44 protein-coding genes, 1 tRNA gene and 1 riboswitch (2 of these 46 only partly in view) are annotated in these 57,671 nt (G+C 45.5%); of the genes, 26 read left to right on the top strand and 19 right to left on the bottom strand.

All coding sequences use genetic code 11. From position 1 onward, the window contains the following. The 6 genes from hutH to ompV all read right to left on the bottom strand — a co-directional run. Positions 1-1,316: the 5' portion of a histidine ammonia-lyase gene (hutH, locus tag AACQ93_RS10270; protein ID WP_064604752.1), read on the bottom strand. It extends 217 nt beyond the left edge of the window; 1,316 of the gene's 1,533 nt are visible here — the first part of the coding sequence; the start codon lies at positions 1,314-1,316; its stop codon lies beyond the left edge, outside the window. 25 nt (positions 1,317-1,341) lie between these two features. Further along, positions 1,342-3,048 (bottom strand): urocanate hydratase, encoded by a 1,707-nt coding sequence (gene hutU / locus AACQ93_RS10265; protein ID WP_064604750.1) that lies wholly within the window; start codon positions 3,046-3,048, stop codon positions 1,342-1,344. Between the two features lie 28 nt (positions 3,049-3,076). Then, complete coding sequence (gene hutG / locus AACQ93_RS10260; protein ID WP_064604748.1) at positions 3,077-4,126, bottom strand: formimidoylglutamase; 1,050 nt, start codon at positions 4,124-4,126, stop codon at positions 3,077-3,079. Then, positions 4,116-5,345 (bottom strand): imidazolonepropionase, encoded by a 1,230-nt coding sequence (gene hutI, locus AACQ93_RS10255; protein ID WP_064604746.1) that lies wholly within the window; start codon positions 5,343-5,345, stop codon positions 4,116-4,118. The genes hutG and hutI overlap by 11 nt, the downstream gene beginning before the upstream one ends. Positions 5,346-5,556: 211 nt before the next feature. Beyond that, positions 5,557-6,261, bottom strand: coding sequence for a histidine utilization repressor (gene hutC / locus AACQ93_RS10250; RefSeq protein ID WP_064604744.1), 705 nt, complete (start codon positions 6,259-6,261; stop codon positions 5,557-5,559). Between the two features lie 244 nt (positions 6,262-6,505). Next, positions 6,506-7,279 carry an outer membrane protein OmpV gene (gene ompV, locus AACQ93_RS10245; protein ID WP_064604742.1) on the bottom strand — a complete coding sequence of 258 codons (774 nt, stop codon included), beginning with the start codon at positions 7,277-7,279 and terminating at the stop codon, positions 6,506-6,508. 771 nt (positions 7,280-8,050) lie between these two features. Between ompV and AACQ93_RS10240 the strand changes: the two genes are divergently transcribed. The 5 genes from AACQ93_RS10240 to rplT all read left to right on the top strand — a co-directional run bounded on the left by AACQ93_RS10240 (position 8,051) and on the right by rplT (position 13,143). After that, positions 8,051-9,682, top strand: coding sequence for a methyl-accepting chemotaxis protein (locus tag AACQ93_RS10240; RefSeq protein WP_064604740.1), 1,632 nt, complete (start codon positions 8,051-8,053; stop codon positions 9,680-9,682). Between the two features lie 290 nt (positions 9,683-9,972). Further along, positions 9,973-11,901, top strand: coding sequence for a threonine--tRNA ligase (gene thrS, locus AACQ93_RS10235; RefSeq protein WP_064604738.1), 1,929 nt, complete (start codon positions 9,973-9,975; stop codon positions 11,899-11,901). A 3-nt stretch (positions 11,902-11,904) separates the two neighbouring features. Further along, positions 11,905-12,456, top strand: a complete 552-nt coding sequence (gene infC / locus AACQ93_RS10230; RefSeq protein ID WP_051035882.1) for a translation initiation factor IF-3 — start codon at positions 11,905-11,907, stop codon at positions 12,454-12,456. Positions 12,457-12,553: 97 nt separating this feature from the next. Then, positions 12,554-12,748, top strand: a complete 195-nt coding sequence (gene rpmI / locus AACQ93_RS10225) for a 50S ribosomal protein L35 (protein WP_007469870.1) — start codon at positions 12,554-12,556, stop codon at positions 12,746-12,748. A gap of 41 nt (positions 12,749-12,789) precedes the next feature. Beyond that, a complete protein-coding gene (rplT, locus tag AACQ93_RS10220) occupies positions 12,790-13,143 on the top strand; it encodes a 50S ribosomal protein L20 (protein ID WP_007469869.1) in 354 nt (117 codons plus the stop codon). 122 nt (positions 13,144-13,265) lie between these two features. On the opposite strand, the gene AACQ93_RS10215 is transcribed toward rplT, so the two are convergent. Together AACQ93_RS10215 and AACQ93_RS10210 are read right to left on the bottom strand one after the other, a co-directional pair. Continuing rightward, positions 13,266-13,715 (bottom strand): hypothetical protein, encoded by a 450-nt coding sequence (locus tag AACQ93_RS10215; protein WP_064604736.1) that lies wholly within the window; start codon positions 13,713-13,715, stop codon positions 13,266-13,268. Between the two features lie 3 nt (positions 13,716-13,718). Next, a complete protein-coding gene (locus AACQ93_RS10210; protein WP_232323306.1) occupies positions 13,719-13,979 on the bottom strand; it encodes a YiaA/YiaB family inner membrane protein in 261 nt (86 codons plus the stop codon). Positions 13,980-14,174: 195 nt separating this feature from the next. Here AACQ93_RS10210 and pcp point away from each other — a divergent pair, with 195 nt between their 5' ends. The 13 genes from pcp to AACQ93_RS10145 all read left to right on the top strand — a co-directional run bounded on the left by pcp (position 14,175) and on the right by AACQ93_RS10145 (position 31,827). Next, the gene (pcp, locus tag AACQ93_RS10205; RefSeq protein WP_064604734.1) at positions 14,175-14,852 is read left to right on the top strand and encodes a pyroglutamyl-peptidase I; all 678 of its coding nucleotides are present in this window, start codon (positions 14,175-14,177) and stop codon (positions 14,850-14,852) included. 294 nt (positions 14,853-15,146) lie between these two features. Continuing rightward, positions 15,147-16,130, top strand: a complete 984-nt coding sequence (gene pheS, locus AACQ93_RS10200) for a phenylalanine--tRNA ligase subunit alpha (protein WP_036801340.1) — start codon at positions 15,147-15,149, stop codon at positions 16,128-16,130. Between the two features lie 18 nt (positions 16,131-16,148). Beyond that, positions 16,149-18,536, top strand: coding sequence for a phenylalanine--tRNA ligase subunit beta (pheT, locus tag AACQ93_RS10195; RefSeq protein ID WP_064604732.1), 2,388 nt, complete (start codon positions 16,149-16,151; stop codon positions 18,534-18,536). Between the two features lie 475 nt (positions 18,537-19,011). Beyond that, a complete protein-coding gene (gene ihfA, locus AACQ93_RS10190; RefSeq protein ID WP_007469861.1) occupies positions 19,012-19,308 on the top strand; it encodes an integration host factor subunit alpha in 297 nt (98 codons plus the stop codon). A 326-nt stretch (positions 19,309-19,634) separates the two neighbouring features. After that, positions 19,635-20,771, top strand: coding sequence for a tetratricopeptide repeat protein (locus tag AACQ93_RS10185; RefSeq protein ID WP_064604730.1), 1,137 nt, complete (start codon positions 19,635-19,637; stop codon positions 20,769-20,771). 13 nt (positions 20,772-20,784) lie between these two features. Beyond that, positions 20,785-22,482: a lipoprotein N-acyltransferase Lnb domain-containing protein gene (locus tag AACQ93_RS10180; RefSeq protein WP_064604728.1), complete on the top strand. Its 1,698-nt coding sequence runs from the start codon at positions 20,785-20,787 to the stop codon at positions 22,480-22,482. 14 nt (positions 22,483-22,496) lie between these two features. After that, positions 22,497-23,621: a hypothetical protein gene (locus AACQ93_RS10175; protein ID WP_064604726.1), complete on the top strand. Its 1,125-nt coding sequence runs from the start codon at positions 22,497-22,499 to the stop codon at positions 23,619-23,621. 231 nt (positions 23,622-23,852) lie between these two features. Then, the gene (astE, locus tag AACQ93_RS10170) at positions 23,853-24,899 is read left to right on the top strand and encodes a succinylglutamate desuccinylase (RefSeq protein WP_064604724.1); all 1,047 of its coding nucleotides are present in this window, start codon (positions 23,853-23,855) and stop codon (positions 24,897-24,899) included. A 124-nt stretch (positions 24,900-25,023) separates the two neighbouring features. After that, entirely contained in the window at positions 25,024-26,016 is a 993-nt protein-coding gene (gene btuC, locus AACQ93_RS10165) for a vitamin B12 ABC transporter permease BtuC (protein ID WP_064604722.1), read from the top strand. Between the two features lie 49 nt (positions 26,017-26,065). Next, the gene (gene btuD / locus AACQ93_RS10160) at positions 26,066-26,827 is read left to right on the top strand and encodes a vitamin B12 ABC transporter ATP-binding protein BtuD (protein WP_084419098.1); all 762 of its coding nucleotides are present in this window, start codon (positions 26,066-26,068) and stop codon (positions 26,825-26,827) included. Positions 26,828-26,917: 90 nt separating this feature from the next. Beyond that, a complete protein-coding gene (locus AACQ93_RS10155) occupies positions 26,918-28,714 on the top strand; it encodes a M3 family oligoendopeptidase (RefSeq protein WP_064604720.1) in 1,797 nt (598 codons plus the stop codon). Between the two features lie 278 nt (positions 28,715-28,992). After that, on the top strand, positions 28,993-30,516 hold the full coding sequence (locus AACQ93_RS10150) for a DUF1800 domain-containing protein (RefSeq protein ID WP_064604718.1): 1,524 nt from the start codon (positions 28,993-28,995) through the stop codon (positions 30,514-30,516). Positions 30,517-30,519: 3 nt separating this feature from the next. Continuing rightward, positions 30,520-31,827 carry a DUF1501 domain-containing protein gene (locus AACQ93_RS10145; protein ID WP_064604716.1) on the top strand — a complete coding sequence of 436 codons (1,308 nt, stop codon included), beginning with the start codon at positions 30,520-30,522 and terminating at the stop codon, positions 31,825-31,827. A 138-nt stretch (positions 31,828-31,965) separates the two neighbouring features. Here the strand turns inward: AACQ93_RS10145 and AACQ93_RS10140 are convergent, their stop codons facing one another. The 7 genes from AACQ93_RS10140 to AACQ93_RS10110 form a co-directional block, all read right to left on the bottom strand. Then, a complete protein-coding gene (locus AACQ93_RS10140; protein ID WP_064604713.1) occupies positions 31,966-33,372 on the bottom strand; it encodes a YfcC family protein in 1,407 nt (468 codons plus the stop codon). 71 nt (positions 33,373-33,443) lie between these two features. Further along, positions 33,444-34,553, bottom strand: a complete 1,110-nt coding sequence (locus AACQ93_RS10135; protein ID WP_064604710.1) for an NAD/NADP-dependent octopine/nopaline dehydrogenase family protein — start codon at positions 34,551-34,553, stop codon at positions 33,444-33,446. Positions 34,554-34,735: 182 nt separating this feature from the next. Then, positions 34,736-35,683, bottom strand: a complete 948-nt coding sequence (locus AACQ93_RS10130; RefSeq protein WP_064604708.1) for a LysR family transcriptional regulator — start codon at positions 35,681-35,683, stop codon at positions 34,736-34,738. A 183-nt stretch (positions 35,684-35,866) separates the two neighbouring features. Continuing rightward, entirely contained in the window at positions 35,867-37,555 is a 1,689-nt protein-coding gene (locus AACQ93_RS10125; RefSeq protein ID WP_064604705.1) for a methyl-accepting chemotaxis protein, read from the bottom strand. 276 nt (positions 37,556-37,831) lie between these two features. Continuing rightward, positions 37,832-39,490, bottom strand: a complete 1,659-nt coding sequence (locus AACQ93_RS10120; protein WP_007469827.1) for a putative transporter — start codon at positions 39,488-39,490, stop codon at positions 37,832-37,834. A gap of 515 nt (positions 39,491-40,005) precedes the next feature. Beyond that, positions 40,006-40,695: a TSCPD domain-containing protein gene (locus AACQ93_RS10115; RefSeq protein WP_064604703.1), complete on the bottom strand. Its 690-nt coding sequence runs from the start codon at positions 40,693-40,695 to the stop codon at positions 40,006-40,008. Between the two features lie 14 nt (positions 40,696-40,709). After that, entirely contained in the window at positions 40,710-42,860 is a 2,151-nt protein-coding gene (locus tag AACQ93_RS10110; RefSeq protein ID WP_064604701.1) for an adenosylcobalamin-dependent ribonucleoside-diphosphate reductase, read from the bottom strand. Between the two features lie 449 nt (positions 42,861-43,309). Here AACQ93_RS10110 and AACQ93_RS10105 point away from each other — a divergent pair. The 3 genes from AACQ93_RS10105 to alr all read left to right on the top strand — a co-directional run bounded on the left by AACQ93_RS10105 (position 43,310) and on the right by alr (position 47,052). Then, positions 43,310-43,383: transfer RNA gene (locus AACQ93_RS10105), tRNA-Cys, on the top strand. A gap of 804 nt (positions 43,384-44,187) precedes the next feature. Further along, positions 44,188-45,816 carry a methyl-accepting chemotaxis protein gene (locus tag AACQ93_RS10100; RefSeq protein ID WP_064604699.1) on the top strand — a complete coding sequence of 543 codons (1,629 nt, stop codon included), beginning with the start codon at positions 44,188-44,190 and terminating at the stop codon, positions 45,814-45,816. 15 nt (positions 45,817-45,831) lie between these two features. Continuing rightward, positions 45,832-47,052, top strand: a complete 1,221-nt coding sequence (alr, locus tag AACQ93_RS10095; protein ID WP_157097555.1) for an alanine racemase — start codon at positions 45,832-45,834, stop codon at positions 47,050-47,052. A gap of 862 nt (positions 47,053-47,914) precedes the next feature. Here alr and AACQ93_RS10090 read toward each other — a convergent pair. Continuing rightward, positions 47,915-48,532: a thioredoxin domain-containing protein gene (locus tag AACQ93_RS10090; RefSeq protein ID WP_064604694.1), complete on the bottom strand. Its 618-nt coding sequence runs from the start codon at positions 48,530-48,532 to the stop codon at positions 47,915-47,917. Between the two features lie 185 nt (positions 48,533-48,717). Between AACQ93_RS10090 and yegD the strand changes: the two genes are divergently transcribed. Beyond that, a complete protein-coding gene (gene yegD / locus AACQ93_RS10085; protein WP_064604691.1) occupies positions 48,718-50,070 on the top strand; it encodes a molecular chaperone in 1,353 nt (450 codons plus the stop codon). 89 nt (positions 50,071-50,159) lie between these two features. Here yegD and AACQ93_RS10080 read toward each other — a convergent pair whose 3' ends face one another. Beyond that, positions 50,160-50,465, bottom strand: coding sequence for a high-potential iron-sulfur protein (locus AACQ93_RS10080; protein WP_064604689.1), 306 nt, complete (start codon positions 50,463-50,465; stop codon positions 50,160-50,162). Positions 50,466-50,896: 431 nt separating this feature from the next. Here AACQ93_RS10080 and AACQ93_RS10075 point away from each other — a divergent pair, with 431 nt between their 5' ends. Then, positions 50,897-51,553, top strand: coding sequence for an HAD hydrolase-like protein (locus AACQ93_RS10075; RefSeq protein WP_064604688.1), 657 nt, complete (start codon positions 50,897-50,899; stop codon positions 51,551-51,553). A gap of 127 nt (positions 51,554-51,680) precedes the next feature. Further along, on the top strand, positions 51,681-52,094 hold the full coding sequence (locus AACQ93_RS10070; protein WP_064604686.1) for an ester cyclase: 414 nt from the start codon (positions 51,681-51,683) through the stop codon (positions 52,092-52,094). A gap of 67 nt (positions 52,095-52,161) precedes the next feature. Here AACQ93_RS10070 and AACQ93_RS10065 read toward each other — a convergent pair. Together AACQ93_RS10065 and AACQ93_RS10060 are read right to left on the bottom strand one after the other, a co-directional pair. Further along, a protein-coding gene (locus tag AACQ93_RS10065) for an IS3 family transposase (RefSeq protein WP_157097554.1) occupies positions 52,162-53,345 on the bottom strand; the annotation gives its coding sequence in 2 pieces (ribosomal slippage) (positions 52,162-53,042 and positions 53,042-53,345; 1,185 coding nt in all). A 46-nt stretch (positions 53,346-53,391) separates the two neighbouring features. Continuing rightward, positions 53,392-54,768, bottom strand: a complete 1,377-nt coding sequence (locus AACQ93_RS10060) for an alanine/glycine:cation symporter family protein (RefSeq protein ID WP_064604679.1) — start codon at positions 54,766-54,768, stop codon at positions 53,392-53,394. Positions 54,769-54,856: 88 nt separating this feature from the next. After that, positions 54,857-54,968, bottom strand: a riboswitch (glycine riboswitch). An 802-nt stretch (positions 54,969-55,770) separates the two neighbouring features. Here AACQ93_RS10060 and AACQ93_RS10055 point away from each other — a divergent pair. Together AACQ93_RS10055 and AACQ93_RS10050 are read left to right on the top strand one after the other, a co-directional pair. After that, positions 55,771-56,478, top strand: coding sequence for a helix-turn-helix transcriptional regulator (locus AACQ93_RS10055; protein WP_064604677.1), 708 nt, complete (start codon positions 55,771-55,773; stop codon positions 56,476-56,478). A 229-nt stretch (positions 56,479-56,707) separates the two neighbouring features. Next, a protein-coding gene (locus AACQ93_RS10050) for a J domain-containing protein (RefSeq protein WP_064604675.1) crosses the window boundary here: on the top strand, positions 56,708-57,671 show its 5' portion. It continues 173 nt past the right edge of the window; the window shows 964 of its 1,137 coding nt (coding positions 1-964); it begins with the start codon at positions 56,708-56,710; its stop codon lies beyond the right edge, outside the window.

The following is a 57,671-nucleotide window of genomic DNA, read 5'->3' as shown; positions in this document are numbered from 1 at the left end:
AGGATCCCGCGGGTGTTGTCTGCCATATCACCAAGGCGTCGTCCGGCAAATGTTGCCATTGATACATGATCTTCCTGATTGGCAGATGTCGGCAGGTTGTCAACAGAAGCCGGATGGGCGAGAGTTTTGTTTTCGCTTGCCAGTGCTGCTGAAGTTACCTGCGCAATCATAAAGCCTGAATTCACTCCGCCGTTATCGACTAAGAAAGGCGGGAGATTGCTCAGGGTACTGTCGATGAGCAGTGCCATCCTGCGTTCTGAGAGGCTGCCAATTTCGGCAATGGCCAGAGCCAAATTATCCGCAGCCATCGCCACCGGTTCAGCATGGAAATTACCACCTGAAATGATGTCATCATCTTCTGCAAATACTAACGGATTGTCGGATACCGAGTTAGCTTCGATTTCCAGAATATCGGCGGCATGGCGGATTTGTTGCAGGCAGGCGCCCATAACCTGAGGTTGGCAGCGAAGTGAATATGGATCCTGAACCTTTTCACACTTCTTGTGAGAAAGGCCGATTTCACTTTCTTTATCCAGCATATGGCGGTAAGCATCAGCGGCATCAATCTGGCTGCGATGTCCACGAACTCTGTGGATACGCGGATCGAAAGGACGGCGGCTGCCCTGTGCAGCTTCTACCGACATAGAGCCGCAGACAATGCCTGACGCAAACAGGTCTTCTGCGGCAAACAGTCCTTCCAGCGCAAAGGCCGTTGATGCCTGGGTGCCATTAAGTAGAGCAAGGCCCTCTTTGGGGGCTAGTGTGATAGGTTCCAGCCCGGCAATATGAAGTGCTTCTGAGCCGGATATTACTTCTTCTTTGTAGCGAGCCTGGCCTTCACCTAGCAGAACTGTGCTCATGTGCGCTAATGGAGCCAGATCACCGGAGGCTCCGACCGAACCTTTTTTCGGGATGCACGGATAAACTTCTGCATTGATGAGCTGTATAAGGGCATCAACTACAAGCGGGCGAATACCTGAGTAGCCGCGAGCCAGGCTGTTGATTTTCAGCACCATCATCAGGCGAACGGTTGCATCATCCATAAAGTCGCCGATACCTGCGGCATGGGAAAGGACAATACTTCTCTGAAGGGTTTCCAAGTCATCAACTGCGATACGCGTGTTGGCAAGCAGGCCAAAGCCCGTATTGATGCCATAAACGATTTTGTCTTCAGCAATGATCTTTTCGACAGCATTTGTGCTTGCTTCCATGCCTTCTCGTGCTGTCGGGTTGAGTGACGGTGTCACCTGGTTGCGACTGGCTTCGCGGAGCTGCTTAAGAGACAGCTTGCCCGGGTTGATTTCTAACTGGTACATACAACGTCCTTTTTGCTGTCGTTAATTACTGAGTGTCGTGGTGAATATCGAGCATAGGTAAATCCAGCCCTTGCTCTTTTGCACAATTGACGGCGATATCGTAGCCGGCATCAGCATGACGCATAACACCAGTTGCAGGGTCGTTGCGTAATACTCGGGCTACTCGCACATCAGCTTCGTCAGAACCGTCACAGACAATGACCATGCCAGAGTGCTGAGAGAAGCCCATTCCTACGCCGCCACCATGGTGAAGGGATATCCAGGTAGCACCTGAAGCCGTGTTCAGCAGGGCATTAAGCAGTGGCCAGTCTGAAACTGCATCCGAGCCGTCTATCATGCCTTCTGTTTCCCGGTTCGGACTGGCAACGGAGCCTGAGTCTAGATGGTCGCGACCAATAACAATCGGTGCTTTCAGTTCGCCATTTTTGACCATTTCGTTGAAGGCCTTACCAAGGCGGGCGCGATCTTTTAGTCCGACCCAGCAAATGCGTGCCGGTAGTCCCTGGAAATGAATGCGTTCACGAGCCATATCGAGCCAGTTGTGTAGGTGTGGATCATCCGGGAGCAGCTCTTTGACTTTTTGATCTGTCTTGTAAATATCCTCAGGGTCACCGGATAGTGCAGCCCAACGGAAAGGACCAACGCCTTCGCAGAATAAAGGTCTTATATAAGCTGGCACGAAGCCCGGGAAATCAAATGCGTTTTTGACACCTTCCTCAAAGGCCATCTGGCGGATGTTGTTGCCATAGTCGACGGTAGCAGAACCCGCTTTTTGCAGATCCAGCATGGCCTGAACCTGAATAGCCATCGATGCTTTGGCTGCTTTCACTACTGCGGCTTCATCTTTCTGTCGCATTTCGGCGGCATATTCCATTGTCCAGCCTTTTGGTAAATAGCCGTTCAGTGGATCATGCGCGGAAGTCTGATCGGTTGTCGCATCCGGTACGATGCCGCGTTTGACGATTTCAGGATAAATGTCAGCTGTGTTACCTAGAAGAGCAACGGAAACAGGTTTACCTGTCTGTTTTGCTTCTTCTATGATAGCGAGGGCTTCATCCAGGTTGCTAACTTTGCAGTCGACGTAGCCGGTACGAAGGCGATAATCGATTCGGGATTCGTCGCATTCAACGGCAATCATGGAATAGCCGGCCATTGTCGCCGCCAGAGGTTGGGCTCCGCCCATACCGCCCAGGCCTCCGGTGAGGATCCAGCGACCTGAAGCATCACCGCTAAAGTGTTTGCGGGCCATAGCGACAAAAGTTTCATAGGTGCCCTGAACAATGCCTTGTGAACCTATGTAGATCCAGCTCCCAGCAGTCATTTGCCCGTACATCATCAGGCCCTGTTTATCGAGCTCGTTGAAGTGCTCCCAGTTTGCCCAGTGAGGAACAAGGTTGGAGTTGGCAATAAGAACGCGTGGCGCATTGGCGTGTGTTTTGAAAACACCGACAGGCTTACCGGACTGCACTAGTAAAGTTTCGTCGTCTTCCAGACGTTTCAGCACTTCAACAATTTTGTCGTAACATTCCCAGTTACGGGCTGCTCGGCCAATACCACCATATACCACTAATGCATGGGGATGTTCGGCAACATCAGGATGAAGGTTGTTCATCAGCATCCGAAGCGGGGCTTCAGTTAGCCATGACTTTGCGTTCAGCTTCGTCCCGGTAGGGGCTATGATAGTTCTGGTTTCATCTAAACGAGGGTTTTGTTGAGACGTTGCATGCGTCATTTTGCTCTCCTTGCGGTGCTTTTCCGAATTAGCGGATAGCACGTGCTATTGTCCAGGCCAGCCTTGCTGCCAGCCGTGCAGTTTGGTTGTCGATGTCAAAACGTGGATTAAATTCAGCTAAATCGGCGACCAGAATTTTTGACGCGCCATGTCTGTTTTTTGCTTCCAGTACCGGTGCCAGCAGTTGCTCAATAATGTCCGGTGACACACCGCGGGCAGCTGGTGCGCTAACTCCCGGTGCAACGGCTGCCGGGAATACATCAATGTCTATCGTCAGGTAGAGATGGTCGCAGCCTTCAATAAAGGTTTTCAGTGCATCAATGGTATTGGCGAGGTTGGCATAGGTGAGCTCGGTGTCATCTTTGTAGTACACACCAAGGCGATCGGCTTTTTCATATAAAGCCTGTGTGTTTCCGGCTCGGTTCAAACCAAGGCAGGCATATTTGAATGGCCAGCTTTGCAGCTCACAAAAGCGTGCTACCTGGTGGAACGGAGTGCCGGAGCTGCCTTGTTCAGATTGCTGACCTGTCGGTGGGTTTCTAAGGTCAAAATGAGCATCAAAATTGATAATGCCGATTCTTGGCGCTGATTTTGTGTTTGTTTCCGAAGGTAACTTATTGTTCTCAGATGAGATGACATGTTGTTTTTGTATCAGGTAATTGCCAATTCCCTGAAAACTTCCCCATGCCACTTCATGTCCACCGCCGAAAACGATGACTTTATGCCGTTGGCGTAATGCCCGGCACACATCTTCACCGAGCCGATGTTGAGCCAGTTCCAGGTTACCGTCGTTACAGCAGATATTTCCGCCATCATAAACCGGCTCACTGTGATGCCAAGCCAAGTTTGCCAGTGCTTTTCGGATTTCTACCGGGGCCTGATAAGCACCTGTTCGCCCTTTATTGCGTGATACGCCTTCATCACAGGCAAAACCAAGCAGCATGATGCCACCTTCATTGGCCTGATCTGCCGGTAGAATTTTTTGGTGCCAGCGCAAGCCTTTTTCGCCATCTTCCGGATCGTTGCGACCTTGCCAGACACTCATATCGATTTGTGCTCCCGGGTTATCAGTGGCCATGATTACCTCCGTTTGCCGGGAACAGGTGTCCATCAACGATCCGGGCAATAAGATCAGGAACGCCGAGGCGATAAGAAAGTTCGGCCGGAGTTTCCAGATCCCACAACGCTAAATCGGCTTCCATGCCTACGCGGATTTGTCCGCGCATTTCTTGAAGGCCAAGTGCTTGAGCGGCATTCACCGTCACGCCGCGCAAACATTCTTCCGGTGTCAGCCTGAACAGGGTACAGCCCATGTTCATCATGGTACGTAGTGAAGCGATTGGGGATGTGCCGGGGTTAAAGTCAGAGGCAATAGCTATAGGCACATTGAGCCGACGTAGGTGGTCAACAGGTGGCTGTTGAGTCTCTCTTAAAAAGTAGAACGCGCCGGGTAACAGGGTGGCGACAGTATTACATGCCGCTAAGGCCGCGACACCTTCACTGTCGAGGTATTCAATGTGGTCGACGGATGTTGCACCCATGCGTGCAGCCATCGCGCTCCCGCCGAGGTTAGAAAGTTGCTCGGTATGGCCTTTTATCTTCAGGTTATGTGCTTTGGCGGCGGTAAATACACGCTGGCATTGCTCCGGGCTGAACCCGATCCCTTCACAGAAGACATCGACAGAATCTGCCAGTTTTTGCTCTGCGGCAGCCGGGATGATTTCCTGACAGATGAGATCAATATAGCCATCACCGTTGTTAGCAAATTCCGGTGGCAGGGCGTGAGCAGCTAATAAGGTTGTTGAAATTTTTATATCAGGCTGATTATCAAGTCGCCTGGCAACCCGCAGCATTTTCAACTCATCTTTGAGGGTGAGGCCATATCCGGATTTGATTTCGACAGTTGTCACACCATCGTGTTTAAGACCTTCCAAGCGAGGAAGTGCAAGTTCATACAGTTCATCTTCACTTGCATTACGGGTGGCGTTGACAGTGGACAGAATCCCACCACCTGCTTTAGCGATAGTTTCATAAGGAACGCCATTCAGGCGTTGTTCGAATTCATTAGCACGGTTACCGGCGAAAATAAGGTGAGTATGACAGTCAATAAAACCGGGTGTGATCAGCGCTCCGTGGCAGTCAATAACATCCGGATGACCGTGAAGATCATGTATGCCTGCGCAATCCGCAAACATAATTTTACCTCCCTGAATACCAATCATCGCGTTTTTAATGAGTTGGTAACCATGCTCCGGATGCATTGTTACCATGTTCAGGTTTGTCAGTACTCGATCCATGATAGTTCGCCGCCAAGTTTATATGTATATACAAACTAATAGGCAATAAACTGATATAACTCAAGGTGAGATGTAGCGCAAATGTGATCGAAATGGAAGTAATTGGCTGGTTTGGTGTAAGAACTTAGATGGTGATATGAGTTGAAAACAGAAGATTAGTAATTGTTTATATGTCGATGCTTACTTTATGCGGGGTATGTGCCCCACAATTTTATATTCGGCTTCTAGAGCTGAGTTTATATTTATCGCCAGGGTGATAGAGCAGGGCAGTACTGACCAGGTTTTTATCGCTCCAGGTTCGGCGGTTAAGTAGCAGGCAAGGTGAATTGGCTGGCATGTTCAACAGATTAGCGATGCGCCTGGCAGGCAGGATTGCTTCTACAGTATGTTCAATGTCGCTTAAAGGACATGCCTTTACCAGATACTCATTAGGTGTCTGTTTTGTAAAGTTTTGTTCAATGTAGCCTGGAGCGAAATCAGGGTTGACCCAGCGTTCTTCCAATTGGATTGGGCTGTTGTTTTCGAAGTGGACAATTTGAGTGAAATAAACGTCTGTACCGTGTCGGACTCCGAGCTGTAAGGCGATATTTTCATTTGCTGCAATGGTTGACTGGCTGATCACTTTGGAAGAGTAATCATTACCTCGGTCTTTGACTTCTGTAGCGATATTGCGAATGGTCATCAGCGGTGATTCAGCTTTCTTCTGGCAAACAAAAGTGCCCAATCTCGGGGTTCGCTTAAGTAGTCCTTCTTTTACTAAGTCACGAATTGCTTTATTAGCGGTCATCCTGCTTACAGAAAATTGTTCTGATAGTTCAAGTTCAGTAGGGATCCGAAAGCCGGGAGGCCAGGTACGAGACTGAATTTTGTCGTTTAGGTATTGTTTGATTTGAAGATAGCGCGGAGACTGAGTCATGACGTCATTCCATAATTGCCTATACAAATGAAAGCAATATTCTCATGGTATTTCAAGTTAACTGCCGTCTAAATGAATAAGGTTCTGCATGATGTTATTAAGAACAATGGCAGAAAGGGGGAAGTAATAGCGTAATGAGGGAACCCCGCTCTCGGTAAAAGTTAAACCGAAGCGGGGTAAAAGAGTACCCGGGGAAGTCGATGGTATTGTGGGTACTCTAAATTGCAGGCTGTGGTCGGTTTATTTAGAAGTGGTAAGCCACTGTTGCTCCAACCATCCACTGGTTTTCGCTGTCTACGATCGGTGAGTCAGAAACCTTAGAGCCTAAACGGGTGTAAGTGGTTGTTTGAGTAATATCGATGTTTTTAGTTACAGGCATTACGAACTTGTAACCCACATTGAATGCGAAATCATTTTTGCCGCTGTAGGCTTTACGTGTTTTTGTTGCTTCAGAAGCTTTAACACCGTAGTAGTAGTCAACGAAGTCTTTGCTCAGGTAGTTAACACCGGCGAAAGGAACAAAGTCACCAAAGCCAAGATCCATTACGTGGAAGTATTTAGCGCCACCGATAAAGCCTTTATAGGCTCCGGTTACATCGTGCTGAAGGTAGGTAGAAATCGTACCTTCACCTAGGTGGATGTCAGCATTTAAACCAAGATCACCGCTCATTTTGCGCTTGTTCATTCCTTTCAGGGATGTTGCATCCCCTGCTTCATAACCCGTACCGCCAGCTGTGAAATATGCACTTACGTTTACCTGGTCATTATTGTCGCCAAAGAAACGGTAGTTGATGCCGCTCAGGTCTGCATTGAAGTCTTCACCGTGGTAGCCACCGTTAAGAAGAACACCGGTTGTTTTATCCTGACCCTTATAAAGTTCGCTGCCCGTAACCACACCAGCTTCAACGAAGCCAGTTCCTTCGTGAGTGTAGATATTACCGTTACGAATATAAGTTTCACCAGCAAGAGCGTGAGTAGAAAGAAGAGATGCAGTGATGATTAGCGCTAGCTTTTTCATGTTTGTATTCCGTTTTTATTGTTTCGTGCTTGAGTGGTGAACACTGTACAAAATGGTATTTGATAACACTATCACTCTTTTGTCATGGATTGTCTGGTCGAGCCTTACAATTGATTACAAATGCTAAATTTGAATGAATGGTTGCTATGACCATTTTTTAATCTGGGCTGTTCGAGGATTGATACTCTTATTTGAGTCTTTGTCTTAAATAAGTAGAAATCATTATAAAACATGATGCTTAACCTTTGGGTTCAAGATCTCAGTGTAATATGAACATGACTGAAACTTTTAATTAATGATATGAAATAACCATGTGAAATAATGAATAGTTTTGCATTTGTTATATGATTTCCTTTTTCCTCTATTGATACGCAACTGAGTTTAATACAAGCTGTTGATGGTTATGTTTCTAATTAAAAGGGTAGTTATTTCATATTGTTAAGTGGGTGTATTGCTCTTGGTGATAATAATGTGTATTTGAACTGCATTATTATACGGGTGGTTGTATGTTATATGCCGATTAAAAATAACGTTGGATATAATCCTATTTAATCGTTTTTGTTTTGATATAAATTAATAGGTTGAATGTAAATTAAACCTTACATATCTTTTATTGGTTGATACTCATTTAGTGTGATACTTAACTGGCTGATGATATTCTTTTGAAGCTTATTTCAGCTTGTCTCTTTTTAAATTAATTCACTTTTTAGTGAAGTATTACTTATTTGCAGTGACGCATAGTAGATAAAATATAATAGGTTTTATAAATTCATGATGTATAAAAACTGGTCGATAGGGAAAAAATTTGCTGCAGTATTTGCAGTAATATCGTTAGTTATTATGGCCTTTGGTGCTTATTTGATGAGCGAGCTAAAAGTAGTTAGAGGAGGGGTTACAACTTTTGACGAAATTGCATTGCCTGGTGTTATTTTAAGTAGTGATATTCAGTATGATGTGAATACAGTTCGCCGGACGCAATATGCGATTTTAACTTATGATTCGTCAGAAAAACGTCAATCAAGTATTCAGACAACCAAAGAAATAAACCAGAAAATTGAAACGGCATTCAAAGGTTACGAAAAAACCATAACTGAAGAAGAAGATCGTATACAGTTTGATAAGGTTCAAAAAGCTTGGAATGATTACCTTAATGTTCTTTCCGGTTTTAACGAGGCGGTAAGTCAAAACCGAATTGATGTTGCTCAGCCTATTCTTGTTGGCTCTCTAGACCAGTATGAAAAGCTGCAGTCGGCTATCGACAAACTTCGACAAATGAATGTGGAATATGTTGATGTCAGCAGCAAAGAGATGATTACCAGCATTAACAGTGTAGAGATGATTACAATGGGCTGTATTATCGGTCTTGTTGTCTTTATGGTGATGATTAACTTGTTCCTGACTCGACAGATCTGTGTACCACTTAATCAGGTGATGGCGTTAGCATCTGAAATTGCTTCCGGTAACCTGACCCACCAAATCAATCGCGAATCCATCGGTAATGATGAACTCGGCGAGTTGGCAGACTCCAGCATTCAGATGCAGGACAAGCTTCGCCAGTTAGTAGAGGAAATTATTGCGGCTGTAACTCAGCTAAATACTGCAGTTGAAGAAGTCAGTGCTATTTCAGAGCAGTCATCGCAGGGCATGAAGCTACAGCAGGATGAAATCACAATGGTTGCGACAGCAATGGATCAGATGAAGGCGACTGTTGCTGATGTGGCTAATAATACTGAAGATGCGTCGGGAGCTGCTACTTCTGCAAGTGAAGAAGCAAAGCAGGGTAGTGAAGATGTTCAGCAAAGCATTGATTCTATTTTGCAGGTATCTGATGAAATTCAGAATGCTGGTGAATTAGTACACCAGTTGGAGCAAGAGTCTGCCAACATCACAATGGTTGTTGATGTTATTCGTGATATTGCCGAACAAACAAATCTGCTGGCACTTAATGCGGCAATTGAAGCCGCTCGTGCCGGTGAACAAGGGCGTGGATTCGCTGTCGTGGCTGATGAAGTGCGGACACTTGCCGGTCGTACTCAGGATTCGACTGGAGAGATCGTCAACATTATTAATAAGCTGCAGAAGAGTGCTCATGATGCTAAAGAGGCAACCAGCCAGAGCTGCAATATGATCACGCACTGTGTTGAGCAGGGACAGCAAACCGGTATGAAGATCAGTTCAATAGAGGAAAACGTTGGCAAGATTGCAGAAATGAGTATGCATATTGCCAGTGCTTGTAGTGAACAGGACTCTGTTGCGGAAGAATTGGGGAGAAATATCGAAAATATCAGCCTTTCGTCAAATGAAGTTGCTCAGGGGGCGGAGCATACGGCTACAGCGTGTGTAGAGCTGAGTCAGCTTGCCGCAAACCTTCAAACCACAATGGGTCACTTCCGGGTTTCTTAATTTCGAATAATAGACCTTCAATTAAGCTGGTGGCTTTTATACGAAAGCCGCCAGCTTTTTATATAGAGAGTGTTTTGTAATAAAGTTGCAAAGGCGAGAAATTAATTTACTCGTGTCTTTGCAATCAGGCGTAGCCGTTTGTTATAGTTGCGCCTTCGTTTCTGTTTCAGTGTGCTGCTCAGTATTGTGGTGACGATTCAGAAGCGCTTCATTCATATAAGCTTCTCTAAGCTTAACTTAATTCAACATGTGCTACTTGGTGTGTGGCACCACTGTGAAAGGATATATACATGCCTGTAATTACACTTCCTGACGGCAGTCAGCGTCAGTTCGAAAACCCTGTATCAACTATGGATGTGGCTCTGTCTATCGGCCCTGGTCTTGCGAAAGCTTGTATCGCTGGTCGTGTTGACGGTGTTCGCGTGGATGCTTGCGATCTGATTGAGAGCGACGCTAGCCTGGAAATCATCACAGCAAAAGATGAAGACGGTCTGGAAATCATCCGTCACTCTTGTGCTCACCTTCTGGGTCATGCCATCAAACAGCTTTACCCTGATGTTAAAATGGCAATCGGTCCAACGATTGACAACGGTTTCTACTACGACATCGATCTTGAGCAATCACTAACCCAGGAAGACCTGGAAGTGATTGAAAAACGCATGGTAGAACTGGCTAAGACCAAATACCAAGTTATCAAGAAGAAAGTAAGCTGGCAGGAAGCACGTGATGCATTTGAATCACGTGGTGAAACCTACAAGATGGAAATTCTGGATGAGAACGTAGATCGTGATGATCGTCCGGGTCTCTACCATCACGAAGAATACATCGATATGTGTCGTGGTCCTCACGTACCGAACATGAGCTTCTGTCAGCACTTTAAACTGCTGAACGTTGCTGGTGCGTACTGGCGTGGTAACAGCGATAATAAGATGCTTCAGCGTATCTATGGTACTGCTTTTGCTGATAAGAAAGCACTTAAAGCACACCTTACCCGTCTTGAAGAAGCGGCTAAGCGTGACCACCGTAAACTTGGTAAGCAGCTTGACTTGTACCACATGCAGCAAGAAGCACCGGGTATGGTATTCTGGCACCATAATGGCTGGACTGTATTCCGCGAGCTTGAAGTATTCGTACGTGACAAGCTGAACGAGTACGGTTATCAGGAAGTTAAAGGTCCTCTGATGATGGACCGCGTTCTGTGGGAACGTTCTGGTCACTGGGACAAGTACGCAGAAAACATGTTCACGACTTCTTCTGAAAACCGTGAATACGCAGTTAAGCCAATGAACTGTCCTGGTCACGTTCAGATCTTTAACCAGGGTCTGAAGTCTTACCGTGATCTGCCTCTGCGTATGGCTGAGTTCGGTTGCTGTCACCGTAACGAGCCATCAGGTGCACTGCACGGCCTGATGCGTGTTCGTGGTTTCACACAGGATGATGCACACATCTTCTGTACTGAAAGCCAGGTTCAGCAGGAAGTAACATCTTGTATCAAGATGGTTTACGACACATACCAGACCTTCGGCTTCAACAACATCGTTGTTAAGCTGTCTACACGCCCAGAGAAACGTGTAGGTTCTGATGAAATGTGGGATAAAGCTGAGTCAGACCTGAAACTTGCACTAGAATCTATGGAGATCCCATACGAAATCCAAGAGGGTGAAGGTGCATTCTACGGTCCTAAGATCGAATTTACTCTGCATGACTGTCTGGATCGTGCTTGGCAGTGCGGTACAGTTCAGCTAGACTTCGCACTTCCTGAGCGTTTGGGTGCAACTTATGTTGGCGAAGATAACGAGCGTCATACGCCTGTTATGATCCACCGTGCAATTCTTGGTTCACTGGAACGCTTTATCGGTATCCTTATCGAAGAATATGCTGGTTTCTTCCCTACTTGGTTGGCGCCACAACAAGCAGTTGTGATGAATATTACTGACAGCCAGTCAGAATATGTTCAACAAGTAGTCGAAAAACTGCAAAAAAGTGGATTTAGGGTCAATGCGGACTTGAGAAATGAGAAGATTGGCTTTAAAATTCGCGAACATACTTTGAAGCGAGTGCCTTACATGCTTGTTTGTGGCGACAAAGAGGTCGAAGCAGGCGAGATTGCAGTTCGTACTCGCAAGGGTAAAGATTTGGGTAAATTTAAGATTGATGATCTTGTTGCTTACCTGCAGCAAGAAGTTAGCAGTCGTAAGCTCAATATTGTGGAGGAATAAGGTATTAAAGGCGGAAGAAGAACCCAAGCACCAGTTAAGCAAAACCCACATCGTCTGAATGGCGAAATCCGTGGTGTACGCGAAGTGCGTCTTACTGGTATTGATGGTGAGTCAATTGGTGTTGTTTCTATTGAAGAAGCAATGAGTGCTGCTCATGAAGCTGGTGTAGATCTAGTTGAAATCAGCCCTAATGCCGAGCCACCAGTTTGTCGTGTGATGGACTATGGCAAGTACCTGTTCGAAAAGAGCAAGGCTGCTAAAGAGCAAAAGAAAAAGCAGAAACAAATCCAGGTTAAGGAAGTTAAATTCCGTCCTGGTACAGACGAAGGCGATTATCAGGTAAAACTGCGCAACCTGACTCGCTTTTTAGAAGAGGGCAACAAGGGTAAAGTAACGCTGCGTTTCCGCGGTCGTGAAATGGCCCACCAGAGTCTTGGTATCGATCTTCTAAACCGAATTAAGGATGACCTGGGCGACCTAGCGGTTGTTGAGAGCTTCCCTAGTAAGGTTGAAGGTCGTCAAATGACGATGATGCTTGCCCCTAAGAAGAAGTAATTACGGCATTCAAGTAGCACAAAGCGCTGCTTAACTGCAGCGCTTTTTGTTCGCCTGATTACTATGTTATTAACTATCAACAATGCGGAGTCTCATCATGCCTAAGATGAAATCCAACAAAGGTGCTGCTAAGCGTTTCAAGAAAACTGCTGGTGGCTTTAAGTTTAAGCACGCAACTAAGCGTCACATCCTGACTAAACGTACTACTAAGAACAAACGTCAGCTACGTCCAAACGCTATCCTTCCTGCATGTGAAGTAGCAGCTGTTGCACGTATGCTTCCGTTCGCTTAATCGTTTTTAGTTTTATATTTTAATTTAGTTAGGAGTCTCCTATGCCTCGCGTAAAACGTGGTGTACAAGCACGTGCACGTCACAAGAAAGTTCTTAAACAAGCTAAAGGTTACTACGGTGCACGTTCACGTGTTTACCGCGTAGCTTTCCAAGCAGTAACTAAAGCTGGTCAGTACGCTTACCGTGACCGTCGCAACAAGAAACGTACTTTCCGTCAACTATGGATTGCACGTATCAACGCTGCTGCTCGTCAGAACGGTATGTCTTACAGCCGCTTCATCAACGGTCTTAAGAAAGCATCTATCGAGATCGATCGTAAGATCCTTGCTGACATCGCTGTATTCGACAAAGCTACTTTCACAGTACTAGTTGAAAAAGCAAAAGCTGCACTGTAATTTCAGTCAGTTTTGATGGGAAAGGAGAGCTTCGGCTCTCCTTTTTTCGTTTGGTAGGTTGTCTGTAATCACGGGATCATTGATGACGATAGCTTTTTGTCCATCAGCCTTTATTGCCTTTCTTAAATATTCACTTCATAGCCTTTAAGTAACAGCTCCAGTTGCGCTGATTTTTGTTTGAGCTCCAGTTTGGTAGAGAGAGCCGGAATTTGGGGTAACTCCGATAGGTGTTGTTTTCGCCAGCGAAGCAGTACTTGTTTCGTCTTTGCTATTTCATTATTTAGCTGTTTTAGACCTTTTTGCTTTCTGTTAATGCTTTCCGTTAACTGAAGTTGCTTTTGTTTTATTCTGAGGTTTTCTCGAACTTTGGCTTTAAAACAAGTTTTACTATTACGCTGACTCTCAAGTTGATCCATGATCAACTGAATACGCTCTTCATTCTGCTTTAATAACTGTTGATTGTACTCAAGTTGCTCGTAAGCATCTTGGATGTTGTTTTCAAGTGATATAACAACTTGCCGGAGAGAGGCAAGCTGTTGTGCTAGAAGGTTAATTTTAGCCGCTAGTGACATAGCTTACTCATCAAGGTCTGTCAGAATTTGTGCCGCTTTGGCTTCTTCTAGCTTGTTTAACAGGCGTTTAGATTCTGCTTCATCACGAACAGCTTTACTTAAAGTGATGGTTGCGCTGACAAGGAACAGGCTGCAGATACTGTAGTAGCCCTTAACTAGAAGATCACCGGGTAACTTAATGATACTAATCACCATGGCAATGACAGCAATGATAAAAGTTGCTTTTGCATAAACCAGCCAATATTTATCTTGTTCTCTCATCATCTATCTCCTTGTTTAAGAATAAATATCAAACATTGTTCAATTAATTTAGGCGAGTATTTTCAATAACGCAACTATTAATATTTAATGTTTACGGTTTGGGGTTATTTTCGGACTTAGATCAAATATTTGTTTTAGTGATAATTGGCTTAATTACATTGCCTTGTATGATGTTGCTAGCTGAAAAAGGAGGTTAGTGTGGCGAAGAAACGTGTTTTGGTTACAGGATTTGAAGCTTTTGGCGGAGGGTGTATCAACCCATCAGCCTTAATCCTGGATGCCCTTAAAGATAATAAAATGAATGAAATGGCATCTTTGACCAATGATGTTGAAATCTACACAGAGCTGTTGCCCGTCGTAAGGTACGATGCAGTAACTAAGGTTAACCTGGCAATTGAAGCTGTTGAACCGGATGCTGTTCTAATGCTGGGGCAGGCTGCTGGACGGGCAAAAATAACTTTTGAGAAAGTTGCTATTAATTTGGATGATTATTGCATTCCGGATAATGCGGGTAATCAACCAGTAGAAGAACAGGTATCGGTTAATGGGCCGACGGCTTATTTCTCCCGGCTCCCTGTAAAATTGATGGCGAAAACCCTTTCAGAGGCAGGCATTCCTGCATCGGTCTCTTACAGTGCCGGTACTTATGTATGTAACCATTTGTTTTACGGTGTAACGCATCAGGTTGAATCTCTGTCTGCTTTTCAACATATTCGTACCGGCTTTATGCATTTGCCATTGCTACCGGAGCAGGCTCTGGGGAGCGATAAACCATATATGGCACTTGATACAATGATCGAAGGAACGTTGTGGGCTATTTATGCAGCTTTGACTCATCAGGAAGAAAAAGATGTTTTTGGTGGGGTGGTTTGTTAGCAAACAGTGAGGTTGCTTTTTTCGTCATAATGATTTTAAGAGGGGGAGGCTTTGCCTCCTTTTTTGTATCTGACAGGGCTGATTTTCATTTTTCTCAAGTTCTGGAAATTCTCACTGATTGAACAGCGACTTAACTGAAAAGTCAATAAAGCGCAGAAAGGAGACTTTTTTTCGCTCAAAACAACCTTTTTGATGCGATTCGATTTGGATTTAGACGCATGTTTCTTTAGTATGTATCGTTACGCGAATTTATATCTCCCTTAAGGACGCCACCTGAAGGTGGATGAGGAAACGATGCAACATCTAGACGAGATTATTGCCAACGCAACGGCAGCTATTGAGCAGGCTGATTCATTAGTCGCTCTGGACGAAGTCCGCGTCCAATATCTGGGCAAGAAGGGTGAGCTAACCCTTCAACTACAAGGCTTGGGCAAGCTTCCACCAGAAGAGCGTCGCTCAGCTGGTCAGGAGATCAACAAAGCCAAAGGTGCGGTTCAACAAGCTATCGCAGCTCGCAAAGATGCGCTTCAGCGTGCTGAGCTGGAAGCGAAGCTGGCTGCAGAAACGATTGATGTTACTCTGCCAGGTCGTCGCATTGAAAACGGTGGTCTTCACCCTGTAACACGCACTGTTGAGCGAATTGAGAAGTTCTTTGGTGAGCTGGGCTTTAACACTGAGTCTGGCCCTGAAATCGAAGATGCTTTCCACAACTTTGATGCGCTTAACATTGCAGCAGACCACCCTGCGCGTACAGATCACGATACTTTCTTCTTTAACCCTGATCTGATGCTTCGTACTCACACTTCTGGTGTTCAGATTCGTACGATGGAAAATGGCAAACCACCATTCCGTTTCATCGCACCGGGCCGTGTATACCGTAACGACTACGACCAGACTCATACCCCAATGTTCCACCAGGTGGAAGGTATGCTGGTTGATGAGAACGTAAACTTCGCTCAGCTGAAAGGCATTCTGCACGACTTCCTGTGTAACTTCTTTGAAGAAGAAGTGGAAGTTCGTTTCCGTCCTTCTTACTTCCCATTCACTGAGCCTTCTGCAGAAGTAGACGTTAAAGGTAAGAATGGTAAGTGGCTTGAGGTACTGGGCTGCGGTATGGTTCACCCGAACGTACTACGTAGCGTAGGTATCGATCCTGAGAAATACTCTGGTTTTGCTTTCGGTATGGGTGTAGAGCGTCTGACTATGCTGCGTTACGGCGTAAACGATCTGCGCGCATTCTTCGAGAACGATCTTCGTTTCCTAAAACAGTTCAAGTAATCCAGAGGTTTAAACACTATGAAATTCAGCGAATCATGGCTTCGTGAGTGGGTAAGTCCTTCTGTTACTACTGATGAACTTACTCACCAAATTACAATGGCTGGCCTTGAGGTAGACGACGTACTGCCTGTAGCCGGCTCTTTCACTGGCGTTAAAGTAGGTCAGGTTGTTGAGTGTGCTCAGCACCCGGATGCCGACAAACTACGCGTTACTAAAGTTGATGTTGGTGAAGAAGAACTGCTGGACATCGTTTGTGGTGCGCCTAACTGTCGTCTGGGCCTGAAAGTTGCTGTAGCGACTGTTGGTGCAGTACTTCCTGGTGACTTCAAGATTAAAAAAGCGAAACTGCGTGGCCAGCCTTCTCACGGTATGCTTTGCTCATTCACCGAGCTGGGTATTGATGTTGAGTCTGACGGCATCATGGAACTGGCTGAAGATGCGGTACTTGGTACTGATTTCCGCGAATTCCTGGGTCTTGATGACGTAACTGTAGACGTTGACCTGACAGCAAACCGTGCTGACTGCTTTAGCATCCGTGGTATGGCTCGTGAAGTTGGTGTACTGAACCGTGCTGACGTAACTGAGCCAGCAGTAGACGCTGTTGCACCGTCTATCGACGATACAGTTTCTATCGAAGTTAAAGAATCAGCGGCATGTCCACGTTACCTTGGTCGTGTGATCAAGAATGTAAACGTGAAAGCTGAAACTCCACTATGGATGCAGGAAAAACTGCGTCGTTGTGGTATCCGTTCAATCGATCCTGTTGTTGATATCACTAACTACGTACTGCTTGAGCAGGGCCAGCCAATGCACGCATTCGATCTAGCTAAGATTGAAGGCGGTATCGTTGTTCGCATGGCTGAGCAGGACGAGAAGCTGACTCTTCTTGACGGTTCAGAAGTTGTGCTGAATACAGATACTCTGGTTGTTGCTGACCACAATAAGGCACTGGCAATGGCTGGTATCTTCGGTGGTGAACTGTCAGGTGTTATGTCTGGTACAACTGACATCATGCTGGAATGTGCTTTCTTCGCACCTGACGCAATCCGTGGTCGTGCACGTAGCTACGGTCTGCACACTGACTCCTCAATGCGTTTTGAGCGTGGTGTGGACTATGCTCTTCAGGCTAGTGCAATGGAGCGTGCTACTCAGCTTATCGTTGAGATCTGCGGTGGTGAAGTTGCACCTGTTGTAACTGTTGAGTCTGAAGCTGATCTGCCTAAGCCGAACAAAGTAACTCTACGTCGCATTAAGCTGGATAACCTGCTGGGTCACCACATTGAAGATGCTGACGTTGTTGAGATTCTTGAGCGCCTTGGTATGTCTGTTGAAGCAACAGCTGAAGGCTGGGCTGCTACAGCTCCGACATGGCGTTTCGATATCGCTATCGAACAGGATCTGATTGAAGAAGTTGGTCGTATCTACGGTTACAACAATATTCCAAATCAGTCGCCTGCTGCGGCATTGAAAATGAACGATCACAAAGAAGCAAACCAGCCTCTTAAACGTGTTCGTGACCTGCTTGTAGACCGTGGTTTCCACGAAGCGATCACTTATAGCTTCGTTGAGCCAGAGCAGCAGAAACTAATCGTGCCTGACGTTGAGCCACTGGTTCTGCCAAACCCGATCTCTGCGGATATGTCTGCAATGCGTCTGGGTCTGATCCAGGGCCTGCTGAACACAGTTGTTCACAACCAGAAGCGTCAACAGCCACGAGTTCGCCTGTTCGAATACGGCCTGCGTTTCATTCCATGTGAAACTGCTGAAAATGGTATGCGCCAGGAGCCTATGCTGGCTGGTGTCATTGCCGGTACTCGCAGCGAAGAGCATTGGGATATTGACACTAACACTGTTGATTTCTTCGACCTGAAAGGTGATCTGGAAGCGATTCTTGAACTGACTGCTAACGAGAAAACATACGGTTTCAAAGCCACTAAGCACCCGGCACTTCACCCTGGTCAGTCTGCAGCAATCGTTGTTGACGGTAAAGAGGTTGGTGTTATCGGTACTGTTCACCCTGAGCTTGAGCGTAAGTTTGGTCTTAACGGCCGCACTATCGTATTCGAAATCGAGTGGTCTGCAATTGATACCCGTGTGATTCCTGAAGCCGTAGCGTTGTCTAAGTTCCCTGCAAACCGTCGTGATATCGCAGTAGTAGTGAACGAAGAAGTTTCTGCTGGTGACGTTGTTGAAGTTTGCCGCGCAAACGGCGGTGAGCTGCTGACAGACGTAAATCTGTTCGACGTATACCGTGGTAAAGGTATCGAAGAAGGTCAGAAGAGCCTTGCAATTGCGCTGACACTACAATCTGCTGAGCGTACGCTTGAAGAAGCAGATATCTCTGGTGCAGTTGATAGTATTGTTGCAGTACTTGCTGAGCGTTTCGGTGCTTCACTACGTGACTAATAGCGGACAATGACGGCTTAAACCGATAAAACTTTATTGCTTTTTAAGTCATTGTTTTATGAAAGCAGCCCTTATGGGCTGCTTTTTTTTGATCTGTATCTAAAACATTATAACAATCTGATACTTAGGGGTATTTACTGAATCTGGCTTAGAATATAGTTACTTATGCGGTATACAAATGATTTTGCAGTGGTTATTTTTGCATCATTTGAATCAGAAGCACAACCAGGTGCATGATTTTTGCCTTTTCTTGCTATTAAAAAACAATAATTTAGTACCAAGATTAACGAAAAAAGTTGGCGGAAATCAGCTAGTTGGCTTAAACTTGTCTCTAGTTGGAATAAAGCACTTAACTGGCGTCGTAGGGTGCATAGTGAGTCGCCAGTAAAACCTTTATTTCCAGTGACTAATTCGCAGTGGATATAACTAAGTTTATGTCTGCTATCCATTCAACATAGTCTTGAGGGAATTATCTATGGCGCTCACAAAAGCCGATTTGGCTGAGAACCTGTTTGAGAATGTTGGATTGAGCAAACGGGACGCCAAGGATACGGTGGAAGTCTTCTTTGAAGAAATCAGGAAAGCTCTGGAAAATGGCGAGCAGGTGAAGCTATCAGGTTTTGGTAACTTTGATCTGCGCGACAAGAATGAGCGACCAGGAAGAAATCCTAAAACGGGCGAAGATATTCCAATTTCTGCCCGCCGTGTTGTTACTTTCCGCCCAGGCCAAAAACTTAAAGCTCGCGTAGAAAGTATCGAAATCGAAAAATAGCAGTTTTAAGTGCGATAACAACAGAACCCAAGTGAGGTGTGTAGACTCACTTGGGTTTTCTTTTATTTGCTTTTCCCTACCTTGAATCTGAAGAACAGACAGCTTGCTATATCTCGTCAATTCACTCTGTTGCAATCACCCCTGTTTAATATTCTTGTCTGTATATACATACTTTGATGACATAAAGGAATGGCATTCAATTGCTGTGTAGTGTTTTGTGTCGCTATTCAGCGAGGCGATAATGATGCCAGTCAATTATTGCTTGTGGGAATGTACGTATGATTCCGGCGTCGATGGATAAAACAACGCCTGGAGCCATAATTATAATGCTGAAACCACCATACTCTAAAAAACTATCCCGCAGCCTCTTTTTGTTGTCAGGCTTACTGATTGTAAGCGGCACAGCCAATGCCGGTTATTCAATTGTTCGTGTTAAATGCGATAAGAATGACACTGAAACCCGTATTTTTATTAACAACGAATATAAGGGCACATGCCCAAAACTGGACATCCCGGTCAAGGCTGGAAAGTCGGCATTGCGTGCGCAAAAAAAGGTCGATGATGAACATGAACAGATTTTTGTTAAACAGCTAAATGTTGTTCAAGGTGTCCCTCAGCGTATTGATGTTGTATTGGGAGCGGTTGAGTTGACCGCGAGTGCTAAAAAAGCACGACAACGAGCGGCTGAAAAACAATTACGTCAAGCCGCACAAGCTGATTTGATAGCAGCTCGTAGCGGTGATGTGGACGCAATGGCTCAAATGGTGCAGCGTTATACCGTCGGCGAAGGTATCGCAAAGAATTTGAATAAAGCCCGCTATTGGCAACAGAAGCGCGAATCAGTGCTGGCCGAAATGGATCTGGCAGCAGCTAAAGCCGGAAACATAACAGCTATGACGAAACTGGTTAAGCGTTATGAAGAAGGTAAGGGAGTCGCACAAAGTGACGAGCAGGCTCAGCTTTGGCGCAAGAATATTGAGTCTGCAAATGCACAGGCTGAATTAACTTCGGCTAAAGCAGGCAATGTAAAAGCCATGGAATCTGTAAGCAAGCGATATAAGACTGGTAAAGGTTTCGAGCAAAGTACAGAGCAGGCTCAGTATTGGCAAGAGAAAATCGATGAAGTAAAACAACAGAAAGTAGCTCAAGCCAAGCGTAAAGAAATTCGTAAAGAGATTGATGGCATTTCATACACCCGCTTCCTGGAGGGTGGGATGGAAATTATCTCAGAGGAGGAAAATCCTTTCGCTATCACTCTTGGAGGGCCTTTGGTTTCAGCTTCGAGTACCTTGCTTGATGTTATTTCAACGCCAATTAACATGACCCGCCAGGTATACCTTTCGGAGCAATTAGCTGCGCATGCTTCAGCGTGGGCCAAGCCTGACTCAATGATGGCCAAAGCATATCAGCAGCAACAGATCCGCAATGAACAGTCTGATGACCCGCTATTAGCATCACGGTGAGTCGGACATCACGATGAAACGATTAATTATAATTATCACCCTGCTACTGGCAGGGTGTGCTCAACAATCTGTTCAGCAAGTATCGAAACCAATCTCAGCAAGCGACTGGCAATTACTAGAGGCACAGTTATCAGCTGTCCCAGCTGATGTTTACCTTGCTATTGAGCAGGAGGCTCAGGCCCGTATATCTCAGGCTAATTCATCGGAAAGACAGCCTTTGTCTGGCAAGAAATTATTGGTTGAGCTTATTCAGTCTGCTGATAATCCTGTGTTGGTTGCTGATGAATCTTTTTACCAGCTAGATGAGGTTGTCAGCGGTAGTGAACAAGGTGCCTCATCATTTGCTGAAGTATTATCAGACTATCTGTTGCAGCCAGATTTTGCCTGTCGTCAGCCAGTTTTCGCCCGTTATTTTCAGCAGCGTTATCAAGTTCAGGTGACAGCTCTTAAATGTCAGGACAAAGTTCCGTTTTTTGTCGTTGACCGCTATAAAGGCGGAAAGATTGCTTGGGTAGCACCGGAGCAGGTCAGTGAAATTCATCTGCTTTTTGCCGGAGAGGGTAAGAACTTAAGTTCTCGTTTCGGGCATGTTGCACTGCGCCTGGTGATTTGTCCTGAAGACGAGTCTGAAAAAGGACGGCCAGTAAAAGAGAGTTGTGACACTAACGTTTTCGAGCACCTTGTTCTCGGCTATATGGCACACATTGATGAGTTTGAACTGGATACGGTGAAAGCACTGTCCGGGCAATATAATGCCTACCTTTTTGCGTTTCCGTTTATTGATGCTTACCGTGATTACGCTATCAGCGAATTTCGGGAAGTCTATTCATTGCCGCTGAACCTGAATAAACATCAAAGCGAACAAATGGTCAGGGAACTTGCTGACATCCACTGGCGATATTCCGGGGAATACCGCTTTTTCAGTAAGAATTGCGCATCCTTGTTACAGCAAAATCTGCGCTCATTGATGCCGCAAATCAATACCGATGAAGCGCTGAACGAAGATTTCATCCGTCCCGATAAGCTATTTGCTGCAGCCAGAACGTCACCGCTGGCTCAGGGGGACAAGCTCAACTCATTAGAAAAAGCCGAACAGCAGGGGTATTACTTCTCAAGCACAGAGTCGTTTTATAGTGATGCCGTCGATTTAGTTAACGAAGCGATGAGTTATCCGGCTTTCTCGGATATGGAAAGCTACTTTAGCATTTCTCCAGAGCAGAGGATGAAAAATATCAAGCGGGATTACCGTTACTATTCCCGGCTCAAGAATGACAAGTTCCTGCTTAATGGCCAGATTCTGCTGGAAGAGTTGGCTTTTGTTCGTGCTGAGCGCCGGATGATGGCAGAAGGAACACGGTATTTTAAGCATCTGGATGATCAGGCCAGGATCGATCAAATCCACGGTCAGTTAAACCCTGAGCAAAACAAACTGTTTGATGCCTGTCTGTTACGACCTGTGAAACAACTTACCCAGCCGGTAGTCCGTTTGCCGGGTATTCCTGAGCATGCAGACATTCCAGAGTTGCCATCAACACCTCGATGTAAGAGTTATGAAGCTCGTAAGCAATTGGTTGGCATTCTTTCTGTAATCAATATTGACGAGCAGGAAAAATCACAGTGGTTGCGTGTTGTTGCTGCCACACAGCAGATGAATGCCACTATGAACAACATCCTCGAGTTAAATCAGCTTAAGCCGAAAGCGAGGCGATAATGCAAAGAGATAAAATGAAATCATTTATCAAGCCGGTTATTGTTGCATTCAGCCTCTTGTCGGTTACAAATCATGCATACTCCAAGGCCGCTGACTCGAATCAGCCTAGTGAGCAGGAAATGAAAGCCATGCTGGACATGCTTGACCAATTGGATGAACTGGATCGCATGGATTTTCGTGAAGCTTTACGGCAGGCAAGCAGCTGTATTTCAAGTCGTCTTTATTCATGTGCGCAAGAGAAGCTTTCTGAAGCGTCGGAGTATGCGAACAGTGAATCAGACAAAGCCCAACTAGCGCGGGTCAGGAATGATCTTGAGTCCGAACGTAAACTGGAAGCCAAGGAAATTGCACTGGCTAAACAGCGTAAACGCGAAGCTGAACGTCGAGAGCGCGAAAGACAGCGAGAGGTCGCACGGTTACGCCGCCTTGAGATGGAACGAGAAATGGAGTCTGATGATAACTTAGCGATGAACACATTCATGCAAGGTTTGTCGCAGGGACTATCAGATCTTGCTGAAAGGAATGCACAGCGGAATCTCGAAATTAATTCGGCGATACGTCAGGCCAATGCGATACAGGAGCAACAGCGACGTGAATATCTTGAAGAGCAGCGTCGAGCCAGAGAAAGAGAGGCTGAGTGGCAACGCAAGCAACAGCGTTATGAAGATCAGCAACGTGCTTTAGCTGAGCAGAAAAGAAAGGCTGAACAAGAACGCAGAAGAGAGCTGGAGCTGGCTCGCAAGCGTGAGGCGGAGAAATTGGCCCGTCAGCGCGAGCAAGAACGCCAGCGACAGGAAAAGGAACGTCAGTTGCAGGCTGAAAAACTGGCTAAACAGCAAGCCAAGAAGGCTTATCTTGATAAGTTGCTTTCCGGTACACGCTTGGGGGCGATGAACTGCTATGGTGAAATTCACATTGGTGGCCAGTTACCGAAAGTGAAACCTAAAGCGGTAGGATGCGTGGATGTTCATTATCGGGTCAGTTGCCCGGTAAGTGCTCGTTCAACGACCGGTGTTCTGGATTACTTTACCAGTTTTGATATGGGCTGTTTCGGTGACACCGATAAGCTCACGTCAGATTTAGGTTGTAAAGCGGAAGAGCTGAAAGTCAGAGCGGTTAAAGTTACCGAGTGCCGTTAATCTTAGTCAGCTTTCTGTCAGATAGAAGCTGTTGAATAGAAAGGGGAGTTGTGTTTGTCACGGCTCCCTTTTTGCTTCTTATATCTTTTCCCTTCCAGCTTCTTTTTCCTATCTTTTTCCCGTTATTGAATATCACAAACTTAAAATAATAATGTTACAAGAGTGTAACCTTTCGGTATATTGATATGTAGTGACATCCACTGAATAACAGTAATAACACGGAGGTTATGTATGGCGTTAGTACGGCAGGTCAGGGACGGAGACTTTCTAGGCGCGACGCTGGATTTATCACAACCCTTTGAAACCGCTGAATGGACAGTTTCATCCGGAGTTCAATGCCAGCTGTTAATGCGTGGTGTGCTTCAGTTGACACCACCAAATATCAAGGGGACAGAGAAAGACATTGTGCTTTCATCCGGTATTCACGGTGATGAAACCTGTCCTATCGAGTTGGTGCAGAGGTTAGCGGAAGGGGTTTTGCAGGGGCGGGTTATACCGGCTCACCGAATCTTATTGATTATCGGTCACCCGGAAGCCATCAATGCTCAGACCCGTTATATCGATGAAAATATGAACCGTCTTTTTAAAGGCCACAATGAAGAGCGCAATGTTGACTGTAAAGTTGCAAATCAGCTCCAGAAGGTAATCAGTCACTTTTTTGCCGGTTCAAGAGCGGAGAATAAAGACCGCTGGCATTTAGATATGCACAGCGCTATTCGAGATTCAAAGCATTATACCTTTGCGGTTAGCCCATTTACCGCTAAACCGACCCGTAGTAACCGTTTGTTTTCCTTTTTGTCGAGGGCCGGAATTGAAGCCGTGTTGATGTCAAATGCATCTTCGCCAACATTTAGTTGGCACAGTGCGGAGTATTATGCCGCTCAGGCCTTGACGTTGGAATTGGGAAAAGTCGCAGAATTCGGCGAGAACGACTTGTCTTCTCTGGAGCCATTTTATGAGGCTCTGCTTGCATTGGTAACCGAGCAGGAACTTCCCTCTGAATGGCAAAACGATGAGCTCAAAATCTATAAAGTTACTCGGACACTGATTAAACACTCAGAACAATTTTCTTTTACCTTCCCAGATGAGCTCGCCAATTTCACATTCTTTGAACAAGGGAAATTGTTGGGAAGCGATGAGGACGTCGAGTACTTTTCTCTGTCAGGCGGAGAGGCGGTAGTGTTCCCTAATTCCCGGGTTGCGCTCGGGCACCGGGCATGCCTTCTTGTTCAACAGGCGGATGTAGATCTTGGCGAACAAGTGACGTTACGTCAGTAAATCGCTTCTAATCTGGTGAAAAGCAGGCAATTGACTGATATATAATTCAAATTACAGGTAGTCTGCTTTCCAATCTTACGGTGAGACGGTATGGTTAAAGCTTCCTTTTTACCGTGTTCGACCAATGCATTTAAACGATCTTATTTCTCGCCAGCAGGCAAGGTGGAAGTTCAGCTTTATTCTGATTGCAGTCGCTTTGCTGGCCGTCAGTGTTTTTTCTCTCGCAGTCGGTGAGCTGTTTATCCTGCCCTGGGCCCCGGACGGCGGTTTAGAACAGCAGTTATTGTTGCAACTACGGATGCCAAGGTTATTGGCCGCGGTTGCTATCGGTGCCTCCCTTGCTGTGTCAGGTGCAGTGCTTCAGGTGTTGCTGGGGAATCCTTTAGCGGAACCTGGTGTGTTAGGAATTTCCGGTGGCTCAAGCCTGGCTTTGGTTATCGTGCTGTTCGCGCTACCTTTTGAGCCAGCTCCTGTCGTTATGATGCTGGCTGCGATGGCCGGTGCCTTGTGTTTTACATCGGTCCTGGTCGGATTATCACGACGACGTAAGGTTTCCACCGCCAGATTGCTGCTAATTGGTGTCGCTCTTGGCATCCTGTCCGGTGCTATTGTTACCTGGGCATTTTATTTTAGTGATGATCTTAACCTGCGCCAGTTACTGTACTGGCTGATGGGCAGTGTCGGCGGGGTAAGCTGGACACATCTTTCTCTGTTGTTGCTGGTTATTCCTGTTCTCGTCTGGCTGTGTTTGCAGGGCAAGAAAATGGATCTGCTGATGTTGGGGGAAGGGCAGGCCAAGCAGCTGGGTCTGAATGTTGAGGCGTTTCGCTGGCGTTTGATTTTAGTCGTTTCGCTGCTGGTCGGTGCCGCTGTAGCGCTGGGTGGTGTTATCGGCTTTATCGGTCTGGTTGTGCCTCATTTGCTTCGCCTTGCATTGGGAACAGAGAACCGTTTTTTGTTGCCGCTGTCTGCGATGACAGGTGGTTTGTTATTAGCAGTTGCTGATACTGTGTCCCGGATTATTTTACCTTCTGCAGAACTGCCTGTCGGGGTGGTGATCACCAGTATTGGTGCACCTGTATTTATCTGGATGCTGCTAAGATCCCAAATCGATTGAGTTTCTCGTCATGACATCACAAAGCAAATATCAAAAGAAGGATGAAAGGGTGATCTTAGAGGTTAAAAACCTGGCAATGCCACCGCGTTTGCTACCCGTGTCTTTCTCAATTGACGCAGGAGAGATTGTTCACTTGATTGGTCCCAACGGTAGCGGGAAAAGTACTGCGTTGTCGATGCTTTCCGGCTTGTTTGACGGAGACGGTGAGATCAATCTGCTTGGCAAGCCAATTGCTGACTATGATCTTCAGATGCTGGCAAGAATGCGTTGTTATCTTGCCCAGCAGGATCGCCCGGCATTTTCAGTTGGTGTCTACCATTACCTTTCGCTGGCCTTATCCGCTTTGACAGAGGCTGTGCCTGAAAAAATCCAGGAAGCCTTAGACGAAGTATGTCAGGCACTCAATATTGCCGATAAGCTGACCCGTAATATTCAGCAATTATCTGGCGGTGAATGGCAACGTGTTCGCTTGGCAGCGGCGTGTTTGCAAGTCTGGCCTACACTGAATCCTGAAGCAAAGTTGTTGCTCCTCGATGAACCTGCCGTGGCGCTGGATATAGGACAGGAAGCCGCGATGTATAAGCTGATCCGTATGATGGCTGGAAAAGGCATTGCTGTTGTGATGGCTAACCACGATTTGAATCGCAGCCTTCGTGAAGCCGATAAAGTGATGCTGTTGAAAAACGGCTCCTGTGTGGCGAAGGGGGCTCCGGATGACGTAATGACTGTCGAGCGGCTTGAACAGACCTTTGTAACCCGTGTCCAGCGGGTAGAACATGACGGAAAGTCATGTCTGATTTTTTCTGATTAAGTCATACCCAAGTGATCTCATTCTGAAAACGGTAACCTGAGACCATTTGGGTATAGTTACTTAAAACTATTCTCAATAAAGGAGTGATAAATGACTGCACCAAGCTGGGATTTGTCGATTGCCTACCAGGATCTTTCCGATCCGAAAATTCAACAAGACATTAAAACAATCGAAGAAAAAACTAGCCAGTTGGCGTCTTTAAATCCGGACGGTCTTGATGATCTGATGAAGGCGATTGTGCTAAAGGATCAGCTTGCAGTTAAAGTTCGTACTTTATCAAGTTATGCCAATTGTTTAACGTCAGTTGATGCCGCGAATGATGGTGCGAAAAAACTGTCAGGTCAGTTGGATCAGTTATTTTCGAAGTTTGAGCAGGCGCTTAATCCGTATTTGCAGGCTCTGATTAATTTGGATGACAGTGATTTTGAAGCTGTGCTCGCTGGTAACCAGGAAAGCGGCAGTCTGGCGCATCACCGTTTTCGCCTCAAACGCGATCGCCTGAAGCGAAATCGTCTGCTTTCTGTTGGTGAAGAACAGTTGCTGTCTGCAATGAATGTGGATGGACGAAATGCCTGGGGACGTCTTTACGATAATCTGACCGGTAGTTTAAAAGTGACGCTCCAACTGGCTGACGGCAGTGAAGAAACGATGGGACTGTCGCAGGCGGCCAGCATTCTTTATGGCCCGGATAGTGAACGTCGTGAACCGGCATGGCGAGCGATTTCTGACATCATGGAAGTACATGAGCAGACCTTCGCCGCTATTCTTAACGGTCTCGCGGGTGGGCGCTTAACGGAGTATGAAAAGCGCAGCCACACCGATCAGGTACATTTTCTTGATTCTAGCCTGCACACCAGTCGTATTGAGAAGCAAACACTGGATGCCATGATTCAGGTTGCCAGAGACAATCAGCTTGTCGGTCGCAATGCCGGGCAGCAAATGGCAAAACTGTTTGGAACAGACAAGCTCAAACCATGGGATGAGCTGGCTTCAATGCCTGCACTGCAAGGTAGTAAAGGTGAAAGCTATAGCTTTGAGCAGGGTATTGCGATTATCCGTGATGCGTTCGCCGGTGTTGATCAGGAAATGGCAGATTTTGTCGACATGATGGTCGAAAGGAAGCTTATTGATGCTGCACCTCAGCCGAAAAAACGTTTAGGTGCTTACTGCACTAAGTTTGTTGATACTCGAACGCCTCTGGTCTTTATGACCTGGGGTGGCAGCATGTCGGATGTTCTTACTCTGGCGCATGAATTGGGTCATGCTTTTCACAACTGGGTAATGCGTGATATGTCTCTGGTGGAAACTGAGTACCCGATGACACTGGCTGAAACGGCATCTATTTTTGCTGAGAATATCGTTCGTGATGCGCTGCTGGAAAAAGCCCGGAATGATCAGGACAAGCTGATGATGCTGTGGGAAGAAGCGCAGTCGGCTCTGGCGTTGATGGTTAATATTCCAGTTCGCTATGAGTTCGAAAAAGCCTTCTACGAACAGCGCTCAAACGGTGAATTTACACCTGAGCAGCTAAAACAGCTGATGTCAGAGACCTGGCGTGAGTGGTATGGCGATGTGATGGACGAAACCAATAGCATGTTCTGGGCCAGCAAGCTGCACTTCAGCATTCCTGAAATCAGCTTCTATAACTATCCATATCTGTTCGGTTATCTGTTCAGTAAAGGTGTTTATGCCCAGCGCGAAGCGAAAGGTGAGCAGTTCTATTCGGACTATAAAGCCTTGCTGCGTGATACGGGTTCTATGACAGCCGAAGAAGTGGTTAAGAAACACCTTGGCATGGATATTCGCCAGCCGGAGTTCTGGCAGCAAAGTGTTGATATGGTAAAACAGCAAATTGATGAGTTTGAGCGATTGATTAGCAAGCTATAATTATGCGCTGAATATTTTAGTCCCAAAGCCCGGATTATTTTCCGGGCTTTTTAGTTTTATTGGTTTGTTTTTCAGAGACTGCTTTGGGCAAAACATCACATTATTTCCAGTCAGGCCTAATTGTTTTGCATCAGTGCAGACTTAATTCGTTACCTTTATTCCACAAATAATTAATTCCTTCCTGGTATTTCTTTTCTTTAATTCAATTCAAATAAGCTTAGATATGCAGCTACTAGTCATTTGATATAACAATTCCAATAGAGAAAGAGGACGTCACATTGGCTATTCAAAAGGAAGACAGGGTACAGGTTGCTAAATTTCTGTACCGGGCAACATTTGGCCCCAAATCGGGTGAGATTGAATCCTTAAGTGCAATGGGAATTGATGCCTGGTTTGGTGAGCAATTTCGTTTGGCTCCCAGTTTACACCGTCCATCAGCAGAAGCATTTGCTTCGGCAAGCGGGACCTCTTTGGGAGAAGGTGTCCGTTTAAGTGCATGGTGGGCCAATACTCTTGAAGGGAAAGACCAATTACGTCAGCGAGTGGCTTACGCATTGAGTCAGATCTTCGTGGTGTCTCGCTCTGGCGGACCGGATTCACAGGCTTTGGCGGAATATTATGATCTACTGGTTCAACATGCTTTCAGTAATTTTAGGGACATATTAAAAACCGTCACGTTGAGTCCGGCCATGGGCAAATACCTTACCTTAACCGGCAGTAAGAAAGCAGATTCGGTGAAAAATACTTTTCCGGATGAAAATTATGCTCGTGAAGTTATGCAATTGTTCAGCCTCGGGTTATGGCAGCTGCATTCTAACGGAATGCCAAAACTGGATTCGTTCGGGAATAAAATTCCCACCTATACCCAGGAAGATGTCGAGGAGTTGGCTCGAGTGTTTACAGGCTGGCGTAAGGATACATATTTGAAACCAATGTATTCGGTTAATCGATGGCATGACACCGGTGAAAAGAAAGTCCTGGGGCAGGTTTTTGCACAGGGGCAGACGGCAGAACAGGATTTGGAACAGGCCATTGACCTGTTAGTTAACCACCCGAATACCCCGGTATTTATTTCAATTCTGTTGATTAAACGATTGACCATCAGCAATCCGCGGCGAAGTTATATCGATCGAGTGGTCAAAGTATTTAAGGATAATGGTAAAGGTGTACGGGGCGATATGGAGGCCGTAATCAAAGCCATATTGCTTGATGAAGATATCCTTGCAGGAAAAGCCATGGCTGATTATCAAAATACGGGTAAAAGCAGTCGCAATTTTGGCAAGGTAAAAGAACCGATAGTTGCTATGGCTAATTTATGTCGGGCGCTGGATGTCAAAAGCAACGATCCGGAGCGCTGGTGGGATTTCGCATCAAGTCAGAAGAATTACGGCCAGGCACCGCTCAGGGCACCCAGTGTGTTTAATTTCTATGAGCCGGATTATGCTCCCAAGGGGGAAATTAACGACAAACTATTATCATCACCAGAGTTTGGCATTTTGTCGATGGATGTTGTTCGGCGAATATCGAACCGAATGTGGATTTGTATCGCCTCATCGCAATCGACAAATAAGAAAAAGTGGTCGTGGGATCGCAGTGAATATGAACGAACAGTGAGTCAGCCCGATGAATATGTCGCATTGGTTAATGAGCGCTTGTTCGGAGGTTTGATGTCATCTGAGCTTTCCTTGTTTCTGAAAGGGATGCTCGAAGGCCTTGAGCTGAATAACAAATCTGCTGACAGAAAAATAAAGGACACACTGTTTGCCGTTCAATGTTCCCCTGAATTTCGTTGCCAGGAGTAAGCTATGAAGATCACACGACGTAATTTTCTCAAAGGAAGTGCTGCATTAAGTGCGACATCATTGGCTCCGGCAGTGACAGGAATCAATATTGCTCATGCGCAGGAAGGCGATTTTAAAGCCCTTGTTTGTATTTTTCTGTTCGGTGGTAATGATGCTTATAACATGGTCATTCCGGATAATGATGCGGAATATTCGGATTACTTGAATGCTAGGCCTGAACTGGCAATTGTGCGGGAAGAGGCCGTTAGTATAGGTATTGCGACTGATAACGGCGTGCCTTTGGCCTTACATCCATCAATGAAAAGTTTGCAGGCAGTTTTTACCGAGGATAAAAAAGCGACGGTTATTGTCAATTCTGGGCAACTTGTTGAACCTGTTATTGGTAGTGCAGTTGCTAATCCGGAATTGCCCGAATTCCTGATGGCTCATAACTTACAGCAAACCATGTGGCAGTCCGGTGCGGAAAATATGAAGGACAAGTTAGGTTGGGCCGGGAGAATGGTTAGGGATATGCATTTACCGGGTTCACTTTCTCCGCTGATTTCACTAAATGGTGAGAAGAAGTGGCTGAGAAGTGAAAACCATGAACAGTTGGTGTTGACCACAGACGGTGCGGGTGAATACAGCGGCTTGAAAACCCCGGAAAGATATGAAGCTATGCTGCGTCATTTCAACGAAAAGTTCAGTAACCTGTATGCGGATATTTACTCTGAAACGATGGCTGACAGATATTATGACAATGAAAAAGCCAAAGAGGCACTGGGCAATGTCGGTGAACTGACCGGATATCCTGATACGCATTTAGGCCACTCGCTACAAACTACTGCGAAATTAATCCGATCCAGGGCAGACCTCGGCCATCAGCGTCAGATTTATTTTGTCGGTTTAGGTGGCTTTGATACCCATAAAGATCAACAGGCCAAGCATGCAGGTTTGTTGCAGCAGGTATCTGATGCGATGGCGGCTTTCTACCTGGATATGAAAAGCATTCAGATGGCAGACAAAGTAACAGCGTTTACCATGTCTGATTTTGGTCGTCGGATAATGGCCAATGAAACCGGTACGGATCATGGCTGGGCAGGGCATCAGATTGTTGTCGGTGGTGCAGTTAAAGGCGGTAAAGCTTACGGCAAATGGCCTGAACTGGTACCGGGCAGTCAGTATGATTATAAGAATGGTCGTATTGTCCCGGAAATTGCAGCAGATCAGGTAAATGCCTCGCTAGCTCGCTGGTTTGGTTATCAGGGAGCATTGACTGATTTATTCCCGTCTTTGAAGTCGTTTAAGTCACATTACCTCGATTTCATTTAACCAGCAGGTGTGATCAAGTACTTATGCTGACAGGAATTATTAAAGGGAAAGCCAGACACGAAGTCTGGCTTTATTTTGATAGCCAACTGAGCTATCGCGTTGTGGAGAGTTTATTCGAATATTTTAGTTATCAGCGGGCTAGCCCATCATGACGCCGATACTCAACAGCACCATTACCATAGCTGTCAGGATACCCAGCAGCGGGCCAATGAATCGCAACCAGGATGAGTAAGCAACACGACCGATTGCCAGGCCACCCATCACGACGCCGGATGTCGGGGTAACTAGGTTAGGCAGGCCGGAAGCTGATTGATAAGCTGTCACTACCAACTCTCGGCCAACACCGGCAAAGTCGGCCAGTGGTGCCAGAACCGGCATTGAAAGTACCGCGAGGCCGGATGATGATGGCACTACCAGACACATTACGGCTTCAACCCAGTAGATAGCATTGATGAAGGCAACGTCGTTTAGTCCGCCCAGTAAGCCTTCTGCATAATGAAGGATGGTGTGAGTGATGTTGCCGTTATCCATCACCACAACCAGGCCTCGGGCAATGGCGATGATCAGTGCGACGCCAAGTAAGTCTCGGGCTCCATTAACAAAGCTGTCGGTGATTTCCACTTCTGACATACGGCCGACAAAGCCAACCAGGATACTGGAGCCGATAAACAGGGCAGACAGTTCCGCCATCCACCATCCGGCAACGGACACACCCCACATCATGACCGCAAAAGTCAGGCCGAAGATAGCTAGAACGGCTTTACGGGTATTGGTCAGTTCCGGTGTCTCTTGTTGCTTGCTATGAAGGAAATGGTTGAGATTAGATTCTCTCTGGTTTGCAACAATGGATAGCTCCGGATTACGTTTCACTTTTTCGGCATAGCGCATCACGTAAATCACGCAAGCTACCCAGCCCAGAACCAAGATAATCGCGCGAAGGGCGAAACCTTCCATAAAGTTGATTTCAGCTGCGTTGGAAGCAATTACTGTAGCAAACGGGTTGATGGTTGAGCCCAGACACCCGATACCGGCACCAATCATGATAATGGCAACACCGACAATACTGTCATAGCCTGCGGCTATCATTACAGGGATGAGCAGGGCGTAAAATGGGATGGTTTCCTCTGCCATGCCATACACAGTACCGCCCAGAGCGAATAGTCCCATCAGGATAGGGATCATCCATTTTTCACGTCCGGCCAGGCGTTTCATGGTGCCGGCGATACCTGCATCGATTGCACCGGTTTGGGTGACAACTGCAAGGAAGCCGCCGATGACCAGAACGAACAGTGCTACATCAACAGCACGCGCCGCATAGCTGCTCGGGTCATAGAAACCCTGAATCGGAGCCATCAGGATGTCGACGAAACCTTGTGGATTGGAGTCCACGGTTTGATATGTGCCGACCAGCGGTACCATGCGCCCCAGCGTTTCATTGGTTTCCATCTGATACTGTCCAGCTGGTATAACCCAGGTCAGAACAGCCATTAAAACGGTCAGAATCATCAGGATTGTGTAGGCAGAGGGAAATTTAATTTTTGTCATAGGGATGTCCTCTTGTTTCAAATGGGGCTTTCGCCCCATAAACGGGTAGTGACCAATAGTGGCCCCACCTTCTAATTAACGAAGTCCATGATTTCTTGAGCTGACATGTTGTTTAAGCCCATTTGTTTCAGTGTTCTTCCTGTTTCGAAATAGTTGGTTTCGTTATAGGCGTTATCGATATGCAGGCAGGAGGTAATCATTGGAGTTTCAACACCAACCAGCTGACCCAGTTCATAGCAAGGAACCAGCAGGAAGGCTGCGTCTTCAGTGATGTAACGGTTGCTGGCTGAATTTGGCGCGCTGTTGAGTTTGCCGTGGGTTTCAGAGGTGCGGTTTACCTCATAAACACTCTTACATTCCATATCGTATAAAGCATTCATGGCCTCTAGTTCAGGAAGCAGTTGCAGACCCAGCGCTTTACCGATTGACTGGCGTTCTGTTTCCATCACAGCCGCAGCTTTTGCGGTTGATACAGAGCAGCAGTCTTTGTAGTAATTGAATTGGCCGTCATAGTTTTCCAGTAGCCCCATATTGAGGGTGGTGAGCAGAGGGTGGCCACCGAAGTTGATATTTTCCAAACCCGCTTCAAGCACATTATCGAGAGGCTTGAGCGGTAGTGGCATTACCGGCTGAAGGGCATCAATCGCATCTTGTGTACGGCTTGCCGGGAAGGCGGCAACTGGCAAAAATTCCTTCATCCCCAGGATGGCGATTTCCGCTGGGCCGACAATTCGGGTTGCCCAAGGGATAGAGATGGCATCGACGAATGTCAGGTCAAGGTCTGCATAGCCTTGCTCTTTCTTAATGCGGTTCAGAACCAGAGAGCCATAGTTACCCGGCATCAGCATAATGATCTGGCCATTACGGAGATGGGGCAGCATGTTGATAAACAGCGGTTCCTGAGCAAATGAAGGGACGGGTAGTACCAGCATATCGGCATAAGCAATAGTTTCAGCCAGATCCCGGCTGATTTTGTCGATCTTCTGGAAGCCGTCATAGGTAAGCGGGACATCATTGAAGCTGTCCAGCGCCCGGATACCGTCTTGCTGCTCGATATCAGTCAGTGGTTGATCGAATCCCGGAGCACCATAAAGGCAGACATCTGCGCCTTGCATAGTGAAGTGGTAAGCGGCTGTTAAACCTGCATTGCCAGAGCCGATCACGGATACACGAGGGTTCATAACTTCTTCCTTCTTGTTATTTGATTTATCTGCTTTCCAGACTAAGGAAGATGGGCGTATTGCTGCCAATGACGAAGGCGGGGACTAGTATGCAAAAAGGTAATGCTTAGCGAGCATCACCTTTTTAATTAAATGAAAAATAAAGGTTTTTGGTTGGCTTCTGATTATCGATTACTATCAGGTTAACTGTGATCTCTCGCTGTTAACCGCTCATCAAGGTCGCGCATCGGGCCGATTTTGAGGTAAATATCCATCTGATCAGCAAGCAGCATAAATTGCTCAATGAACTGTTCGGCATGGCGATGAACTGGCTTTAACGCCGGATAAAGAATGTCAAATTCAAACGGTAAGCTGAAGACCAGCGGACGCATTACAACCTGAGGGTGTTCGTTTTCCATATGGGCAGTGAAAGGGTCGGTGATAGCAATACCGACGCCTTCTCGTACCAGAGCGGCGGCAGTGCTGGCGAGGGAGACTTCGATCTGCTCAATGGTAGAAAGATCATAGCGTCGCAACAGAGCATCAATTCGTCGCTGGGTTACATCTTTCTCATGGCGGATCAGTACCTGTCCGGCGATATCGTAGATATCAATTACAGAACGCTTAGCCAATGGAGAGTCTGCGGGCAGCAGGCAAACGGATTCACATTCCACTCTCTGTGCTTTTACACCAGCCAGGTGCTCATCGACAAAAGCAAAGCCGATATCCGTAGTCTGGCTCTGAACCCGGCGGATCACGTCTTCCGAACGATAGGTTTTGAACCCGACTTTCATCTTTGGTGCCTGTTTCAGAAACGTTGCCAGAATACGGGGTAGGAAAGCATTAGAGAGCAGGGGCATTGCTGCGATATTCAGGCTGCCGAAGTGGCGGGAGCGGATTGAGTCGGCAGCATTATCCAGCCCTGAAACTGCATCGAATACTTTCGCCACTTCCAGATAAAACGCTTGCCCTTCATCACTGAGTTCAAGACGGTTTCCTTTGCGGATAAACAGCTTAAAGCCAAGGCGTTGTTCAAGCCCGGATAAGAGTCGACTTACTGCAGGTTGGCTAAGACAGAGGCGTTCAGCAGCGGCAGTAACAGTCTGGCATTCGACAACGGCTTTAAATGCATTGAGTTGGGTTAATTTCATAACAGGTCTGCTCCGTAACACATTGAATTACGGTAACAGAAGCAGAAAATGAATACCTTGAAGCCGTTTTGATAATTTGCATATTATGCAAATTAATTGAGGTGCATTCTTTAGATAGAGCGGTCGCTGAAATAAAAAAGCCAGACATCAGTCTGGCTTTGGGTTTAAGTCCGATAGTGAGTTTTATTTGATTTTGAACTGGCCAACAAGATGCTGAAGTTCTGTTCCTGCGTGGTTCAGTTCGTTGACTACCTGTTCTGATGTGCTGCCGGCTTCAATCAATTCAGAAACGATATCCTGAATGGCAACCATGTTGCGGTTGATTTCATCAGTTACCGAGCTTTGTTCTGTTGCTGCAGTTGCAATCTGGCTGGTCATATCATTGATAGCTTCAACGGCGTTAGTAACCGAAGACAGGCTGTCGGTGATTGAGTTCGCTGCACCTACGGCTTCGTTACAGGTTGACTGGCTGTGGGTCATCGAAGACACGGCTTGAGAAACAAGAGCATGCAATTCATCAAGCATTTCTTTGATTTCCTGAGTACTCGACTGAGTACGGCTTGCCAGCCCGCGTACTTCGTCGGCAACCACTGCGAAGCCTCGACCTTGCTCACCGGCACGTGCTGCTTCGATTGCTGCGTTCAGTGCCAGCAGGTTAGTCTGTTCTGCAATTTCACCGATAACTTTCAGTACATTGTCGATCTTCTGTGACTGCTGGTTCAGAGAGTGGATGTGCTGAGCGGCCTGATCCACTTCATCAACAAGGGCTGTGATAGAGACTACAGAAGTGTCAACACGTTGCTGTGCAGAGTGAGAATCCGTGCTGGCTGCGCTGGTGGCATTGGCAACTTCGTTAGCATTCATTGCTACTTCGCTGGCCGCTGAGCTCATTTCAGTTACCGCTGTAACGATTTGCTCTGTTTCGTTGTTGTGCTCCTGAAGCTGTTGAGTCAGGCGGGTAGTTTGATCATGGATGTTGCCCGCTGCGCCATTAACGTTTTCAGTTACATGAGAAACTTGAGCAATGATGGTTTGCAGTTTTTCAACAAAGCGGTTGAAAGCACTACCCAGTTCCGCAATTTCATCGTGGCCTTGTACATCCAGACGACGGGTCAGATCACCTTCACCATCCGCAATTTCGTTCAGGGTTTGAGCCATATTTTGAACTGGGCGTGTCATGCGGCCGGCAACAAATAGGATACCGATAACCGAAACGGCGACCAGAACCAGTGCGCTTAGTAGAACCAGCTTAAAGCGTTCTTCCATGCTGTTTTTCGCCTGTGCGTGGTATGCCGCAACTTCAGTGTCGATATCATCGATGTACAGACCGGTACCGATGAACCACTTACCGTTGTTCACTGTGATTGCGTAGCTCAGCTTAGGCTGAGGTTGACCGCCACTGCTTTTCGGATAGCTGTAGCCGACAAAACCGCCACCGCTACGTGCTGCCTGGATAAGTTCTTTGATGTAAGAAACACCGTTAGCATCTTTCAGGTTCAGGCGGTTCTGGCCATGATTCTTAGGTGATGTAGCGTGGGCCTGGTTCACACCGTTCATGTCATAAATAAAGAAGTAACCAGAACGATCGCTGGAAAAGCGCAGCGGCGTTAGTAGCTCGCGAACTTTTTGCAGTGCGACTGTCGGGTTGCTGTGTTCAGCAAGTATTGCATCGACGCCATGTTGAGCAACGGTAACTGCATCCTTGAGTTTTTCCTTACGTTCTTGTATCAAACGCTCCTTGTAATAGGTGACTTGTTCGTCTAACGCTTTGTTTTCCAGAGATACAACAATGCCTATTGAAACGCCCATAAAAATGAACATTGGCAATAAGCTAAGTAATAGCAACTTGCTCTTTAGTTTTAGTTTATTCATGACAACTCGGACTCTTCTACTGATAGCTAAAATAAGTTAACGCGGCATACATGCCGTCTATTTGGTCTTATTAATATCGGCTGAAAAATAAACTTCTTTATTGAGTGTCATGACAATTAGGCACACTAAGTCTCAAACTGATATGTCGCTCACAATTAATGTGCCTTTAAGCATTAAAGTGCCAAGAGATGAAGATAGACAAGAAGGCGGTAAGTTAATAGGAGAGGAAAAAAGCAAGCCACCCGCCCATCATCTGGCAGATGACTTGCAAAGGTGCTACATAGCCCAGAGGAGGAGGGCAAGCAGCTGAGGAGATAAGATCCTCAAACACATTACAAGAGGGTAAACTGTGGCGTACGACAGTGCAGAAGCGCCACTGGTTGAATGCAGACTGTTAGCAAATGCTAGGGCTGGTGGATCAGTCATCGAGCCAGCGAGCATTCCACAGATCGTCAGGTAGTTCATCTGACCGAATAAACGAGCAATGATGCCGACGCTGATAAGCGGAATGGAAGTAATCAGAGCTCCATATCCCATCCAGCTCAGGCCGTCGCCGTTAAGCAGGGTATCGATAAAACCGCCGCCTGATTTCAGGCCGACTACAGCCAGGAACAGGACAATGCCGATTTCACGTAACGCAAGGTTGGCACTAGGTGGCATGAACCAGTACATCTTACCAATGCTGCCGATACGGGCCAGGATCAAAGCTACGATCAATGGACCACCGGCTAAACCAAGCTTTATTGCCGCCGGGAAGCCTGGCAGGTAGAAAGGAATAGAACCCAGCAGAACCCCGAGGCCAATACCGACAAACACCGGCAGCATCTGAACTTGTTGCAGTTTTTGATGAGCGTTGCCGACAATACCGCTCACAGCTTCAATCGCTTCCTGGCGACCGACAAGGTTAAGAATGTCACCAAACTGCAGGGTAGACTGGCTGGTAGGTACCAGCTCAACACCGGCACGGTTGAGCCGCGAAACAACAACGTCATACTTTTCTTTTAAATCCAGGTCGCGGATTTTTTTACCTAGTACTATTTCATTGGTTACAACCAGACGCTGAACGCGCAGTTCTGTTCCTCGGGTAGAAAGCGAAGCATCAACTTCTTCACCAATAACCAGACGAGCTCTTTCCAGTGCACGTTTATCACCGACTAGGTGGAGAAGGTCATTGGTTTCGATGCGTGTATCCGGCTTAGGTACATATAAATGTGTATCGCGCTTAAGGCGAGAGCAGACAATATCCCCCTCTGTCAGCGCCGGTACATCTTTAAGCAGCAGGCCGTTAAGGTTGGTGTTTTTAACTGCGACGTTGATGGTATGCAGGCTTTCTTTTTTATGACCGTGGTTGCGTTCAAAGTCATCTGCTTCAGCATCGACATCGACACGGAAAACTAATCGTAAAATCCACATGGTGAGCAGGATGCCGCAGATCCCGAAAGGATAGGCTACCGCATAACCCATACCCGTTAGATCAAGCATTCCCTCCTGAGCTCCCAGTTCAGACAGGATCTGCTGACCGGCACCCAGAGATGGGGTATTTGTTACGGCCCCTGAGAAGACACCAAGGATCACAGGTAATGGCACATCAAAAAGTTGATGCAGAATAATGGTTACGATGCAGCCAATCAGCACGACCAGGGCGGCAAAACCATTGAGTTTTAAACCAGAACTTCTGAGAGAGGCAAAAAAGCCGGGACCTACCTGTATGCCTATGGTGTAGACAAAGAGTATGAGCCCGAACTCCTGGATGAAGTGCAAGGTTTCAGCATCGAGAGCCAGGCCCAAGTCGTGAGTAAAGTGACCGACAAAAATGCCGCCGAACAGCACCCCGCCAATCCCCAGGCCCACGCCATAGACACGCCAGTTCCCAATCCAAAGTCCAAGCACCGCTACCAGCGCGAGTATGCTGATAGAGAGCGCAATGTCACTCATGGTGAGTCTCCTGATTAATGAAAAATCCTTTTTTACCGATGTCAGTTAAAACACTGCGAAGGCACACTTGAGATAAGCGTCATTATCAGCATCGGTTATGTGGCAACAAACCGTTGGGACGGCATTGCTAAGCCAGGGGTAGGCGAAAGAACTCAGTAAGAACTGATTTCGTTCAGGTGACGAAAGGAGTGGTTAGGGAGTTATGTCTACAGCTGGTGATATCTCTTTTATCAATAATTCATACCACATTGAGAAACCAAATAAATTCACAAAATGACCATCTGAGTTATCGATGCAGTATGCCCTGTCGGGATGTTGCCTTAACTTGATTAATATTATTACCTCAAAAGAAACAAGGATTTAAGTGGCTGTTTGGAAAAGTGTGCTATAGACCGGAATATAGGTTTTATTCGATAAGTGCATGTTAAGTGGTGGTAATAATTGTGTGATAAATGGCTGTTTAAAACAAAGCTGCCCTCAGGCAGCTTTGAAGAAGAATAGTAAATCAGGTTGGGTTAACCACACTTTGAATCACCGCAATTCAGGCAGGTTTGGCAGCCATCTTTGATGATGACTGATTTAGCATGGCATTTAAAGCAAAGCGTCGCGCTTGGTGGGAAGCTGCCATAATCGTCTTCTTGTTCGTTAGGCTTGCTTGTCAATTCAGCTTTTTTTGCATTGATGAATGCTTGTTGATGTTCATCAGGTTCAGGTTTACTCAGCATGCCGATTTCAGTCAGGTGTTGTTCGATGACATTACCGATTTCTGCAATTAGTGAAGGGACGTATTTCCCTTTGTTCCAGTAACCGCCACGAGGGTCGAATACGGAACGTAACTCTTCAACCAGGAAGGTGCAATCGCCGCCTTTACGAAATACTGCCGACATAATGCGGGTAAGGGCTACGATCCACTGGTAATGCTCCAGGCTTTTTGAGTTGATGAAAACTTCAAAAGGACGGCGAACTTCATATTCAGTGCCTTCGTTCAGAACAACATCATTGATAGTGATGAACAGCGAGTGCTCTGAAATATGTTCCGGTGTTTTGAGTTTGTAAGTTGTTCCCAGTAGTTTCTCAGGGCGGGGCATTGATTCATGCATCTGCTCAAGCTCAACTTCCGGCTTGGCTGGTGAAGCGGGCTGAGCTTCCTGCTCCTTACGTTTTACTTTGAAGCCAACAATTTTACTGTCGATTTTTTTTACCATGATATTTCGCCTGCTTAGAATTTACCGTAATAACCTTCTTTGAGCGCATCGTACAGATTTGCTGCGGTGTGAGTTTCGCCGTCGTATTCAATCTCTTCATTACCTTTGGCTTCGATCGTTGAGCCATCTTCCAGGGTGAAAACATAAGTCGTGTTTTCAAGATCTTTTTCTTTCACCAGTACACCCTGGAAAGCTTCGGGATTGAAGCGGAATGTCGTACAGCCTTTAAGTCCTTTGTCGTAGGCATCCATGTAGATGTCTTTAAAGTCTTCGAACGGGAAATCGGTCGGTACGTTAGCCGTTTTAGATATCGACGAATCTATCCAGCGCTGAGCTGCCGCTTGCACCTCGATATGCTGGCTCGGGGTAATATCATCGGCGGTGATGAAATACTCCGGCAATTTTGAATCGTCATCTGTGCTGTAAGGCATGGCTTTGGCATTAACCAATTCGCGGTAAGCCAGCAGTTCAAAGCTGTAGACATCAACACTTTCTTTGGTTTTCTTACCCGGCACGATGACGTTTCGGGTGTAGTGGTGGGCAAAACTTGGCTCAATGCCGTTACTTGCGTTGTTACCCAGTGATAAAGAAATTGTACCGGTCGGAGCGATAGAGCTGTGATGGGTGAAGCGAGCACCATGTTCAGCAAGTTCATCAACAAGAGCTGGTTCTACTTCTGCAAGTTGCTGCATGTATCGGCTGTATTTTGCATGCAGGACTTTACCTTTTACTTTGTCGCCGATTTTGATGTTGTCCTTCTTCATTTCAGGACGTTGGCGCATCATTTTTGTGGTGATTTCAAATTCTTCTTCCATCACCGGAGCTGTGCCTTTCTCTTTAGCCAGGCTGAGTGCTTCTTTCCAGCCGGTAATTGCCATCTCCTGGGCGATTTGCTCAGTAAAGGCGACTGAGGCAACACTACCGTATTTATGCTTAAGCATGGTAGTTGTAGAACCCAGTCCTAGGAATCCCATGCCATGTCGGCGTTTGTGTTCAATTTCATGGCGTTGTTTTTTCAGCGGTAATTTGTTGATTTCAACAACGTTGTCCAGCATACGAGTAAAAATAGCGACGACGCGGCGATAAGCATCCCAGTCGAAGCTGGCGTTATCGGTGAAAGGCTCGCGGACAAACTTGGTCAGGTTCACAGAACCGAGCAGACAAGCTCCGTAAGGGGGAAGAGGTTGCTCGCCGCAAGGGTTGGTAGCGCGGATTTCTTCGCAGAACCAGTTATTATTCATCTCGTTGACTTTATCGATCAGGATAAAGCCCGGCTCGGCATAGTCATAAGTCGAGGTCATGATGATGTTCCACAGGTTACGAGCCGGAATAGTGCGGTAAACCTTACAGGCAACCCGGCCATCAGTGTCTTCGACCAGATCCTCTCTCGTTGGCCAGTCTGCCCAGACGATCGAATCATCATTCTGTAGATCAAGTTTGTCCTGACGAGCTTCTCTGGCCGTTACTGGGAAAATCAGTTGCCATGGACGATCATTTTTAACGGCATCAATGAAATCTTCGGTGATTAAAAGGGACAAATTGAATTGACGCAGACGACCATCTTCGCGCTTGGCGCGGATAAATTCGATAATGTCAGGGTGGCGGATATCCATTGTTCCCATCTGAGCCCCTCGACGTCCACCCGCGGAAGAAACGGTAAAGCACATCTTGTCGTAGATATCCATGAAGGATAGCGGGCCGGAAGTGTAAGCGCCGGCTCCGGATACGAATGCACCACGTGGGCGCAGGGTTGTGAAATCATAGCCGATGCCACAACCGGCTTTCAGGGTCAGCCCGGCTTCGTGTACTTTACCGAGAATGTCGTCCATCGAATCCTGGATGGTACCGGAAACAGTACAGTTAATGGTTGATGTTGCTGGTTTATGTTCGAAAGCTCCGGCGTTAGATGTAATACGTCCGGCAGGAATGGCTCCGTTGCGAAGTGCCCAGAGAAATTCGTTGTACCAGTGATCTCTGGCTTTCTCTTCTTCTAAATCTGCAAGTGCGCGGGCAACACGTTTGAAGGTATCGTCAAGCGTGACGTCGATGGCGTCGCCATGTTTGGACTTCAGGCGGTACTTACTGTCCCAGATTTCGGTCGAAGTGGCTTGGTAAGCGATATCAATTGACTGAGATCCTTCATTCGCTGTGGGTGTTTTTGCCATTATGAGTGCACCTTATGTTTGTCTTTTGTACAACACATGGGATAGGTCGGAATTCACTTTCCTAACTTATGTTAATAGCACATCATTGAGCAGGCGATGTGCTATATTGTGGTTTGGTTGCAATCAAACCACTATATCTTGTTGTTTTCAAGTCTTGACACTGTGGTTCGTTAAGATTGGTTCATTAATTAACTATCAGTATAGGTGCAAGAAAAACGTCACAATTTTTCAAGCGACCTCTGTGATAAGTCATCAGGAAGAAGTTATGGCTCACTTACATAAGCTGATGGCAAAAATGACAAGATGATGGGGAGTTGAGCGTTTGATGCGTTCTGGTGGCTTTTTCTATGAAAATTACTTGTACTAAAGAACTGAATATGGATAATTCGCTTCGTCTTCACGAAGAGCCAAATACATCAGGCATTTCAAAAGAACTTCAAACTATCGAAGGCGCGTTGGCAGAGTGGCTATGCAGCGGATTGCAAATCCGTGGACCTCGGTTCGACTCCGGGACGCGCCTCCATTTAACATCCCATTGACCGTTTAAAAACTTCTCAATTTGCCTCATGTAATACGGCGCGACACCTTCCTTTAGTCGTACAGGCTAAAACAATATCTTTATTAGTTTAAGACGTCGGGTCTATTCCTCTTTATTATTCCAATTCGTAAAATTAACACTTCATTTAAAGCGCTCTTGCTTTAATCTACGTTTCATTTTATCCAGGCAGGATTGTTATGAACTCCTTTCTAGGCTTATTACAAAAACGGACGCTGTAGTGAATAAAAACAGCCACTTATGCCTATTATTTGGTGGAATTACCGAGTTAAACCTGCGTCAATAAAATAACGTTAAAGTCATATTTATGACGAAATTCAATGGTTTATGTTTACCTTAATTCTTTATTACATAAATTTGTGAGAAAAATCACTGTTCGTACCAGTTGAAATTATAATCAGTATTTGCATTGTTTTTGTGCTGATTTGGGAATATTCCCATCCGGCATATCTCTTTAATATCAATATGTTATGATTTTTAGTGTGCAAGCGGTTGAATCTGACTTAGGTGTCATGTTGGTTAATTTATTGGTATATCTATCAATAGAGTATTATTGATATTAATGTTTAAAATCAGTAACCTCGCTTCCGCTTTGTGAATTGTATTACGTATGTTGTTCTCTAATCGTTCTATACATCAGGAGAATGCGTTCACCATGCAGCCAAAAAATTATAATTATTATATTTGCTACTTTTATAGCTTACTTCAGTAAAGCTAGGTATTTGTGTTGATTCGTTAAATCACCGTTGATTTAACTTGAAGGGTATTATCATGAGTTTTAATTGGGGATTAAGAGGCAAACTTCTTGCCTGTTTTTCGTGCTTAGCTTTATTTATCATCACGTCATATTCAACTTACTCTTATAACGAAATATATAAAACTGCAATCAAAGGACTAGATTCAAAATTAATATCATCCGCTTATGCATTAAACATGATCATCGGTGAGTCAACTCACAATGTATTACCAGAACGGGCAACTAACTATGATCAAATCAGTCGTCGTATAAGTTCTTATGTCGAAAAGTCAAATATAGACTGGGCATATTCTACGGTTCAGAAAAACGGGAAAATTTATTACACGTATATTAACCAGACAGAAGATGAGCTCAGAACAGGGTCTTATCAAAACTGGTACCTTGAAGAATATAAAGTTGTTCCAAAAGGTTTGACTAAAGCATTTATTACCCGTCAGGTTCAGTTTGAAGAGTATCAGGGTGAATATGGCTTATGGCGCTCTGTCTTTGTTCCTTTCAGAAATGCAAACGGTGAATATTATGTCATCGGTGTTGATGTTGCTTTAAGTGATATTGAAGCACTTCAGGATGAAGTTGTTGTTCATGTTATTGGGTTTGCAGCAGTACTTCTGACTATTACGCTCTTGGTAACTTACTATATTGCCGTGAAGACGGTTAAGCCAATTAATTATCTCAATCTTGTTCTGAAAGAGTTTGCTGATGGAGACTGGAATTTAACCCGTAACCTGAAGGTCACTAATACAGACGAAGTCGGTATTATCACGCGCTCATTTAATGTCTTTATCTCATCATTACGCAGTCGGATTCACGATATCAATGATGGCTCTCAATCGATAAAAGAAGTTACAGCTAATCTGGATTCAATATTCGATGGTATTTCCAAGCGTTCTGTTGATCAGGCTGAAAATGTCAGAAGCAGTGCGACTGCTATTGAGGAATTAGCTGCCAGTATTCAAAGCGTTTCAATGATTGCTAATGATATCAATGATCAGGTTAAACGCTTTGAGCAGCAGACACAGGAAACGGTGACGACGGTTGATCAGGCTGTAAGTGGAATGGAAGATGTGCAGACTGGAGTGATCAATCTGGCGTCTAACCTTGAACATCTGGATAAGAGCACCAACGAAATCAACTCAATTGTTTCAGTGATTAAAGAGATTGCTGATCAGACCAACCTGTTGGCATTGAATGCAGCCATTGAAGCTGCACGCGCAGGTCAGCATGGACGTGGCTTTGCTGTTGTTGCTGATGAAGTCAGAAAGCTGTCGGAACGCACTTCGGTAGCGACGGTTGAAATCGAAACTATGCTGGACAATATTCGCACGGACACAAATAAAACCACGTCGAATATGCAGTCTTCTGTTGAATTAGTGAATGAGAGCACATCTCATGCAAATAGTGCCAGAGGTTCTTTGGTGACGTTCTCCGAAGAAATTATAGCTCTGCTAAATAGCATGGAGCAGATTTCTGAATCGATGAAAGAGCAGTCGGAAGCGGCACAACATCTGTCGGGTAATGTTTCATTGCTAAGTATGAGTGCGGATGAAAACCATTTGGCGACAAGGAATTCTGAAGTTGAATTAGAAGAATTGAAAAAGCGTTCTGTGAATCTTCACACTGTTGTGGAGCAATTCAAAATTTAATAAATGGAGTTTATTTTGAAGTTAAAAATATCATACTTAGCATTGTCTGTTTCTCTTATTTGCGGAAATGCTGTTGCTGCACCTTTTCTAATGTCTTCAGATGTTGCTCCTCAAGAGCAACAGGCAATGCAGGCGAATTCCTGGGTTGAAGTAAGTAAAGCAACGTTCGAAAATAATATTCGATTGCTGAAAAAAGAAGTTGGTTCAGAAACAAAAATTTGTGCTGTGATGAAGGCTGACGCTTATGGTAACGGTATTGAAAATCTGATCCCGTCAGTTATCAATAATGATATTAGCTGTATTGCAATTGCTAGCAATGAAGAAGCTAAAATGGCTCGAAAGAAAGGTTTCAAAGGACAAATTGTCAGAGTCCGTGCAGGTACTATTGCAGAAATTGAAGCAGCGGTTCAATTTAACGTTGAAGAGCTGATAGGTACTTATTCTCAAGCTGAAGCAATTTCAAAGCTGGCGAATAAATACGACACAGATATTGCAGTTCATCTCGCTTTCAACTCTGGTGGAATGGGCCGAAATGGTATTGATTTATCAACTGATGAAGGCAAAGAGGAAGCGCTTAAAATCACGCAAGCTAAGCGCGTAAATATTGTCGGTATGATGACTCACTTCCCGACAGAGGATCTGGATAAAACTCGTGCTGGACTAGAAAGATTCAAACAGGAAACAAGCTGGTTGATTCAAAAATCTGACTTGAATAGGGAAGATATTACGCTTCATGCAGCCAATTCTTATACTACATTGATGCTACCGGAGGCTCGCCTAGATATGGTGAGACCGGGTGGCGCTTTGTACGGTGATACAACACCGGTGTTCCCTGAATATAAGAGTGTGGTTACTTTCAAAACACAGGTTGCTTCTATCCATCATTTCCCGGCTGGTACCACAGTCGGTTATGACAGTACAGAGGTACTATCTCGACCATCGGTATTGGCTAATTTACCTGTTGGTTATTCTGACGGTTATCCGCGTTCACTGAGTCGTATCGGTTATGTACTGATTAATGGTAAGAAAGCGAAGATAGTCGGCAAAACATCCATGAACACAACCATGGTTGATATTACTGACATTGAGGGTGTTCACCTTGGGGATGAGGTAGTGCTTTATGGTCAGCAAGGCCATGAGGAAATTACTAGAGGTGAATTGGAAGAGAAGTCCGGTCGATTGTTCTGTGATTTATATACCTTATGGGGGAGCTCAAACCCTAAGTATTTGAAGTAAAAAATCTCCTGAGTGAGGAGGCTGGTTTTGCCAGCTTCCTCTAAATACTCAACCAGATCAGTGAATTGCTAAGTTCGTTATAACAATAAAAATAAGGGCTTTGAAATCGTGAACATTAGAAACAAAAATGCCACGTCAAAAGATAAAACTGAGAACAAGATGAAATCCTATATCGGATTTGACGAATTTAATGAGAAATGTGATGACGCGATAAACTCAAAGCCTGCTCTATATTCGAGCATCTATAGAAGATTGGTAAAGGCCTTCAAAAGTGATTTTTATAAGAAAGACAAAGAGTAGGGAGAACCAAAAGATAGAACTTCGTTCCGTCTTTTTGGTAAATAAACTTCGTGAAAGACACAAATTCAGGTCACAATTTGAAGGTGTTTTGACCCTTTTGGGAGCGTTACCACGGGTCGGTCACAGCTATCAATGGCCTTTGTATCCAAGGTGAGATCCCCAGATAAAAAAATCTCCCCATTCGGACAGGAGAATGGGGAGAGAAGTATAATTGTGTAGAATTATTTGTATGATTTAAATCATAACATAACCCTTTCTTATAACTCGTGATCTACCTCAATATTCATCATACAAAACATGCTGCAAATAAGATTGTTTCATACTGTTTAAATGTCGTTATTATCGCTAAAACGGATAATAAACGTGCTACAAGTGTGTTTGTTTGATTTGCAGGGTAAAGGCGAGTCCCAGCGAGAGTAAACCAGGCCAAAAGCAAAGCAGCATTTTAGCTTGGCAAGTCGGGTGGGGTTTTATAGATGAAAGAGATAAAAAAAACAGCCCATATCAAGGGCTGTTTTGTGTACGATATTAGGGGTTAACTTGAAAGCGCTCGTTGGCGCTTTTACTTGCTGTCCATTGTGGACAGGTAGCGAATAGTTTCAGCCATATCTTCAACACTTTCATGAGCGCTGCTTTGTACCAAGTACTTTCCTTTAACCAGGAAGGCCGGCACTGAAGCAATTTGAGCATTAGCGACCAGTTTCTCAGCGTCAGTCATCTTTTTATACACTTGCTTTTGCTGTTCTTCTGACAGGTCAAATGGGCTGGACAGCTCACGGCTTGTGAAGATCTTAGTCAGCTTTTCTTTGCGTTGTTCTTCGGTTACGGTGTCACTGCGATCCTGGACGTAGGCAAACATTTCTTCCATCAGAGCATGGTCAGGTTGGCCTCCGGTCTGAATTGCTGCTGTGTAGTAAATGTAAGCTGCAACTTGTGCACTCTGGTTAAAAGTAACGTGAACTTTGCTGATTTCAACGCCTGCTTGTTTTTTAATTTCAGGTAACAGGGTTTCCATGTTGCGGCAGTGACCACATCCCAGAGAGAAAATTTCCACTACATCAGGTGTATTGGCAGTTTCAGTAACAACAGTGTATTTCTCACCTTCCTGAGGGGCTGTAATGTCATTACAGCCGATTAGAGCAAGAAGAGCGAGGAACAAAGGAGCGATTGATTTAAGCATGGATACAGATATAAAAGAAAATAAGTAATGCCTAATTATGGCTGACTTCTGGCGAAAATTCGTGGAAATAAATCAAAACTTACAATTATTTACTCTAAATTGGTATCTGATTGAGATGTTTAAGTGATTGAACAATTCTGGAAATTAAGTATGATTGCCGACCTTTTGCTATGTGGAGGTACGGTATGTACATAGGATTTGATTACGGAACAGCAAACTGCTCAGTAGCGGTAATGGAGCAGGGCAATCCGCAGATGCTATCACTCGAGGGTGATAAGAAGTACATCCCTTCCACACTGTGTGCGCCTACACGTGAAGCGGTAAGTGAATATTTGTACCGTCACATGGGTGTTACACCTTCGGATACTGTTGGAGAGCAGGTGTTACGTCGCGCAATTGCCTTCAACCGTGAAGAAGACATCATTGTTGAAGCGGGCGATTTACGCTTTGGTCAGGCTGCACTGGATTTGTATCTGGAAGATCCGGAAGAGGTTTATTACGTAAAGTCGCCAAAATCTTTCCTTGGCGCGAATGGATTACGCGATGTGCAAATCAGCTTCTTTGAAGACTTGGTTTGCGCCATGATGAAAAACATCAAAAATCAATCCGAGCAGACATTGCAGCAGGATATTACCAGTACTGTGATTGGTCGCCCGGTTAACTTCCAGGGTTCTGGTGGTGAAACTGCAAACCAGCAGGCAGAAAAAATCCTGACTCAGGCTGCAATGCGCGCCGGTTTTAAAAATATCGAATTTCAGTTTGAGCCGGTTGCAGCCGGGCTTGAATACGAAAGTACACTGACGGAAAACAAAACGGTGCTGGTGGTTGATATCGGCGGTGGCACAACCGATTGTTCAATCATTGAAATGGGACCACAGTGGCGAAACAAAGCAGATCGTCAGGCAAGCTTGCTGGCTCATAGTGGCTTAAGGGTCGGCGGTAATGATTTGGATATTCATCTTGCATTTCGTCAATTGATGCCAATGCTGGGGCTGGGTAGTAAAACTCAGAAGGGAATTGATATGCCAATTAGTCAGTTTTGGAACCCGATTGCTATCAATAACATTGCGGCTCAAACCGACTTTTATAGCAGTGCCAACCTTAAAGTACTGGAGCAGTTGAAGCGTGATGCGGCTGAACCGCAAAAACTGGATCATTTGCTGCGCGTTTACTTCGAAACATTAGGCTATCAGTTAGTGCGAAAGGCAGAAGAAGGCAAAATCGCGCTGTCTGATTCACCAGATTGCCGTATCGCACTGAACAGCTTCGCAGAGGCGCTGGAAGTGAATGTCAGTCAGCAGGATATGGCAGCAGCGATTGAATCACCAAGAGTGAAAATTAGTCAGCTTGTAACTGAGGCGATCACACAAAGTGGCAAGAAACCGGATGTGGTATACATGACCGGTGGTACGGCGCGCTCGCCAATTTTGAGATCATGTATTGAGCAGCAGTTGCCGGATGTACCGGTTGTCAGCGGTAGTTTCTTTGGCTCAGTAACTGCCGGGCTGGCTCGCTGGGCTGAGCAGTGCTTCTCATAAATCTAATTTCCCCTCCAATATTAAATTTCAGGCCCTTATAGGGCCTGAAATGTTTCTGTTGAATTCTCTTTCAGTTTGCAGCTGGTGCTTTAAGGTTTTTTAGCCCAAGCTGAACACCAGCCTTCTGCCGCTACCACCTTACCCGGGAAGATTGCGCAAGGACGCCATTCGTCGCCTTCATTCCCCTGAAGCAGTGCGCAGTTTGAACATTTTTTATCACTATGTGGTGAGGCATGCACATATTTCAGCGCAGCAGCCTGAGGATCATCTTCTGCCAACTGAGGTAGGTCAGCGGCATGAGCTGGTTTTAACAGGTCTCTGCCTCCCATCGTCATCCCAATTACACCGGCCAGGCTGAGCTTTAAGAATTTTCTGCGACTTGGTTGATTTTTCATTGCTACATCCTTTTCGAAACGACATTGCTTTGTAATTTAACGGCGAGTTCAGCGGATCCGATCAAGCCATTGTTGTTTGAATTGTTATTTATGCTGGCTGGCAGCTGACCCTAAGGTAACTGCCTGAACCATAAGAGCAATACAAGTGTGGTATGCAATTGACATCCTTGCCAGTCAGATTTGTCACGTCATTGCAAAAGTGTGGTCGCTATGGTGTTGAAGTTTAAAGGAATTAGTGTAATGGATTACAGATTATTGCTGCCTGATTAATAAATCATCTCTGGTTGGTCGAATTTTAAGTCATTGACAACAAAAGGTTTGAAGTGGAGCAAAAAACGACACATTGAACAGGTAACTGACTTGCCGCAGACGTTAAGCAAGCACATGATATGCCCGCATTACCAATCACGAAAAAAACAAAGGTAGTAAAAATGAAATTGTTATTAATTGACATTGATGGTGCGTTAGTCGACTGCGACCGGCTTGATACTGAATGCTATAGCCGGGCCATTGAAGATGTTGTAGGCGTAAAGGTTGATACCGATTGGAGCCAGTATCGTAATGTCACAGAATCCGGTGTGCTGGATGAGATCATTGCTAAGCATGAAGTGCAGGGCAGTCGCTCTCAGATCCACCGTAAGGTTGAGTTGCGTTATCTGGAGCGAATGCGTGAGTTTCTGGCTAAAAATCCTGCGGAATTGAGTTTGATTCAAGGGGCAAGAGAATTTATTGAGCAGATGAAGGCGCGAAATGATACCCATCTGGCTATCGCAACTGGTGGCTGGGAGTCTGTTGCTAAACTCAAGCTTCGTACTCTGGGGATTGATCTATCAGGAATCACGTTTGCCTCTTCGTCTGATGCGATGAGCCGCACAGAGATCATGGCACTGGCTGCTTTCCGTGCCAAACAGGATTCCGGCAATACTTTTGTCCGTCGGGTATTTTTCGGTCACGGCGACTGGAATAAATTTGCTTCAAGCGAGCTGGGATATGACTTTGTTGCTGTAGGTGATGATTGCCAGCACCATACCCATATTCCAAACTTCGTTCACTATCAGTCGGCCTTTTCACAACTGGCTATTCATTAGTGATGTGATAAAGCGGATTTGTGCGCCCAAAGACAGATTGCGCTGTGGACGTCACTGCAAAATGTCATTTTTTTGTCTAGGATTTCATAAGTAAGCGCAAATTGCTGTAGTTGGAGTGAAACCGCGCATGGATAATAAAAATGACTGGGTTACCCATTGGTTTACTGACATTTGGAGTAAGGCTGACGGGCGTTTGTTGGCTGAATATGCCGCAGATCCTTTTAACTTTCATCTGCCGGGGGGAAGGACCCACACTCTGAGCCACAGTGAGTACCTGAATTTTATTTCGATTTGGTGCCAGCGGTTTAAGAATGTCAGATTTTCTGTTAAAGACGTTATCAATGACGGGGAAAAAACCGTTGCGCTATATCAGTGCACTGCTACATATAACGGCGGATGGGCGCGAATTCCGGCAAGAAAGCAAGATGTGCACATGACCGGTATGGTTATGTTCAGAAAGAAAAATGGCATGATTTCAGATTGCTGGCTTGAAGACAGCAGCTTTGATGTTTATCAGCAACTGACAAAGTATTTAGATTAGTCTCGCATTTAAATTGTCAGTGTTTTCTTATCTGTCGTGTCTAGTCCTAAAATAGGTTGACGCTTTTTTATGAAGCCAGTAAGAAATCCCTGCTGGCTTTTTCATGCACTTCACTCGGGGTTTTCATTCCCAAGCTCATATGCGGCCTTAAGTCGTTATATATTGATATCGACTCTTTCACTAACACCATGAGCTCCTTCATCGTATTGCATTGATAGAGCAGGAACTCATTCTTTAGGATCCCGTTAACCCGTTCTGCAAGGGCGTTTTGATAACAGTCATAACCATCCGTCATTGAAGGGGTCATGCCGTTGGCATTTAACTTTTCCTGATATTCTGACGAACAGTACTGTAGACCTCTGTCTGAGTGATGGATGGTGGCGGCATTGGTTCGGCGGTTCATGATTGTCATGTCTAACGCCTTAACCACATCACTGGCCTTCATTTCATTACTCAGCTCATAACCCAGTATCTTTCGAGAGTAAGCATCCGTGACTAACGAAAGGTAGTGCGTCCCTTCATCGGTTTTTACATAGGTGATATCGCTGACAACAACTTCTTCTACATGGCTAACTGTTCTTTCTTTTAGCAAGTTAGGATGCTTTCTAAGCCAGTGTTTGCTGTTAGTTGTCTTGGTGTAGTTCCTTTTTGGCTTGACCAACATATTTTCGTTTTTTAAATACTTAAATAAGCCGTCTCGCCCCAACTTTATTCCTTGCCGCTTAAGCTGGGGCTTAATCAACAGATATAGCTTGCGAGTGCCGACGCGTGGCATAAACTGCCGCCAGTACATCACCATTTCTTTCACTGGCAAAAGCTCGTCAGCACGCGCCTCCAGACGTCGTTTCCATTGATACACCGCTTGCCGGGATAAGTTGAACAGCCTGCATGCAGAAGCCAGTTTTACTTTCCCTTGTTCTTTGGCAAGCCAGAGCGTTCGGCTAAGTACTTTTTTTCTAAATCTATGCCATGTTCTTTCTTAAGAATTTCCACCATATCGCCATAAATCATGTTCTTCATTTCGGCGTTGGCGAGGGCTTTTTCAAGTCGCTTAATTTTTTGCGCTGGCGTTTCTTTGGATTTCGACATAGAAGGAAAGTGCTCAATTGGTTTCGACCAATCCAACTTACCATGCTTTCTCAGCCAGACAAGAACTGTACTTCGCCCTTGGATGCCATAGCACATTTGAGCTTGTTTGTATGTCATCTCGCCTTTTTCAACTTGGGCAACGACAGCCAATTTAAAGCCCATTGTGTAATCTCGCTGGGTGCGCTTTTTTATGCCTGAATATCTCAGATTACGCTGGTTGTGCGTCAGCAGTTTGCGACAGTTTTAGTTGTTCGAAGAACTGCTTCGATTCAGCCACAATAACTTCACGGAGCATGATCAGACCAATCAGGTTAGGGATTGCCATCAGACCGTTCACGATATCAGCAATAATCCAGATCATGTCCAGCTTCAGGAATGCACCACCGGCAACCAGAACCAGGAAGAAGATTTTGTATGGCAGGATTGCTTTAACACCGAAAAGGTACGTAATGCAGCGTTCACCGTAGTAGTTCCAGCCCAGGATTGTTGTGAAGGCAAAGAACATCAGGCCAACAGATACCATTAGTGGACCCCAAAAAGAAGAATCCAGACCACTTGCGAAAGCAAATGTAGTCATTGCCGCACCTGCGTGCTCGCTTTCCCATGCGCCTGTTACTACAAGCGTCAGACCCGTCATGGTACAGATGATAATGGTATCGAAGAAGGTACCAGTCATCGATGTCAGACCCTGACGAACACATGAGTCAGTTTTTGCAGCAGCTGCTGCCATAGGGGCACTACCCAGACCAGATTCGTTCGAGAACACACCGCGAGCAATACCAGACTGGATCGCCAGCATGATACCTGCACCAACAAAACCACCGGTTGCAGCATGGCCGGTAAAGGCAGAAGTGATAACCAGCTGGATAGCTGCTGGCAGGGCATCAGCCTGAGAGTAAAGCACGGTAAAACATGCAGTAATGTACAGACCGGCCATCAGAGGCACAACTTTACTTGCTACATTGGCAATCGACTTGATACCACCCAGAGTTACTGTTGCAACCAGGATTGTCAGAATCACTACTGTGTATTCACGAGGCATTTCAAATGACAGGTATGCGGCATCAACAATTGCATTTGCTTGCGGGAAAGTACCGATACCGAAGCAGGCAACACCCAGAGCAAAGATAGCAAACAGTTTAGCCAGCCACTTGCTACCGACACCTTTTTCCAGGTAGTACATCGGGCCGCCGATCATCTGACCGTTTGCATCAGTTTCACGGTATTTTACTGCAAGCAGACATTCTGCATATTTGGTTGCCATGCCGAACAGGGCGGCAATCCACATCCAAAGTAATGCACCCGGACCACCCAGTTTTATTGCGGTCGCAACACCAACAATGTTACCGGTACCAATAGTTGCCGAAAGGGCAGTACACAGTGCGGCGAAGCTGGAAACATCACCCGAGCCTTTACCGTTGTTCTTGCTTGAAAAAACATAGCTCAGTGCCAGTGGAAGATGGCGGATCTGAATAAAGCCAAGGCGTACAGTCAGGTACAGACCTGTACCAACAAGTAGAATAAGTAGAGGCGGACCCCAGATAAAGCTGTCAATTGTTTGTAGTAGATTGTGTAGTGAATTCATCATTCTCCCCTTAAACATCAAAGGAAGAGATAAAAAACAACAGAAAAGTTGTATTACAGGATAGACCCGTAGATATAGAGCTGTTGATCTTATCTCCTCTGTCCTTTTGCCTGAGAGTTTCACTTCTGTTGCTGTTTGCACAGCAACAAAAACTTGCTCCTTCGGCGTCCGATTTAACGGATCTCTCCAGAGGCTCCTCCAACAGCAGTCCATACCAGTCTGTCAATTCATTGAACTGACAGAACAGTGCCTGAAAGATTTACACATCATGATCTGTGAGAATCAGAACGGGTGAGGTGCTTACTTCTTCGGCGGGAGAGTACGTTTAGCCCAAAGTTAATCCTTTGGAATCATTGATGTACTCAGCCACTCTCCTGCTGTCTTCATCGGAACTCGATTTTCGAGCGACAATACTAATAGATAAAAATGTGATTGTCTGCAAAAAATTTTCACTGTTCTGAGAAAATTTTCAATCTGACAAGGAAAAAGTTCAAAAAGTAGTCTAAGGGGGAGGCTTTACATTCCTAACAATGATTTTGTTTGTTGACTATTTGAGACAGGTTATGTAATCAGTTTTACTTAAAATTACGCATATACCAGCAAAAAAAACTGTAATGTTATTTTTTTATCGTCAGCTATACTATTTTATAGTGAGCTAAATTAGCTATCCAAATAGATTTTTTTGGAATTTGAAATTAGTTTTATATTTCTAATTGGAATGCTCGCTTTGTGGAAATGACTTCTTTTTCGATGTAAATCGTTGAAAGGCTGGATGTAGCAGATTGTGCGGTAATTATTGCTTAAATTTGAAACAAACTAGTCAAACTGGATTTATTTAGGTTTCTGAACGTTAATAATTCATATGTAGTCAGTTTTTTGACGTTACGCTCATAACTATTCTTATAAGACAATAAACAAAATTAGTATTCATCGACAAGGAGTGTTTAATCGCGTCATGCAGTGAACTGCATGCAACCATAACACTATTAGTAAGGTGAATTTGTGATTTGGGTTAGTTGTAGTCATTATGACAAAACGGCAGAAGCCAGAGATAATCTGAAGTTGTCACACAACGTCGTTGATGTTTCGCCTTTTGAGTTACTTTCGACAATGACTGGGCAGGAATTGATTTTCCTTGAGGTTATTGATTCATCATCGGAAGGTTTTGAATTATTACGCTCGGTTAAGGGGCGTTTCCCGTTGGCTAAAGTTGTCGTCGTGTACCATAAACTTGATGCTAATCTGGCATTGAATGTTTTACGTGCCGGCGGTGAGGATGTGATTTCCGCTACGGCTACTCGTCAGGATTTGGATGAGTGTTTTAGTCGATTGCATACACACCATGTTGAAAGTGAAGCAGATTCGGGTTTTGAGCATCGCGAGTTGTCTATCAGACCAGCGTTGAAAATCATTGATGAAAACATCAGTGCACCGTTGCGAGAGGAAGACTTGGCTAATGCCTGTCATTATTCTCCGACGTATTTTTCGCGGCTGTTCCATAGCATCATGGGGGTCACTTTAAAGCAGTACATTATCAAGAAACGACTTGATCTTGCCTGCGGCTTGCTGAGTTCTGACCGCGAGAAAATCTCTCAGGTTGCTAACTCGGCAGGATTTAAGGATGTCTCTTATTTTTCCCGGGTTTTTAAGAAGCATATGGGGTGTTCACCGGGTGAGTTCAGGATGCGTAAGCACAATTTGAATTCCTGAATTGTGATTGAGTCAGCATTTATTTCTGATTCTCTGGTGATTTTATGTTTACAAAGTATAAAGTTACCGGAAATTTGCCGATAATATATGAAATACAGTCAGCGTGCCTGTATTAGCCAATAAGTTGATATGCACATGGTTTATTGGTTAATAAGGCATGCTGTTTTATTGCGTTCCTGATGAAGGGGGACGCACAATAATCGTAGTTAACGGTAACTGCAGAAAAAGAATGACCTCCTTTCACGATATTTTAGGCACTGACGACAAAACAGGCAGTGCAGATGTTAAGCGCCGATACAAACTGCTTTCAAGCCGCCTTCACCCGGATAAAGGCGGTTCTAAGGCGTTAATGCAGATGATTGTCCAGGCTTACGAAAAAGTAAGCGCAGGAAAAGGGCATGAAGAAGCCGTTCGCACCATTCAACTCAAAGATCCCTCAGCCGAAAGTAACAATGCGAAACTCAAGCATCTTGAGCGAGAATTTGTGGGATTGAAGAAGCTGAATGAACAGCTTACTCAGCAACTTAAAGAAGAGCAGGAAAAGAACCGAAGCAGCAATAAAGAAAGCGAGCGTTATACCAATGCTGTTGAGGATGAGCTGAAGTGGCTGAGACGTGAGAATCGCAGGCTGAACAGTCAGCTTGAAGAGGCTCGCCGTAAAGTCAGTGAAAATACCCGAGCTATTGTGCCATCTTCCGGCTCTGCATCTTCATCGGGCGCTTCTGTCTCAATGGATGACCTTGCACCAAAAGTTCAAAACCAGCTAAAGGCGTTGGGTGGCTTTAATATCCGCCGTTACGGGTTGGTATTGATGATGCCGGCCATTATTGCCGGTTTGCTCTTTACGCTTGGTAAAGAGCCCTGGTTAGCTTTGCTGGCGATGTTTGAAGAGCCAAAGGAAAAGCCTGAGGCTGTGGTGACGATACTCGATACTAATCCGGTAGATGCTGCTGCATCAGCGGCATTATCGGAGAAGCAGGTATTGAATGTGGCTCCGGTGAAGCCTAAACCTAAGCCGCGCATTAAATTAGAAAGTATTTCCGGCTTGTGGCAACTGCGTTTCTATGAGAACAACAGAATGCCCTATATCAGCGTCAGGAGTGAGAAGGGCTCGTATGTGGTTAAAAGCTGTAATACTGGATTTCAGTATTACCGTAACTCGAACCTGAGATCCGGACGTTTGTCGGCAAACC

It is taken from the genome of Photobacterium sp. J15, from assembly GCF_963870815.1.
In the GTDB taxonomy this organism is placed as follows: Bacteria; Pseudomonadota; Gammaproteobacteria; order Enterobacterales; family Vibrionaceae; genus Photobacterium; species Photobacterium marinum.
The sequence above is the reverse complement of the archived record's forward strand: the minus strand, read 5'-3'. Positions and strand labels throughout refer to the sequence as shown.

Excerpts from the sequence above, each read along its gene's own strand:
- AACQ93_RS10210 (WP_232323306.1), bottom strand. The coding sequence starts at position 13,979 with ATGATGAGAGAACAAGATAAATATTGGCTGGTTTATGCAAAAGCAACT.
- AACQ93_RS10115 (WP_064604703.1), bottom strand. The coding sequence starts at position 40,695 with ATGGTAAAAAAAATCGACAGTAAAATTGTTGGCTTCAAAGTAAAACGT.
- AACQ93_RS10110 (WP_064604701.1), bottom strand. The coding sequence starts at position 42,860 with ATGGCAAAAACACCCACAGCGAATGAAGGATCTCAGTCAATTGATATC.
- AACQ93_RS10155 (WP_064604720.1), top strand. The coding sequence starts at position 26,918 with ATGACTGCACCAAGCTGGGATTTGTCGATTGCCTACCAGGATCTTTCC.
- ompV (WP_064604742.1), bottom strand. The coding sequence starts at position 7,279 with ATGAAAAAGCTAGCGCTAATCATCACTGCATCTCTTCTTTCTACTCAC.
- AACQ93_RS10215 (WP_064604736.1), bottom strand. The coding sequence starts at position 13,715 with ATGTCACTAGCGGCTAAAATTAACCTTCTAGCACAACAGCTTGCCTCT.
- thrS (WP_064604738.1), top strand. The coding sequence starts at position 9,973 with ATGCCTGTAATTACACTTCCTGACGGCAGTCAGCGTCAGTTCGAAAAC.
- AACQ93_RS10090 (WP_064604694.1), bottom strand. The coding sequence starts at position 48,532 with ATGCTTAAATCAATCGCTCCTTTGTTCCTCGCTCTTCTTGCTCTAATC.
- AACQ93_RS10175 (WP_064604726.1), top strand. The coding sequence starts at position 22,497 with ATGAAATCATTTATCAAGCCGGTTATTGTTGCATTCAGCCTCTTGTCG.
- AACQ93_RS10140 (WP_064604713.1), bottom strand. The coding sequence starts at position 33,372 with ATGACAAAAATTAAATTTCCCTCTGCCTACACAATCCTGATGATTCTG.
- rpmI (WP_007469870.1), top strand. The coding sequence starts at position 12,554 with ATGCCTAAGATGAAATCCAACAAAGGTGCTGCTAAGCGTTTCAAGAAA.
- AACQ93_RS10180 (WP_064604728.1), top strand. The coding sequence starts at position 20,785 with ATGAAACGATTAATTATAATTATCACCCTGCTACTGGCAGGGTGTGCT.
- AACQ93_RS10075 (WP_064604688.1), top strand. The coding sequence starts at position 50,897 with ATGAAATTGTTATTAATTGACATTGATGGTGCGTTAGTCGACTGCGAC.
- hutG (WP_064604748.1), bottom strand. The coding sequence starts at position 4,126 with ATGGCCACTGATAACCCGGGAGCACAAATCGATATGAGTGTCTGGCAA.
- hutC (WP_064604744.1), bottom strand. The coding sequence starts at position 6,261 with ATGACTCAGTCTCCGCGCTATCTTCAAATCAAACAATACCTAAACGAC.
- AACQ93_RS10100 (WP_064604699.1), top strand. The coding sequence starts at position 44,188 with ATGAGTTTTAATTGGGGATTAAGAGGCAAACTTCTTGCCTGTTTTTCG.
- AACQ93_RS10060 (WP_064604679.1), bottom strand. The coding sequence starts at position 54,768 with ATGAATTCACTACACAATCTACTACAAACAATTGACAGCTTTATCTGG.
- AACQ93_RS10125 (WP_064604705.1), bottom strand. The coding sequence starts at position 37,555 with ATGAATAAACTAAAACTAAAGAGCAAGTTGCTATTACTTAGCTTATTG.
- AACQ93_RS10070 (WP_064604686.1), top strand. The coding sequence starts at position 51,681 with ATGGATAATAAAAATGACTGGGTTACCCATTGGTTTACTGACATTTGG.
- AACQ93_RS10080 (WP_064604689.1), bottom strand. The coding sequence starts at position 50,465 with ATGAAAAATCAACCAAGTCGCAGAAAATTCTTAAAGCTCAGCCTGGCC.
- yegD (WP_064604691.1), top strand. The coding sequence starts at position 48,718 with ATGTACATAGGATTTGATTACGGAACAGCAAACTGCTCAGTAGCGGTA.
- AACQ93_RS10145 (WP_064604716.1), top strand. The coding sequence starts at position 30,520 with ATGAAGATCACACGACGTAATTTTCTCAAAGGAAGTGCTGCATTAAGT.
- AACQ93_RS10240 (WP_064604740.1), top strand. The coding sequence starts at position 8,051 with ATGATGTATAAAAACTGGTCGATAGGGAAAAAATTTGCTGCAGTATTT.
- astE (WP_064604724.1), top strand. The coding sequence starts at position 23,853 with ATGGCGTTAGTACGGCAGGTCAGGGACGGAGACTTTCTAGGCGCGACG.
- pheS (WP_036801340.1), top strand. The coding sequence starts at position 15,147 with ATGCAACATCTAGACGAGATTATTGCCAACGCAACGGCAGCTATTGAG.
- pheT (WP_064604732.1), top strand. The coding sequence starts at position 16,149 with ATGAAATTCAGCGAATCATGGCTTCGTGAGTGGGTAAGTCCTTCTGTT.
- rplT (WP_007469869.1), top strand. The coding sequence starts at position 12,790 with ATGCCTCGCGTAAAACGTGGTGTACAAGCACGTGCACGTCACAAGAAA.
- AACQ93_RS10130 (WP_064604708.1), bottom strand. The coding sequence starts at position 35,683 with ATGAAATTAACCCAACTCAATGCATTTAAAGCCGTTGTCGAATGCCAG.
- AACQ93_RS10185 (WP_064604730.1), top strand. The coding sequence starts at position 19,635 with ATGCTGAAACCACCATACTCTAAAAAACTATCCCGCAGCCTCTTTTTG.
- btuC (WP_064604722.1), top strand. The coding sequence starts at position 25,024 with ATGCATTTAAACGATCTTATTTCTCGCCAGCAGGCAAGGTGGAAGTTC.
- AACQ93_RS10120 (WP_007469827.1), bottom strand. The coding sequence starts at position 39,490 with ATGAGTGACATTGCGCTCTCTATCAGCATACTCGCGCTGGTAGCGGTG.
- hutU (WP_064604750.1), bottom strand. The coding sequence starts at position 3,048 with ATGACGCATGCAACGTCTCAACAAAACCCTCGTTTAGATGAAACCAGA.
- hutI (WP_064604746.1), bottom strand. The coding sequence starts at position 5,345 with ATGGATCGAGTACTGACAAACCTGAACATGGTAACAATGCATCCGGAG.
- AACQ93_RS10135 (WP_064604710.1), bottom strand. The coding sequence starts at position 34,553 with ATGAACCCTCGTGTATCCGTGATCGGCTCTGGCAATGCAGGTTTAACA.
- ihfA (WP_007469861.1), top strand. The coding sequence starts at position 19,012 with ATGGCGCTCACAAAAGCCGATTTGGCTGAGAACCTGTTTGAGAATGTT.